Raw genomic sequence first — 57,671 nt, 5'->3', positions numbered from 1 at the left:
TGTTGTCCAGCATTTCCATTCTTCACATCGTTAAATGCGGCGGCTGCTCCACGGTAAGAGTCATCTAGATCATTTTGATCAATATGACTTTGAAGCATTGGATTTTGTTGTGCTAATTCGTAACCCTTCTTAGCATCGTTAAATCCAGTTGTAAATGAACTCTTTTCAGCTTGAGTGGCGAATGAATCCATCTTGCGGTCGTAGTCTTGGCTATCAGTCAAGTATGTCAAAGCACCATCTTGGGTGTTTGATTGACCAGAAGTTAATGCCTTGTCGTATGCGGCAACATATGCAGGATTATTTGAGTCATTTCTGTGTTGACCAACTGTGTGGTTGGAAACGTCGTTAAAGGCGTTTGCAGCACCGGAGTAAACTTCATCGTAATCACTGCCACTTCTGTGTTGGTCGACTTGACTAGCATCACTTTGAGCTGCGGCAAATGCAGCTTGAGCATCATTGTACCCCTTGGTGTAGTCCTTAACCTTAGCGCCAGAACTTGCAAATTGCTTAGTGTCATCACTTAGTGTGTGACCAAGACCAAATGCAGTAGCACCGCTATTTGCGTTAGCCTTACCTTCAGTCAATGCCTTGTTATAAGCATTTTGGTAAACAAGATCAGCGATTGTTTGACCATGTTCACCTGGTTTGCCATCCGCAACATCGTTAAATGCGGCTGCGGCACCAGCATATGCTAGACCAGCATTGGTTGTTTCATCAGCTTTAGACTTATCATCAGGGTTACCTTGAGCTTCGCTGTATCCGTTTGTAGCATCATTGAAACCAACTTGGTAAGCTTGCTTGTCGGCGTTGATGTTCAATTGACGAGCTTGCTTTGGACCGTTGGCATCGATAGCACCATCATGAGCTTTTTCAAATGCTTGTTGTGATGCTCTGTTGTATGCATCAACAAATGCCTTGTTGGAATCAACCTTGGCGTTTTGACCAGGTTGATGGTTGATAATATCACCAAATCCAAGTGCGGCACCACGGTAGACACGATCGTAGTTACTATCACTAGTATGGTCGTTTGCCTTACTGTGGTCGTTTTCAGCATCTGCGTAAGCCTTAGTTGCATCATCGTATCCGGCGTTGTAGGCATCAGCTAATGCCTTCTTACCAGCATATTGAGCAACATTAGTAGCTTGTGCTACACCCTTAACTGAATCATCAGCACCATTGTTTGCGATGGTGAATGCTTCGTTGAAGGCCTTGTTGTAAGCAGATCCTGCAACGTCGTTTGCGGCATTGTCCTTAACTTGACCATTTCTGTTGTTAACATCCTTAAATGCCTTAGCAGCATTGGTGTAGACTTGATCAGCATAGGAGTTAGTGTCGTGATGAGCTGCATCCAAGTAGTTGATTTCAGCAGCAGTGAAACCACTTTGTGCTTGGTTGTAACCAACGTTGAATGCATCCCTATCGCTTGGCTTAGTTTCCTTAGCCAATGCAGCATCTTGGTCATCGTTATTGAATGCCAATACACCGTTTAGGGCTGATTGCTTAGCTTGTGCTAATGCCTTGTTGTAAGTCAATGTAGCTAGGTCGTTTCCTTCTTTAGCAGATGCTAATGGGTTATCGATTGCATCATTGAAACCAGCAATAGCATTGGTGTAAACAACATCAAAGTTACTATTAGTTGAATGAATCGAACCTTGAGTTCTATCGTCTTGAGCTAATTCATAAGCACCTTGTGCATCACTTGCACCCTTGTCATAAGCCTTCAACTTACCATTAGCTGTTGGCGCATTACCAGCAGCATTTGGTGAGATAAAGTTAGTTGCACCATTCAAGGCATCTCGAGTGGCTTCACTGAGTGCTTTAGCGTAAGCACTAGTGTAGACGTCACTTGTGTTTTCCTTTTCAGAAACAGCCACACTATCAGTTGAAGCGTTTGCTCCAGGAGTGCCGTTGATGACGTCTGTGAATGCGTTCATTGCACCACGGTATTGTTCATCGTTGATACTGTCTGATGTATGCTTACCATCGTTCTCACCTGAGTCTTGGACGCTCTTGTATACGTCACTAGCATTGTTGTAACCAGTTACGTAAGCATCCTTGTCAGAACCAGCACTGATTTGTTGGGCTTGAGTATCTTGAGGCAAGTTGTTATTGAAATCAAGTGTTGCTTGATGAATTTGGGATTGAGCTTCCTTAACCGCACGATTGTATGCATTCTGATAAGTTGGGGCTTGATTATCGTTTTGATGTTTACCAACTTCACCGTTGATTGTGTCAGTGAATCCGGCAGCAGCACCGTTGTAAGATACATCGGAATTACTGTCTGAAGTGTGGTTAGCTTGGTCGTTTCTATTTTGTTGAGCAAGCTTGTAACCATCGCCAGAATCCTTGTAACCACGGTCATATACGTCAATCAAACCTTGGTAACCGTTCAATGCGTTGATACCAGTTTGTTCATCGACATTGTTAGCAGCGTCCGCAGCACCTTGGTTTTGGTAATGTAAACCAACTGCGTATGCCTTGTCGTATGCAGTGGTATATACAGAGTCCGAGCTAATTGAACGACTAGCCTTACCATTATTCCCGGCAATATCGTTAAATGCAGCGGCAGCTCCGTTGTATGATTTATCGATATTACTGTTTGAAGTATGGTTGAAGTTCTTACTTGGATCTTGAATAGCCGCAACGTAACCAGTGTAAGAATCATTGTAACCAGATGTTACAGCGTTGATTACAGCTTGGTCCGTTGAACCATCCAAACCATCAGATATTTGCTTGCCAGTGTTACCTAGGATTGCACCTCGATTTGCATAAGCAATTGCTTCGTTTGCAGCCTTAGTGTAAGCGTTTTGGTAAACAGGATTGGTATCGTTAGCAAATTGACTGTTGAATTGATCACTTGCGACATCATTGAATCCAGCAGCAGCACCCTTGTAAGCTTCATCGTAATCACTTGTTGATGTATGATCAATTGAATTATTAGGGTTAATTCTTGCAGCTGCGTAAGCAGCATTAGCATTACTTACCCCAGTGTTAAACATCTTTTGAGCCGCAGGATTGTTCTTGTAAATAGCCAATGCTTGGTTGACAGCATCCGTTCCTAGTGGTGCTGTTTGAGCACCCTTACTTGCGATGGTTTGTCCTTCATTTAATGCTCGACTATATGTTGATGCATAAACTGGATTACCATCAGTCGCATTCTTACCTGCTTGATTATTAGTAACATCGTTAAATGCAGCGGCAGCACCCTTATATGCTTCATCAGCATTACTTTGACTAGTGTGGTTACCTTGATCACTTGGGTTAGCTTGTGCTTTGGCATAACTTACCTTTGCGTCGTTGTATCCTGTCGTGTAGGCTGTCTTAGCAGCTTGATTATTACCAAACTGTGTACGTCCAAGAGTTGCATCAACATTTTTACCAAAGTCAATTGCACCAGTTTGAGCAAACTGAGTAGCTTCAGCGAATGCTTTATCATATGCAGCTGTATAGGCATTATTATTATCAGATGCCTTACCAGCGTCTGACGAATTATGACTTACTACAGCTTTATATGCATCAACAGTTCCACGGAATGTTTCGTCAAAGTTACTTTGACTAGTATGGGTGGTATCTGCGGGATTAGTAGTTGCTGCGGCATAAGCATTCTTAGCATCCTTAAAGCCAGTAGTATATGCTCGTTTAGCAGAATCATTTGGTAGGTTCTTCAAATCATCAGTTAAAACATGGCCTTTAGGGTATGCTTGAGCACCATCGTTGGCGTGAGCAACTGCTTCAGATAAAGCCATGTTGTAAGCATTTTGATATACCGAACTACTGTCGGCATTCTTACCAGCATTAATGGTGTTATTAACAACATCATTAAATGCCGCTGCAGCTCCACGGTATGAACTATCAACATTACTTGTAGTTCCATGAGCACTAGCCTGTGTCATATCATTTTGAGCAGCTACATAACCTTTATCAGCATCCTGGAAGCCAGTGATATAAGCGCTTTGAGCAGAAGCAGTACTCATGTTCTTAATTCCATCATTAAGGTTTACACCAGTTAGTCTAGCATTAGCTCCAGCAAGGGCATTTTGTTGAGCTTCAACTATTGCCTTATCATATACAGCTTTGTAAACAGCACTATCATTATCTCGGTGAGCATTTGGCGTATCTTTTGCTACATCATTAAATGCTGCAGCGGCACCATTGTATGCATTGTCCACATTCGTGTTATTAGTGTGTTGTGCAGCTTGGTTAGGATTAGTTTGCGCAGATGCATAAGCTGATTGTGCATCGGTGTATCCCTTGTTATACATTGCTGCGTTAGCAGTATCGTTAGCCGATTGTTTCTTGTCTTTAGCAAATGCAATGGCACCCTTCTTAGATTGGGCAATTCCATGACTAAGTGCTCGATCATAAATGGCACTAAATACCGCCGACTTGTTATCTTTAGCATGTAAGTCACTTTCATTGCCATCAATGACGGCTTTGAATGCTGCTGTAGCACCCTGATAAGTTTGATCATAAGTACTATCAGTGCTGTGATTTTCATTCAAGTTAGCCTGAGCTTCAGCATATGCACTTTGAGCAGTAATATATCCACTTACTAAAGCATTACTAAATGCAATTTGATTATGAACTGTATTAACTACATCATTTATTCCAGTCAAATTACCAAACTCAATCGCTCCTTTATCTGAATAAGTTTTAGCCTCACTCAATGCCTTATTATAAGCAGCGATGAATATTGGATTTGTGTTGCCATTTTTACCTAAGTCAGTACTTCCGACAGCTATTTCATTAAATGCTAGAGCCGCACCATTGAATGTATTATCAGCGTTACCACCTGCAACATATGATGCAGGTTCAGTTTGGTTAGGATCAGTTACCGCAGCCGTGTAAGCATTGGATGCATCTTGATATCCCTTTTGATATACCGCATTTTCAGCAGCAGAAGCTTGATTACTTTGTGTTCCAGTAGTCAAGAAGTCTTTTGCCCCTTGAGTAGCTAACTTAGTAGCATATATATAACCATTTACGTACGCTGGGTAATACATATCTAGTGAAGTGATTTGCTTTTGTGCTCTACCATTTACAACATCATCAATTGCATCATGGTATCCAGCATATACTTGTTGGTAATTGGTATTTCCAGAGGAACTAGTGCCTGGGTAGTTGGCAAATGCATCGCGTTTAGCATGAGATGCATCAACGAATCCTTGGTGGTATGCATTAGATTGAACATTATTATTTAGATCATCAGGAGATCCATTAATAAAGCCGCTTACCCCTTGTTGAGACCAAGACTTACCGCTAGTAATAGCAAGTCCATAAGTTGAATTATAAATTAAACTTTGGCCTGAATTTTCAGGATTGATGTGTGCTGTATTACCTTGACTTCCATCAACAAAACCATTCTTAGTTCCATCAAAGGCTGCTTTATAAGCATCCTTACTGTATTGAGCTTTAGAATCATCATATGTTGGGTTTAAAGATTTTGCATCATTCATACCATTTTGTTGATCATTAGCTAAGTTATATCCTGACATATATGAAACATTTGTACTATTAGCTGTTCCATCATTAAAGAAATCTTGGTATCCAGATTGAGCTTGATTAAATCCATAGTTTTCAGCGTTAGATACTTGATCACTTTGACCTGAACTATCAGGTTGAGAATTACCGGCTGCAAATTGTTGAACACCCTTAATTGCCGCATTAATTGCAGCTTGTTGAGCCTTCTTATAAGCTGCCCAGTATACTGGTTTAGCAGATGTATCACTTGGATAATTGTTGTTTCCTAATGTACCATCCGCAAATCCGGCATTCGCACCACTAAATGCATCGCTGGCATCATTGACAGTTGTGTAGTTAGTGTTGTTAGGATTACCGTTTGCATCATTGTACGCTTTAGATGCAATTTGTTGTCCATAAGCATATGCGTTTTGATCAGCTTGAACCCAACTAGTTTGTACATTATCTGCACTGCTCAATTGATCAATGGCACCAGACTGAGCTTTACTTCTTGCTGCATCATATGATGCATTATATGCATCTTGATAAGCACGGGACTGGCTAGAACTAGTATCAAATACTTGCTTAGGCAAACGTGCGATTCCAGCAAAATAACCATCACGGGTACCGTTGAAACCATCTTGTTCATTAGCAGTTGCACTAGTATTTGGATCGGTAGTTGCCGAATTTGGACTAGTTAAACCATTAAATGTTGTAATACCTTGTCTCGATTCTTTAGCGGCAGCATAACCTAATTTATATGCTTGCGTTTGACTATTATCAAGACTACCACTTGGATTATCCAAGTATGCTTGATATCCAGATTGCGCATCATTATAACCTTTTTGTTGTGCTATGCCATCTGCACTAACAGCTGGAACTTGAGCATCAGCTTGGATATAAACGTTGGCACCCTTAATTGCAGATTGTAATCCATTACCTTTAGCTTGTGAGTATGCATAATCGTAAGCATACTTTTGTGGAGCTAATGATGAACTCATGGTTGTAGTGGTATTGAAACTACCATCGTGATACCCATCTCGAGTGGCTGCATAAGCAGCCTTTTGAGAATCTGTACCCACATAATCTGTACGACTTGGGTTGTTAGATGCATCTGAAATACCTAATTGGACATCCTTAGCCATACGAATACCAGCTTTATATGATGAATCCTTACCATTAGAATCAACCATAGTAGATTGACCAATTTGTGCATTAAATCCAGCATCAATTTGGTCATATGCATTTGTATATGCCACTGATTCAGCATCATTCTTTTCTTTATCTGCTTGATAAGTTGTGTCATATACAGATTGGAAATCTTTAATTGCTTGAACTGTTTGAGCTCCAGCTTGACTTCTTGCCTTGTTATAAGCTGCTTGGTAAGCTGCAGTTTGAGCTGTAACATTAGCAACATTACCCAGTTTTCCATCAGAGAATCCGGCTTGAGCACCGTTAAAGATGTCAGAAGCATCGGAGTTATTGATAAACTTGTTCTTGTTATTAACGTCGTCATGGGCCCATGCATAAGCATTTTGAGCATTGGTTTGACCTGTATTGTAAGCAGCTTTTTGTAAAGTGTTGTAACCACTTGGGTTATTCTTTCCAGCAAGTTGATCCAATGCACCTTGATTAGCAATAGTCTTAGCATCATTGTAAGCATTATTATATGCGTCCTTGTATGCTTGGCTTTGCTTACTCAAATCTGCTTGTGCTTTATCATCCTGGCCATCAGTATACCCTGCCTGAGTTCCATTAAAACCGTCTGTGTAAGCATTAATATAGTTTTGATCTTTGTCTTCATTCTGCAAAGTATCAGAACTCTTAACCGCATTACCTGACTTAGCATCTTCAGCACCATCAGTAGCACCGGACTTGGAATTATATCCGATTAGATAAGCGGTATCAGTTGATCCATTAGTTGGTATATTATCATTAGCATCTTTAACACCTTGTTGTGCAGCTGTAGCACCATTCTTTCGAGCAACATCATCCAATGTCTGACTTCCAAAATCAGTAGTTTCTTTAGATACAAATTGAGTAGCCCCATCATTTCTAGCATCATTGGCCTTCTTAAGTGCAAAATTGTACGCAGTCTTATAATCTAATGATTTACCATCTAACGATCTAGTAGTATTTTCATTAGCATCACTATAGGCATCTTTAGTTGCTTGGTATGCGTCATTAGAATCGTTTTGAGAATCTAAGTCTGCATTATTAAATGCATGTTTATATCCATTAACAACTTTTTGACCAGCCTCAAATGCTTGTTGACTCTTACTATCTTGATAAGTCAATCCACTAAATGGTTGTTGTTGTAATGCTGCGGAATAAGCAGCCTTAGCATTATTGTAACCATCAATATCTGCTTGAGTACCACCAGTTGGTAGAGACTTACCACTCATAAAGTCATTAAATCCAGTTACATAATGTTGTTTAATTAGTGTAACTGCAGCGCTGTATGCATCTTTGTACACTTGGTTATTATTATTTGGATCATTAGGTGAAAGTGTATTTTCAGCATCTGGATTATTATGCAATGCTTGTTTGGCAGCGATAGCTGCTTCAAAAGCTGTATTGTACATTGGACCAGTTTGTGATTGTTGAATTTCACCATTAGCCACATTTTGTGCCGCGGTCAACGCTGTTATTGCTTGATTAAATCCAATCTTATTTGCACTACTATCATTAGCACTTGCTTGAACGTTAAGGTTCAAAGTACCATCTGGATTTGTAGCTGCTTTAATGGCTTCTTGATAACCAGCTTGAGCTTCCGCAAATCCTTGTTGCAATAGTTGTTTGGCTTGATCTGAATTTACTGAAGTTTCATCAGCTGTACTCTTACCATTGGAGTATTGAGAACCAAATTGGTTAGCACCATTTTGGTATTGAGTTTGTAGAGCTGAGACAGCCTTGTTGTAAACGTCTTGATATGAAACAGGCTTTCCTGCTGGTAGTCCTGCTGGATTATCTGGCTTGGATGAAACAGCGTTAGCAGCATCCTTATAAGCCTGCTGTGCATCATTATATGCACCTGATTGGCTAGAAGCATTTGCATTGTTTTGACCATTGATAGCATCTGTTAATCCATCTTGAGCAGCCTTGGCCATGTCACGACCCAATGTGTATGCGGCAGTAACATTACCAGTTGGTTGACGGTTATTTAAGAAGTCATCATGACCACGTTTGGCATCATCATAACCAATGTTTTGAGCAATTGATTGAATTCCTTCATTACTTGATCGTGCATTACCATTCTCATAGTTATTAGCCCCCGTCATAGCTTGTTGACCACCATTATTCCATGCTAATTGATATACATAGTTATAGGCAGCAGCTTGTGCTGGATTAATTGGATTACTGTGTTCTTTGTCACCATTAGCACCATCTTTGTATCCATTAACTGATGCATAGTATCCATTAACAGCAGCATTGTATGCAGCAACTTGCGCTGGTGTTTTTGAACCGTCTTTACCATAGTCAGTAATTGAACCATTGGTATTAGCATCGGCAATCCCTTGTTTTACTTGGTCAGACATGTTCTTTCCAGCTAGATATGAGGCATCATGATTATTAGCATCAATAGTTTGAGGGTTAGCATTAGCATCATTAAAACCTTTTTGCATTTGATTGAAAGCATTAGCTCTAGCGACACTTAGTGCATCCTTACCAGATGGTGCGTTGTTAATGTTTCCAGCTTGGAAATCAGCTTGACCTTGATTTACAGCATTAAGAGCTTCAGCTTTAGCCTTTTTATATGCATCTTTAAAGACTTCTGATTTTCCGTTTAAGATACTGTCATCATTAGAACCAATAGTTCCTGCACTAAATCCAGCTTTAGCACCCTCAAAAGCTTCAGAGGCATCTGTTGATGCATCATATTTATTATTTGCCTTAACATTACCCTTAATTGCATTGTAAGCATTTGTAGCATTTTGCTTTCCAGCATCATATGCCGCCTTTTGTGGGGCACTCCAATTGCTTTGACTGTTATTTTGACCAGTCATTGCATCTTGTGCACCTTGGTTAGCAATTTCTTTAGCTTTTTCAAACGCCTTCTTATAAGCATCAATATAAGCTGGTGATTTCCCTGTCATGTCAGGAATCGATCCACCGTTAGGGCCAGCCAAATACCCATCTTGTGCACCGTCAAAGGAGTCCTTTTGACCTTGCGTTGCACTGGAATCTAAATTACCACCTTGTTCATAGGTGTTATATCCACTCATACTATCTGAGTATGAATTGAATCCAAGCATAAATTCTTTATTAGCCATTTGTGATGGAGTTAATTGGTCCTTTGTAGTTCCTTTGGCAGCTTCATCATGACCATTGTTTGCATCAGTAAAACCACTTGCTTTAGATTGTTCAATTTGTGTGGTTCCAGTTGGCTTACTTTGACCAGCTAGATATTCACTAGCACCGATAGATCTGGAATTTTGAGCTTCATTTACTGCTTTATCATAAGCTTGAATATAGTCAAACGACTTACCGGCAGTCCTTAATTGATCATCTGTTTGAACACTTCCAATGGCTGTCATTACAGCTTCAACACCAGCATTTGCTCCATCGTATCCATCGATTTGATGTTGATTTTGACTTCCTGCGCTTCCTTGACTATTCATCGCATTTTGATATCCCGCATAAACAAGTTTTCCTTGATTGAAACCGTTTTGAACTCCACTTGTGGAATTAGCAGCGATAAGAGAACCACTCATTGCAGAGGTATATCCTGACTTAGCATCACTATAGCCTTGGATTAATTCACTGGTTGCAGTAGATGAAGCTGTTTGCCCACTTAGATATTGTGAACCACCTAATTGATAATTAGACTTCATTTGATCCACAGCCGATTTGTAAGCATTAACATATGGAACAACAGAAGCGTTACTGTCACTAGCAACAACGACATCTGATACATCAGGATTAGCATCAAAAGCTATCTTGGCCGCATTTGCTGCAGCTAAAGCCTTTTGATAAATTGCATCTGTATTCCCAGCATCACCGGTAGTATTTCCGTTAGCTACTTGGTTAGCAGCCTTCAATACAAGTTGTCCTTCGTTGAAACCAGCTTTTTGGACTGGGTTATCTGATGAACTAGCAGTACCGTTTAGATTATTGCCATTAATGGATTCGTTATATCCACTTAACATGTCATTAAATCCTTGGTTAACCAGTGCTTGGGCTTGAGTTGACGCCACACCACTTAGACTAGCAGAACCATTACCATTTGCGTATTGATTTACAAATTGGTCTTGTCCTGCAACATATTGACCTTGTAGGTATGTCTTAGCAGCATTATAGGAATCGTTGTATGCAGTTGATTTATTAGTAAATGATTGACTCGAAGTATCTTGTGGATGAGCAGTGACATAGTTAAATGCATCAGTGTATGCAATTTGAGCATCACCATAAGCGTTAGCATCTTGTGCTGTTCCTTGACCACTATTAGTTGCGTTTTGTGCATCGGCTAAACCACTAGCTGCTGACTTGGCAGCATTGTAACCATTCATGTAAGCAGCGGTTGATGATTGAGCAGACTTGTTTGCGACAAAGTCATCATGACCACTCTTAGCTTGCTTGTAACCGGCTAGTGTAGCAATTGAATTGTAGTCACTACCACTTGCTGGTTGACCAGTGTTTTGAACGAATGCTTGTGCTCCATTATTAGCACTAGCAGTGGCAGTTGAAATCGCTTGATCGTATGAATCACCATATACCTTGCTTTGAGGTGCATCACTTGAACTAGGAGTTTGACCACTATTAGTTCCATTGATTACATCCCTGTATCCGGCAACAGTTGCATTAAAAGCAGCTACTTGTGCTGGAGAACCTGAAGCAGTCGCACTAGGGTTAGCTATAACAGCACTAATACCATTTGCTCTGTCAACTGCCATTTGAACACCAGCAGTGTAAGCAACGTTATTATTATTACTATCAGCATTACCACCTAGTTGAGCGGCATATCCTTCACTAGCATTGTTATAACCATTATATAAAGCTTGATTAGTGGCATCGGTTTGATTTTGTTTGTTTGTATCATCAGCATTCTTAGCAAAGTCAGCAACCCCATTCATTACGTTCGCACTAGCCTCTGATTGAGCTTTGCTATAAGCAGCCGAATATACTGCATTGCTACCAGCTGGAATTGTTCCGTTGCCACTAATTCCAGCTATGAAACCATCATGGGCACCATTAAATGTGTCATATGAGTCAGTTGATGCAGTATATGGATTAATATTTGAAGCGGATAGGTCTGACTTAGCTTGGTTATATCCAGTAACCGCATTGTTCTTACCTGTTTGATATGCATCTAATTGTTTTGCTTTGAATTGAGAAGTATCAGTTGTTGGATTGGTTGACATTGCATCAATTGCACCTTGAGTGGCCTTAGCTTTGGCATCTTGGTATGCAAGGTCGTATGCAACACGTGATGATGGGAAGACTTCATTGTTAGTATATTGAGTAGTTCCGTTCTTACCATCTCTATATCCATCAATTGCCCCTTCGTAACCACGTTGTTGTTCCTTGTAGGCAGCGTTATATGGAGCAGTATCTGATGTTGCATTTTGTGCATCGTTGTAACCAATTACAGCGTCAACATAAGCATAGAACCCTCTCATGTATGAAGAATTGTTCTTTTGATCATCTGTTAAACCGGTTGTGTCCTTGCTTTGATGACTCTTAGCGTATTCAAAACCTTGGGAAGCATAGTTGTATCCTTCCATGATCTTGGAGTATTGACTGTTTGACTTATCAGGAGTTTGTCCTCTTACGAAGTTAGTTGAACCTGTTAGAACAGCATTCTTAACGTCATCGTAAGCCTTAGCGTATGACTTTCTGTATGCCAAACTAGCTTGTGCTAATTGTGCATCAGTTTGCTTAGAACCTGAAATTGCATCCTTATATCCGGCAGTAGCACCACTGTTAGCATCATTTTGAACTGAATCGGCTGTTGGTGTGGTGTTGTTTTGCATTGCGGCGTTGTAACCAGACAATGCTCTTTGACCTACTGCTAGACCTTTTTGAGCACCGGAAGTAACGTATCCATATGCATTAGTATCTGGATAGTTAGGACCATTTAATGCGTTATCGAAACCATTGTTGGCATCATTGAAACCTGCAGTGTATTCAGTTGAGGAATTAGCTGGAAGTGGTTGCCCACTTAGAAGTTGTTGTACCCCATTTGAGTAAGCTGTTGAAAGTGTGTACACAGTTGCAATGTATGCTTGTGAGTATACTGGGTTGTTTGCGTTAGCATCAGTTGATGGAACCGTACTTAGGATGTCTGGGTTCATATCAAATGCAGTCTTTGCAGCAACAGCTGCAGCAAATGCTTTTTGATATGCTGAATCATTATTACCAGAATCTGGAGTAGTTTGGCCACCAGTTACTTCATTAACAGCATTTAGAGCTTGTTGTCCTTCAGCAAATCCTGCAGCGGCAGCACTTGTTGATAATGTCGGAGTATTTGCCCCATTCATACCATCTTTGAAACCTGTAACAGCTTCATTGAAACCTTGATTAATTGCATTAATTCCTTGGTTTGACTTAGCAGAACTTGTATCAGCCATAGATGTACCTAATGCGTACTTGTTCAAGAATTGTTGCTTACCAGCGTTGTATTGAGCGTTTAGATCTTGCTTAGCTTGGTTGTATGCGTATTGGTAAGCTGGAGTGTTGTTAGTTTGACTAACAGAGACATCATCTGGGTTACTTGCAAGAGCTGTGCTTGCGTCATTGTAAGCAGTTTGAGCATCTGCATATGATGCGGTATCAGCAACTGAATTTTGTGAATTCTTGTTACCGGCTTCTGCTTCTGATAAACCGGTTTGAGCTGATTTGGCAGCATCATTACCAGTTACGTAAGATGGATTATCACTATTAGTTTGACCCTTTAGTCCTTCGCTAAATCCAACTTGCGCTTTGCTGTAACCAATTTGTTGTGCTTCAGCACTCAATGCATCATCTGCATTCACTGGTCTGTTACGAGTGTAAGCTCTAGCACCCAGACTTGATTGCAATCTACCTTGTTTGTATGCATCTCTATATGCATCTGCGTAGACTTTGGCTTGAGTTGAATCTGTTGGTTGATTATTATCAGTTACCGCATTTGCACCATCTTTGTAACCACTAACAGTGGCAGCATATGCAGCTTTTTGAGCAGCATCTCTACCATTATAAGAACTACCTTGGTTTGGTGAATTAGTAGCGTCGCTTACACCTTGAGTTTTATCGGTAGATAACTTAATTCCTGCAATGTATGAAGGATCGTTGTTAGAGTTTGTTGATCCACTATCTTCATCACTGTAACCTTGAGATGCTGTTTGGTATCCATGACTTTCAGCATTACCTAAAGCATCAGTTGAACCTTGTTGCTTGTTTCCACTATCAGAAGCAAAATCAGCAACACCTTGTTGTGCGGCTAAAATTGCTGCTGCTCTAGCCTTATTGTATGAAGCTTGATATTCAGCTGGTTGATTAGAGATATTACGAGTGGCACCAATAGTCCCATCTGCAAATCCAGCTTTTGCACCATTAAAGGTATTAACCATATTAGTTCCATTATTGCTTGGACTCGTTGCGTTGATGTTAGCTTGTGCTTCGTTGTATCCGTTTTGAGCATTTTGCACACCAGTGTCATATGCCATTTGTTGTTCAGGATTCCAAGTTGCATATGCTGACGGCTTGTTATTATTAAATGCATTTTGTGCACCTAAGTTTGCTTTAGCAACCGCATCATTGTAAGCATCTTGTCGAGCCGTTGTGTAAGAATTTGATTGGGTATCTGCCCCCTTATTATCAGAAGGCTTATTAGTTATTGTATTACCAGCATTAGCACCCTGTAGGTATCCATCTTTGGTACCGTAATAAGCGTTTTTAGCATCGCCAGTTAGTCCTGAGTCATCCTTGTTACCTGGGGCAACCGCAGCGTTTGAACCACTAGCAGTAGCGACCCCTTGGTTGAAACCAGTTACGAAAGGTTTATCAGTATTTGTTGGTTGAACTGAACTTGAAGTTTGACCCGCTTGTTTACCCTCTGCGAAACCACTAGCAGCGGTATTTACACCGGTTGCGTAGTTGTTATCTGATTGCTTAACTTGTTGGTCAACAGTTCCCTTGGTGTAATCATTTGCACCGGCTTGTTGACGACCAGAAGCGTTACCTTGGTTGTAAGCATTTTGGTAAATTGCGTTGTCGCCTTCAGTTGTTTGGTTGGCATTCTTGTTAGTTGAATCACCCTTAGTGCTTGCAGCACCATCTTTATAACCATCAACAGCACCCTTATAACCTGATTGGTAAGCGTTTGAATTAACACTATTTTGACGTGAAGCAGGAACAGATGTATCACTAGAAGTATTTGGATCTTGCTTAACAGCGTTAATCCCGTCGTTAGCACCTACTTCTTGTGAATAAGTAACAGCATAAAGTGGTGACGTGTTAGTTACGTTTCTGGTATTAGTTTGAGCATCGACTAATGCGCCCATTGTATCCTGATATCCGGCTTCTGTATTGGCATTTATATCTCTCTTGCCGGATAAGAAGTCATTCATCGCATCTTGGTAACCTTTTTGCACCGCTTTAGCCATGTCATATCCGGCCTTAGCGTTTTGGTTAGTAGGTTCTGATGAAGGATTAGCACTTAGTCCTTGCTTAAATCCAGCAGTGGCATCGTTATATGCTTGGTCATATACTGCTTGATTAGCGACTGTTGATTGACTATTTGGATTAGCAACTAATCCAGCCTTAAAGTCCGCCAAACCAGCTTCACTAGCAGCATTAGCATCTTCTACCGCCTTGTTATAAGCCATAACATATGCGGCTGTATGAGTTGAGTCAACCGAAATTAGTGTTGAGACGCTACCGTTTTGTTTTACTGAAGCGATTGCATCAGCAACACCTTTATAAGTGTCAGAATTAGAATCACTGGCGCTTGGGGAAGCTTTGGATTCTGCTGATTGATAATCAGCTTTAGCTTGTTGACCCACTTCATAACCACGATTATATTCTTTCGAAATATTTGCATTGGATGAACCACTAATTCCATCAGCGTATCCAGTTTGAGCGTCACCATATCCATCTTCGTAATTATTATCGCTAGCGCCTATTGGCATTCCATTTAAGAAATCAGTAGCACCAATTTCTCTTCTACCAATTACTTTACCTTGATCGTATCCAGATATATATGCTGGATTACTGTTTTCTGAAGATGCGTTAAAGTTTGCGTTAGAACCTTGTGTACTTGACTTACCATCAAGGTATCCATCTAATACAGCGTTATATCCCGTCTTGTATGAACTATCACTGATAGATTGTCCATTATTAACGGCATCAGTTGGTCCTAATTTTTTAGCATTAGATGTTGATTGACTTAATTGTGCCAAGGCATCATTAATCCCCAATTGTTGAGAAGCAACAATTGCATAAATTGGTGATGTGCTTTGCTTGTTTACTTGATTCTTATTAGCATCAATAATCGCCTGAATTGTGTCCTTATATCCTACTAATTCAGGGTGAGCAGATGGATTAAATGTGTTATTTTTTGCATCTGCTACTGCTTGTTGATAACCCGCTGCATAAGATTGGGCAGCTTGAATTCCTACTGTTTGACTGGCATTAGCACCAACCGCATTTGGATTAGTCAAACCTGCTTGGAAACCAATTTGAGCGTCCTTGTATGCTTGATCATATATCTTTTGTGTTTCTTTAAATGCAAGGGTTGAATGGCCTTGTGAACTAACAAAATCATTAGCCCCTTGTGTGGCACTGCTTCGTGCTTGACCTAGCGCAGTGTTATAAGCATTAGCGTATTCAGCGTTAATTCCACTACCAATTTGTTTATCAACGATGGCATTTTTAGCAGCATCACTTGTTGCCGCATTGTAATCATCTAATGCTTGTTTAGCTCCAGCATAAGTTTGACTGCCATCGGAGTTTTCATCATTTAATGCTTTGACATAACTATCATGGTTATTAGCTCCTGCGGTGTATCCAGTCTTATACGCATTAGACTTTCCACTTTCCATTTGATTTTGTTGGCTAGTTCCATTGATTAAACCATCCTTGTAACCGGCCTTAGCAATGTTATAACCGTCCACATACTCACTATTATCACTTTGTTGAGCCTTACCTTTAACAAAGTCACTAGCACCAATATTACCTTGATTACTTTCTCTTGAAAGTTTATAAGCATTTTCACTTAAATCATTATCTAGATTAGTTGGAATAGGTTGTTGTTTGTATTGATAGTAAGCACCTTGATATACAGCTTTATATGCTTCTGTTTGACCATTATCATAACCAGCAGGAATTGTTAGGTTATTAATATCTACCTGCGTTGAGTCATCAAAATCCTTTTTAGCTTGAACCAACGCCGCTTGTGCAGCAACATATCCTTTATAAATATTAGTTGATTTATCAGAAGGTTCACTTGGAGACATTACCCCAGCGTAGATGCTTTGACCATATATATATCCAGTACTTTGTGCATTTTCGCTTGGCTTAGCGTTACTAGATTTAAATGCAGTTAATAGGCCTAATCTTGCTTTGTCCCAACCATTAGCAAAGGCAAATCCATCAAGGTTATTAGGATTGTTAGTGTCTGTCCTAGCCGTTCCATTAACGTATCCAACTGCCCCGTTGGTATAAGAAGTTACTGCGTCTTGCGCCGCAATGTAGTATGTCTTCTTGTACAAGCTAGATTTGTCACCATCTGGTTCCTTAGTTACACCATTATTCTTAACATCGTTAAAGGCATCGAAAACGGCCTGTGTAACATCGTCACTTGCTGTGGTTGCAGGAGATGATTGATTATTAGCATTTTGGAAAGTTTTCGCCTGAGCGCTACCAACTGCTAGACCAGCTTGGAATGCAGGACCATTAGTAATAAAACCTTGGTTCTTGTAGTTGGCCATATCTGTATCTGAAGTAGCTCCTGTAATCCCAGCTTGGAATCCCATTGCGCGGTTCAAATAGCCTTCACTATATGCTGGAGTATGATCATATTTAAAACTACCAGTATAAGTGGTCTGATTATTGAAATCATTTTGACCATTGTTATATTCAGTTTGTAGTTGGCTAAATAATATATTGTAGAAGGTATTATAGACAAGACTATCTTTATCCAAATCACTTTGGTTTTGGCCTGTTCCACGTAACATATCGTTATATGCATCAATAACAGCATTATTAGCATCGTTAGAGGCATAAGTGTTAGTTGGTAAATTTTTATCATTGTTAACACGGGAAGCTGTTGAAAGACTAGCAGCTGTGTTAATCGCTGATTGGTAGGTGATTTGACCTAATTGATAACCATTTTCATATTGAGGAGAATAGTTCTTATCTGTTCCTCCAAGACCATCTTGAAAACCTGTAATAATAGCATTTACAACCGCATAGTATGCTAATGTTTGTCCACCTTTATCTTGTGGCGTGGTTGACGCAGTAACTTTGCCATAAACTAAGTCATTATAGGCTTGGTTACCAAGTTGTTGACCAATGGCTAATGCTTGGTTGTATGCCAGTTTATAAATCTTGCTCTTATTGGTAAGAGTAGTAGTTTGTTGTTGTGACTTAGGGTTGTATGCACCGTCACTGTATCCTTGAATAGTTGCATTAAATGCATCATCAGCATCTTGGTTATTTTTAACATTTGATGGTTCTGTACTTGCATCAGCATTAGCCGCGCTGACCCCTGCTTGGAAGTTTTGGTATTGAGTCAAACCAGCTTTGTAACCAGCTGAGTTAACATTAGCACCATTTTGTGCAGACTTTTGATTAAAACCATCACTGGCATCATTATATCCAGCAATACCGAATCCATTAGTTGGTGTAGCATTACCTTTAAGATAAGCATTGTACCCGTCTGAATATTCTTTGCTACCACGATTATCAATAAATTGACGTAGTGCTATATAAAGTGGCGCAGTTGTATCATTTGTAGCATTATATGTGGATTGTTGAAGGTTTGCCAAAGAACCGTAGAAGGCATCTACGGCAGCTCCATATGCAACTGTTGGATTATTTTGTGAAGAAATATTTTGTCCTTGTGCATCTAGGACTAAAAAGGCTTGTTTTGCACCTGTATTAGGAGCATTAAATGCATAGTAACCAATGGCTGTCGCACCAGATACGTCAGCCGTATAGTTACCATAATCTTCAATATCTAAATCTTGATTACTACTACCTAGATTGTTTAATGCCATCGCCAATCCTGCCTGAGCAGATTGAAATCCTGTTGAGTAATTATTTTGATATGCAGCTGTTTGTCCAGAAGGAACCGTTAATTGTTTATTATTAATGAATGCATTAGCACCATCAATGTATCCTTGAGCATCCTTTTGAGCTTGAACGTCTGCTGCATACTTTTGAAGACCAGCATTAAAACCAATTACGTACGAGTGATCAGTACTTGTCGTAGTTGGATTTTGTATAACTTGTGCTTGGTTGTATGCATCATTGAAACCTTGTGTAGCTGCTGCAATACCATCAGCGTACTTAGCATCACTAGTTTGCACACTAGAATTAATTGACTTAGCTACATAGTCATTCGCACCAGCTGTACGACGTCCTTCATTCATACCATATTGATAACCAGAATTGTAACTGGCTGGTTGGCTGTTGTCCTTATTAGTTGTTGATGGATTGGTTCCTGCAGAACCATCTTTATATCCATCCACTGCGGCTTGATAACCAATCTTATATGAACTAGCTTCTCCACTTTGATTAGCGGCACTATCACTGGCAGTATGACTAACATTAGCGTTCGCTAAAACAGCAGCAAGACCATCTTGTTGCCCTTTAGTAAATGCAGATTGCGCTTGGTTATATGCATTGCGGTATGCAGTTGCACGAATAGAATTATCATTCTGTGCATATGCTTGTGGTAAGCCATTCTTAAAATCACTAATTCCGTTTGCACTTGCAATAGGGCCAATCGTATTAACATAACCGGCTAATTGAAGTTGGTTTAGACCCGTTTCTGGTTTACCTAAAAGTGCTTGATATGCACCATACTTAGCTTGTTTATAAACCATTTGGTCAATACTTGTCTTCCCATCAGGAGCCTTTTGAGTAGTTCCACTCAATTGACTTGGATCACTGTATTGAGCTTCCTTAATCTTGGTAACATCTTTACCAGATACTGCAGCAACAGCAGCTTGAACGGCAGCAAAACCTGCTTGTGCTGAGTAGTAACCTGCAACTCCTGCATCAGGAATTGGAATGTCAGCTGATGCTTGTGATGATGGTAAAGTCTTAGATTTAGCACCATTAACCAAGGACTTTCCAGCTAAGAAGGCATATGTTTCAGGATAATTAGAGTTAGCATCTGGATTACCAGCAGTAGAATCAGGCATATTAATTGCATTATTGAAACCAATTACAGCTGATAGATATGCTGCAGCTGCATTTGGATCATTTTTAATACTGTTCCATCCATCACCGTTAAAACTACCAATGGTAAAGGAAACACCAGCTTTTTCATCTTGTTTAAATGCATCAATGGCTTTTCTATCAGCAATTCCAATTTGGATACCAACTGCAGGAAATCCAGCAGCATTCAAATCTGTTTTAGGATCAAAGGTTACTTTTCCTTCTTTATCATTCGATGCCTTAAAGTAATCAAAAACTGCTTTTCTATAACTATCATTTTTAATTTGAGCAAATTTTTGAAGTTTATTATTTCTAGCATCCTGAACACCTGCTAAGTATGAAGCTTCTTGATATCCTCTAATGAACGCTGCTGGATTAGAAGAATTATTATAACTATCTAATTGAGTATAGTTTGCATCAGGATTACTTGCATCAAAGGCCTTGTAACCGGCTACAGCACTATCATATCCGCCTAAGTAGTCAGGACTGGTCTGGACATTAAAGCTTTGTGCTGCCTTAGCGTTTCCATTTCCATTAATAGAATCATTTATTCCATCAACAATACCTTGATTCATTTGAGCTACATTACCTTGGTCGGTTTGCATAGTTCCATTACTATCGTTTTGAACCTTACCGTTACTGCCCTTGTTATAACCCTCAGTAACATTTATATAGTTATTACCATCAGTGGTTTGCGTAACAGAACTAATTCCATAGGTAAGTCTAATTCCAGTAAATTGGTTATCTAATAATGATTTAGGAACAGTAAATTCAATACGTACCACTTGTCCATCTTGATAGTTTGATGGCAAAGCTTGTGTCATTGAGTATTGATTTGGATCGGCAGGAGCATTACTGTTTGTAATTGTTGAGTTTTTATTAGAGTTATTAATTAATTTGCTTGGTACGCTGACGATTGATGAATCTCCACCAGCATATACACCTACGTAGATTGGACCATTTGATGGGTCATATTTTGCAACTTTAGCGTAAGCAGTTACGGTAGCTGTCCCATTGGGATTCATGGTCTTATTAAGTGGTCCAACAAACGAAACTGATGGAACGTCACCAATTTCAAGTCTATTAGGGTCTGTAATTTTTCCAGAGACACTTTTACCAGTGCTATCAATACCTGTATAGTTAATAGAACCAGAAGGTAAGTTAAAATAATAGAATAATTTATTATCTACAGAAACTGTATATGCACTAATTGCATTATTACTAAATGAACCGGTATTTGGGTTCTTTGCTAAAACAACATGACTAGCACCAACGTTATTGATGTTTAGAGTACCAAAGAATGGTGTCATTTTTTGACCAGTACCATCGGTTTCAACGATTAAATTACCACGGTTTCCAACATTCATTCCTCCACCAGCAGCAAAATTAATAATTCCATTGTACGAAGGTGCTTGACCGGGGTTATTAGTTAACTTAATTTGGATTAATCCACCATTTAAGACATTAACTACTGTACGAGACTTAAAATCAAGTACTTGGTTATAGATGTTTGGTTGCATGGAATCAACAATATAATTAATGGCACCACCATTAACATTAATTGTTGTAGGTGCAGCTGTTGAGATACCCCCACCGGCGAAATTACTACCACCATATTGTGAATAACTTGGAATAATATTCAAAGTGGCATCTTTATTAACATTTAATTGACCTCCACCGGAGAAATAGATACCCCAGTCTCCACCATCAAAAGTACTATTACCATTATTTTGGCCTCGTGGAATTAAAGTCATCTTAGAACCTTGTCCTAAGGTAACGTTCCCGTCTGCGTTAATGATAGTGGCACCAATTGATCTTGCAACAGTACCGAAATAGTTAGCATTTGGTTCGAGGATAAAGTTCTTAATTTCAAGATTTTCTTGATTTCCGCCACCTTCTACGGCTACACCATTAGATCCTGTAAAAGGCGAATAATAAGTTGGAGTCACTAAATCTTGTGGTACTAGCACGTTAACATTACCAGCAAAATATGTGTCATTGCTAGTAGCACTTAATAATTGAGACCCAATATAATTTAAGTTCTTATAGTGAAGCGTTTGAGAACTATTTACAGGGGCAAAAGGCCCGAAGTAATTATATCCATACAATGCTTGGAAGTTTTGTAAATTAATTTGGCTTGCGTTAGTGATTTTATAACTAACACCATGCATATCCAACATATGGAATTGACCGTCAACAGTGAATGGACCGTTATTACCTGTGTAAGTGTTATTAGATTCACCTACGAATACAGCACCCGTAAAGTCCACATCGGCAGCTAATTTAACGGTAGTAACGTTTCCAGGAGTACTACCACCAGTTGAATAACTAGCTTTTCCATTTGTCATTACCGCAATAAATTGGTTTGAATTAGTAACATAAGCTACTCCTTGGTTAATGTTTGAAACAACATCATTGTAACCAGTTACATACGCTGAACCATATTGAGATGAAGTGATTGCCTTTGGCAATTTATTCTTTAAGTAGTTATTACTGCCATCATATTGTGCATTAATAGCATCCTTAGCACCGATATATGCCAAGTCATATGGATTTTTAGATGTATGTAAATCTGTACTACCATTATCGTAGAAGTCATATGACGTAGTAGTCCCATCTCCTCTGACACCAGTCCACTTACCGGCCTCAGCATCAGCATAACCTTGTTGGGTTAAAGCGTAGTTCACCCCTTGATCAAAAGCAGTAGCTAATCCTGCTTTTTGGGCGTACTTGTTCCTGTCATTGGTAATTAAAACATCATTAGCGGCTGGAACATTAATAGTAAATCCATTAGTAAATTGCACACTATGGTTGTTAACACTATTTAATCTACCCAAAAGAGTGTCTTGATACTTTTGAGAAGAAGCATATCCTGACTTGGTATCATCTGCACCACCCTGATTAGGATTACTTGGGGTTCCATAGTTAATGGGAGTTCCATCAGTTGGTAAATTGGTAGATGATGTATTATTACCAGATCCAGTATCCTGATTGGTGGTGTTATTAACTCCACCACTGTCACCTTTGGCACCCTCAGAATTGTTACCAGTATAGCCTTGTGGTCTATTAGGGGTATTGCCATAGTACGTTGTATCTTGAGTACCAGTACCTTGGCCTTTAGTATCAGTGTTGTATGCATTCATTGCACTAATAGCTCCAGCATATCCAGCTTGGTAATAATCCTTTGCTTGACCACTATAATTAATTGAATTATCACCCTTTTTATTGTATGCATCATTAGCACCTTGGCTAATTTGTTGGCTAAATTGAGCTGAGTTATCTGTATTATCAACAGTACTTGATGACGAACTATCTCCATCGCGGTAACTCAATTGATTATCATCTGATTGTTGATCATTATTAGAATTAGCCTGATTTTGGGCAGACTGATCTCCTGAATTATTAGAAATATTATTAGATGATTGCGCCACTTGTTGAGGATTGTCAGCAGCTTTGGCAGAAACACTATTCATACCATACGCTGATGCACCTAAAACGGATAAAGTTGCAATAGATACTACTACCCATTGTTTCTTTACCTTTTTCATGATTTTTTTATCGTTAGATTTTATAAATTGATTTTTGTTATATTGCATACATATCGCCCCTTTTGTCACGATTTTATATAACTATACAAAGTGTCTAATTACTCTAATCTTAATTTAACACTATTCTACTCCAATGTTCATTAAAAGTACTCAATAATGTTATTCTTAAAATTTTCTTAATTTTTTCACTATTTTTTTTACAGTTATAAATAAAAAAAAGCCACTGGAAATATCCAGTAGCTTTTTTATTAGCAATTATTTAATAACTGCTTTGACATAAGTCTTGTTAGAAGTAATGTATTCATTCTTGCCAACGTATAGACGAGTAATTCCATGGAATTTAACCACTTTACGTACGTGGAATACTTCTCCACGGTACAATCTTCTTACTGAATTACGTTCACTGAATGTCTTGCCTGTATGGATCAATGTTCCAGTAGGCTTGATTACACGGTACTCCTTGTATTGTTTCTTGTAGTAAGCGCTTTGTACTTGTTGACTTGCGGTTACCACATCACCATTACTCAAACGGTATCTTGGGATACGGTTCTTGTAGTACTTCACACCAACAACTCTAAATACAGTTGAATTGTATCTTGCTGAGTAAGCATATTCTCTGATTCGAGTGTGGTTAGTGAATTTAACACGGTTATGAGTGAAGATAGTCCCTACATTGTAGATGTATCTTGGCATATGTCTCTTCATTTCCTTCTTGTATGTCGCAACGAAAGTACGAGCATAAGTTGCAGAATGATGAGTGTAAATGTCCTTAGGAATTGCATGACGTTCTAGCGCCTTGTTAATTCCGGCCTTCTTACCGTGTGATCTTTGAATCTTGATTTCATGCTTCAAACCTTCCTTGAAGGTGTAGCTGTATAGCTTGTCCTTGTTTAGAAGATCCTTAGCAGAAAGCTTCTTGTTCTTCTTAAGAGTTCTCTTAGCAGCTTCGATACCCTTTAGGTAACCATTGTAACCACTTATGAATGCAGCATCCTTAGTCTTAAGAATGTCGCGGTTGGCTTTAGTGTCACCCTTAGCGGCAAGTCTCATTCCAGCTAATCCATCCATAGCTGTCTTGTAACTTTCCTTGTAGTATTCGTTGTTTGACTTAGAGCCTCTCTTCTTAAGAGCATCGTAGAAACCGGCCTTAGCTTGAGCATATTGTTCTTTGTATGCCTTAGCAACTGCAGGATCGGTAATCTTAGGTGCCTTATCGTTCTTCCAGAAGTCTAGCGGAGCAGAAGTATCTGTTGGGATACTTGCCTTACCCTTAGCAAATCCGATACCAAATGCAATGTTGTAGTAAGCATCATTTGTACCAGCTTGAGTTGACTTACTGTTGTAACCATTGTAGAAACCACTTAGGATTCCAGCATAAGCATCACGGTAAGCAACTGGGTCTACACCGTTTGGAACTGGGATTTGACTTAGGTCAGCTGGTAATTGCTTGTTAGCCTTTGCATCAGCAACAGCTTGAGCAACAGCAGCTTCAGCAGTAGCTAGTCCCTTTTGGTAATCAGGATCTGTGCTACCGGTGTTTGGATGACCATCAGCAATATCTTGTAGGGCTAGTACGTATTGGCTAGCTCTTTGACGTCCAGCAACAGCAGCTGGAGTGTTTGAAGTTGCGTCCTTGTCGTCTACACCATGTAGCTTGTCTAGGAATGCATTAGTTGCATCGTTGTAAGCTTGTGATTGTGCCTTTTGAGCAGCACCGTTTTGACCCTTAGTTGCGTCTGGTTCGTTTGCGTTTGCAGCATCTGCACCAGTCTTAGCAACCTTTAGACCATCTAGGTAAGCGTTCTTGAAGGCGTCACGGTAAGCGATTGACTTGTTGCCTAGGTTATTAGCAATGTATGCATCGATATCTTCAGGCTTGATGCTTCCATCAGTAGCAGCCTTGTTGTATCCATCAACAGTACCGTTGAATCCATCCTTTTCAGCTTGAGGAGCAGCGGCAGATGGTTGGTTAGTTGCGTCAGCCTTAGCTTCTTCAACACCCTTAGCAGCATCTTGAGCACCCTTCAAACCAGTTAGGTAAGATGGATCCTTAGCGATTGATTGGTTATCATCGCTGACACGGCCACCGTTGTTAACTGCGTCTTCGTGACCCTTTTCAGCGCGTTGTGCAGCTTCCTTAGCAACTTCACCTAGTCCCGCGTTGTCACCTTCAACAGATGGAACGTCGTTGACTGCCTTACCACCTAGGTAAGCATTAACACCATCAATTGCGGCTTGACTAACAGCAGCTTTGGCCTTTTCATAGTATGCCTTGTAAGCTTGAGCATTAGCTGGATCCATACCTGCAGCGGTTGGGTCTTCCTTAGCATTACCATTGTTCTTCAAGTAGTCATTGATAGCGTTTTCAGTTGCTTGGTAAGCAACTGAACTCTTATCAATACCATTGTGATCCTTTAGTTCTGGATCTTTGTTTTGAAGAGCATCTTTGTAAGCGTTGTTTGCGCCATTTCTTGCCTTTTCGTAAACAGCTTGAGCAAGACTATTTGGAGCATATGATGAACCGTTATCGTTAGTGTCAGTAGCACCATTAGTTGATGCAGTTTGAGCACGTGATAATGCGTTCTTGTATGCAGCGGCGTATACAGGATCCTTAGCAGCTAGTTCACTAGCAGTCAATGGTTGTTGACCATTCAATACAGCATTGTATGCATCTTGAGTTGCGTGGTATACGTTACCAGCATCTGTGTCGGCATTGTCGCCACTGTATTGTGCATCCTTAGAAGGATTATCTGCTTGGGCGTCTGATAGAGCGTCCTTAGCATTTTCTAGACCCTTGTTGAATGCCTTGTCTGCAGCAGTAGTTGCGTTTGGCTTAGCCAATGTTGACGCGCTAGCAGTTGAGTTTGTTGGGTTATCGTCACCAAACAATGCTTCAGCACCATCAGAAGCGTTGTTCTTACCTTCAGCTAATGCCTTTTGGTAAGCAGCTTCGTATACTGGGTTGTTGTCAGAAGTTGCATGATCTCCTGGCTTAGCATTGTCCTTACCAGCAACATCGTTAAATGCTGCAGCAGCACCCTTAGCAGCTTCATCACCATTTACAGAACCTGTATTTGGATTTTGACCTACTGCGTCTGGGTTTTCTTGAGCATCTTGGTAACCTAAACGCGCATCAATGTATCCTTCTTGGTTAGCAACGGCATCTACTGACTTGTTGTTAGGGTCAGTAACGTGGTTACCTTCTTTACCGTCGGAAACGAATGCCTTGGCACCATCTTGAGCTGCCTTGGCAGCGGCGTTTTCAACAGTTGCGTATGCATCAGCATAGATTTGAGCGTATGGCTTAAATGCATCAGGTACTTGACCTGCATTTGTAACCTTGTCTAAACCATTCTTACCGTCAGCTAATGCAGCCTTAGCGGCAGCGGCAGCAGCTTGAGCAGCACCGGATACATCAGCGTCAGTTGAGCTTTCACCTGGAGTAGGTTGAGCATCGTTACCGTTGTTTAAGATGTTGTCACGAGCAGCCACAGCCGCCTTAGCCATTTCAACACCCTTTTGGTAACTTGCATCAGAATCACTTGAGAAGTCACCTGATGGATTACTCATCGCATCGTCGTAACCAGAAGCAGCTTTACTGTATCCATTATCGTGTGCATCAATAGCAGCTTGAGCATCTTCTGTTGGTTGACTAGCTGATAATCCCTTAGCAAAGTCTTCAACACCAGCTTGTGCAGCGGCCTTAGCATCTGCATTAGCCTTGTCGTAAGCAGCCTTAAATGCTGGACTTACATTTGTTGGTTCATTAGTTGATCCAGTCTTACCGTCAGCGTAACCAGCCTTAGCACCGGCGTATGCTTGAGCAGCAGTGTCATCGTTAGGAACAAACTTGCCATCCTTGGTAGTACCGTATTGGGCATCCTTGGTTGGGTCATTTAACTTAGCATCTGCAATACCTTGAGCAGCCTTAGTAGCAGCATCGTCGTATGCAGCCTTTTCCTTAGGTGTTGCAGCATTGTAATCATTTGAGTTTGCAGCAGTTGCAGCAGTACCACCGTTTGCGGCAGTATCTTGAGCAGCCTTATCAGCAGCAGCCTTGTACTTGTTGTAAGCAGCATCAAATGTATTATCGTATTGATCAGAAGGAGTAACACCTTCTGGAGTTGGGTAATGACCGTTGACCTTGTCAGGCTTAGGTTCACCGTTAGTTGCTTTGTCGTAAGCTTGTTGAGCAGCTTGGTAACCAGCAGCAGCAATACCAGCTGGTTGTTGTTCGTTGTTACCAAATGCACCAGCACCCTTACCGAAAGCATCACCAGCAGCTTCAATTGCTTGAGCAAATGCAGCTTGCTTCAATGAATCGTTTGGATACTTAGCTTGAGCAGCTTGGTTAGCGGCGTTCTTCAAGTCGTCACCAGTCTTACCAGCGTACTTATCTGGGTTAGCTGAGTATTCAGCTTGACCAGCTTCAGCAGCAGGCTTGATGGCGTCGTAAGCAGCCTTTTGAGCATCTGAAGTTAAGCTTGCCTTACCAGCATCTGGAGTACCATTTACAGCATCTTGAGCAGCCTTTTGGATTGCGGAAGCATCGTCAATACCTTGCTTGTATGCAGGGTTGTTAGCTTGCTTAGTAGCATCAGCCTTGTTTGCTAGTCCGGCATTCAAACCAGCAAGAGCATCGCTTTGAGCCTTGTCGTAAGCAGCCTTATCAGCTGGGTTAGCTGGTTGTTGAGCCTTGTTACCATTACCAAAGTCAGTTAGTCCCTTAGCAGCGTCATCCTTAGCAGCCTTGTAAGCTTGAGCATAAGCCACTTGATCAGCAGGACTGAATCCGCTTTGATCAGTTGGTTCGTCACCATTAGTATGGTTGATTGCATCGCTGTAAGCGTTAGCTGCAGCAATGTATGCGTCGTCCATATCTGACTTGTTGTCAGGGTTATTGTATCCATTTGCGCTTGCTAGGTCAGCATCCTTGTCAGATTGACCGGAAGCAACATTTTGACTACCTTGAACAGCAGCAACAGCGTTTTGAACGTTTTGTGCTTGTTGCTTAGCGAGTGCATAAATTGGCGAAGAACTCTTAGGATCATTTTGGTCTGAAGCAGGTGTTTGTGAACCATCCATCATACCAGCTAATGCGTCCTTGTAAGCTTGTGCTTTAGCAGCATCACCAAATGTTTGAGCTATTTGGTCGATATGGGTTGGGTCAGTATTTCCAGCAGCGAAGTCCCTAGAAGCCTCTTGGTATGCAGCTTGTAGTGGAGTACCAGCTTGAATACCAGCTTGTTCGTTTGCGTTATTATGGTTAGAACTACCTTGCTTACCACTTAATACTTCAGCCATACCCTTGTTAGTGTCATGCTTAGCAGCATTGTATACAGCAGCTAAAGCAGGATCAGTTGGTTTTGTATCGTTTTTACCTGGAGTTGCAACAGCATTTTGACCAGCCTTGTTAGCAGCAATCGCATCTTCTAATGCCTTTTGGTAAGCAGCCTTGTAATCTGGAGATTGTTGACTGTAATTTGCTGGAGTTTGAATGGCACTTGGATTACCATGGGCGTTCTTAACTGCGGCAATAGCGTTAGCATAACCCAAGTAAGCATCCTTAGCAGCGTTGCTAGGTAAAGTATCGGGTGCAGTGTTAGTATCTGGATTTTGAGTTTCCTTAGCTGCACTAACACCAGCTTGGTCAGCTTGTCCTTGAGCGTATGCCTTTTGATAAGCTGGAGTTGCTTGAACATCTTCAGGAGCATTTTTAGTTCCATTTAATCCATCTGCGTAACCGGATGAAGCTTCATCCACACCAGCGATGTATGATGGATTAGCATTTGTTCCATCCACATCTTTAGCGGTTGTAGAACCATCTAATAGGGCATCAGCACCACGAGCAGCTTCACCAGCAGCCTTAGCATCTTTAAATGCTTGTTGGTCGGCTGGGTCTGAGTTAGTTGGTGTAACACTTGAATCGTCAGCCTTACCAGCGTTGTAACCCTTGATAGCATCGTTAAATGCATTCTTGTATGATTCCTTATCAGATGCAGGAGTATCTGCAAGTCTTGAATCATTGTCACTAGTAATTGGTTGTGGGTCATTGCCATTAGCAGCCTTGTTGGCATCATTGATAGCATCCATTGCAGCCTTCTTAGCTAATGCTTGTGAGTTAGCAACTGCGTATACAGGTGACTTGTCGTTAACATCAGTTCTACCTTTAGAAGCATCATCCAAAGCCTTCAATGCTTCTTGGTATACTGGGTCACTTGCGTTTGCAGGATCAGCAGCCTTCGCAGCATCTAGATTACCATTGGCAGTTGCATAATCATTAACAGCAGCTTCGTACTTAGCTTTGTCGTTAGCACCAGCTTGTAGACCAGCTTGTTCGTTACCGTTATTAGGATCTGAAACTGATTTGCCAGTTAATCCTTCTGCATAACCCTTGCTTGCATCAGCTCTAGCAGCATCGTATACGGCAGCTTGAGCTGGGTTGTCACTTGGACGAGCAGCAGCTGAACTTGGGTTATCAACAGAATCTTGACCAGCCTTGTTAGCGTCTACAGCATCTTGGATTGCCTTTTGGTAAGCAGCCTTAAAGTCTGAACTTTGTGAGTCAAAGTCATTTGGACGGTCAGCCTTAGTAGCATCACCCTTAGCAGCCTTAACTGCAGCCACAGCAGCAGCGTAACCCTTGTAAGCGTCAGCGGCTGGTTTGTTATTTGAGATGTTACTTGGTACGTTGTTAGCATCTGGAGTTGATTGTGACTTAGCAGCATCAACACCGGCCTTGTCAGCTTGTCCTTGAGCGTAGGCCTTTTGGTAAGCAGGAGTTTGCTTAGCTAAATCGTCACTACTCATTGGAGTTGCGTCATTTAGACCTTGTGCGTAACCGTTGTTAGCTTGAGTAACACCTTGAGCGTAGGCCTTCGTAGCTGGATCGTCGCTGTTTAGATCGGAAGCAACTTCATCGTTTGACTTCTTACCACTCAATGCATCGTTTGCACCACGTGCAGCTTCACCGGCAGCCTTAGCATCTTTAAATGCTTGTTGGTCAGCTGGATCTGAGTTATCTGCTGTAACACTAGGATTATCATCCTTACCAGCGTTATAACCCTTGATAGCATCATTGTAAGCATTCATGTATGATTGCTTGTCTGATACACCAGCAGGAACGTCATTAATGCTATTAATTCTTGAAGGTTCAGTACCATTAGCAGAGGTATTTGCAGCCTTGATTGCATCCATTGCAGCTTTCTTAGCTAGTGCTTGTGAGTAAGCAACAACATATACAGGTGATTGTTTATCATAATCTGATGGGTTATTACCATTAGCAGCATCATTTAGAGCCTTCAAAGCTTCTTGGTATACTGGGTCACTTGCGTTTGTAGGATCAGCAGCCTTCGCAGCATCTACATTACCATTAGCATTTGCATAATCTTGAACAGCAGCTTCGTACTTGACTTTGTCAGCAGCACCCTTGTTGTTACCTTGAGTTTCGCTTGCGTTATTGCTGTCTGATACTGATTTACCAGTTAATCCTTCAGCATAACCCTTTTGAGCGTCATTTGCAGCAGCTTTGTAAACGTCGGCTAATGCAGCAGGAACTGGGGCTTGAGTGTTTGTACTATCTGGAGTTAATTGTGAAGCAATACCTTGTCTAGCAGCTTGCTTAGCATCTTCTAACGCAGCGTTGTATGCGTTGTTGTATGCAGCGGGCTTGCTTGAATCGTTAATTTCAGATAATGAATCAACATTACCTTTGGCATTCTTAACTTTAGCGATAGCATCAGCAGCACCCTGGGCAGCCTCTGAGTTGTCAGAGATACCGTTTTCAGCATTTTGGAAACCAGATTTATCGTTACTTGCGGCGTTATAACCTAAGGCATATGCATCTGAAGCATTTGGTTGAGAAGCCTTACCATGTAATGCATCTGCATAACCTTGTTTAGCCTCCTTGTAACCATCAGTAATTGTTGGATCACTTTGATTATTTGCACTACCATTTGTAAATAAATTAGCACCTTGAAGTTTTAATCCATCTGCTTTGGCAGCGTTGAATGCGGCAGCACCGATAACATCATTATTGATACCTTTAGAGGAAGCTGTAGCACTTGGATCACTATTTTGGTATGCCTTAAGAGCAGCATTGTAGGCCTTGTCGTATACATCCTTGTTATGGGCGTTACCGTCATTAGGAGTTGGATTAGAAGTACGTGCATCACTCTTAGCTTGAGCAACAGCAGCTTGAACGTCAGCATATGCGTTTTTTTCTGTTGTCAAATCATCGTTACCAGTAGCTTGTGTTGGTTCAGTAGATGCACTAGCACCATCAGTTAATGCTTTTGCGTAGTTGTAGCCTTCAACAGCAGCGGCTGGAGATTTTGGAGCTGGTTGACCACTCAATGCTAACTCGTAACCAGATTTAGCTTGATCATAACCCTCTTGTTGTTTGGCAGTTAAACCTTGAGGATCGTTTGCAGTTGCTGGATTCTGGGCATTCTTAAGAGCGGCGATTCCTTGACCGTATTCAAAACCAGCTTTGGTTGCTGGATCAGCGTTAGCAGGAGCAGGAGCAGTTAACATAGCACTTTCACCTTGCGCTTTTCCGTCGTTAAAGTTGTTGTAAGCATCAGTGTATTCTTGATCCTTGTTAGCCGAATTATCTTTTGATTTACCATTTTCAGCGTCACTTACACCCTTGGCAATGTCGTAACCAGTCTTGTAAGCAGGTGTCTTGTCAGAAGCTGGTGTGTCTGCGCTGTTTGCGTTATTAGCATCGCTAGCCCCAGCAGCAGCATCGTTTTGCACCTTATCATAAGCTTGTCTATTTAAACCGTTACCTTGTGGTCGATTTGCTTGTGAACCAGACTTGTAATCAGCAAGCGCATTAGTTGCGGCTGGACCTGCAAGTGCAAGTTCCTTATTGTATGCGTATTGATAAGCTAATGATTTTTGCTTTAGTTGATCGGCTGTTAATTTGGTTTGCTTACCAGTTGCAGCATCTAAAGCATCTTTGGTTGCATTGAAACCATCAGTTTTAGCTTGTGACGGAGCTGGGTTAGTTGGTAGGCTTTGACCAGTGGTTGCTAGATTAGCACCAGTTGTTTCATCAGACTTAGCTTGTTGACCAGCTTGGTAAGCAGCTGTTTGATTTTCAGGAGCATTGTTGTTGTCACCGTTAAATCCATCAGTTGCATTGTCGAATGCATCCTTGTATGCATCATCATTGTTGTTGGAGTTCTTTTGAGCACCGCTTAGAGCGTCAGATGAACCCTTAGCAATGTCGTAACCAGCCTTGTATGCGGTTGATTGGGTTGCGTCAGGTGCTGCTGGACTATTTGGATTATTAGCAGCTTGTTCACCAGCAGCAGCATCGTCTTTGACAGCTTGGTAAAGCTTTCCATCAGCACTGTTTAGATCAGTTGGTTGGTTAGTAGTTGAACCATTCTTGTAATCAGCAAGTGCGTTGTTTACTACTGGAGTAGCAGCAGCAAGAGTCTTATTGTATGCATCTTTGTAAGCTAATGACTTGTTAGTTAGGTCAGGAGTAGCCTTCTTACCAGTTGCAACATCATAAGCATCCTTAGCGGCTTGATAACCATCTTTTTCAGCTTGTGAAGGAGAAGCTGGTAGGCTTTGACCAGTGGTTGCTAAAGCAGCACCATCTTGTGAATCAGTCTTAGCTTTTTGACCAGCTTTGTATGCAGCTGTTTGTTTTTCAGGAGAAGTGTTGTTTGCACCGATAAATCCATCATTTGCATTGTTGAATGCATCCTTGTATGCATCATCATTGTTGTTGGAGTTCTTTTGAGCACCGCTCAGAGCGTCAGCTGATCCCTTAGCAATGTCATAACCTTCCTTATATGCATCTGATTGACTTGAATCAGGTGCTGCTGGGCTATTTGGTTGGTTAGCATCAGAAGCACCGGCAGCAGCAGCATTTTGAACTTGAGTATATGCTTGATTATCTACTCCAGTACCTTGAGGAGCATTTTTATTGCCATTCTTGTAATCAGATAGCGCATTGCTTACAACTTGGTTAGCATTTCCGATAGCATCATTGTAAGCTGCTTGATATGCCAATGATTGTTGTTTTAGTTGATCTGTACTTAATTGCTTCTTTCCAGTAGCAACTGCATAAGCGTCTTTTGTCCCGTTGTAACCATCAATTTCAGCTTGTGATGGAGAAGCTGGTAGGCTTTGACCTGTTTTGGCTGAATTAGCACCAGTTTTTTCATCAGTCTTGGCAGCTTTACCAGCTTGGTATGCTGGTGAATTTTGTTCTGTTGTTTGATCAGATGAAGTTGGATTTCCATTGAAACCATCTTTTGTATCATTGTATCCAGCAAGTTGTTGAGGATCTGATGGGGCTCCCTTTCCATTCAATGCAGCTTGTTGACCGGTTTGATATTTAGCATATGCATTGGCGAATCCTTGCTTGTATAGCGCTTGTTGTAATGGTGTCATACTATTGTATGGAGCTTGTGAGAAATCTGTTGCCGGAGCAGTCTTACCACTTCTAATGTCTTTCACAATTTGTCCATATGCTGTTTGTGCTGCACTGAAAGCAGTTGGATCAGTGTTATCCGGAGCTTTTGTATCACCATTCGCAACAGCATCCATTGCGGTTATACCAGAATTATATTGTTGTTGAACTTTATCATAAACTTGTTGACCAATTGGATCTGTACCCTTTGGTCTATTACTTGTGTTACCAGCAACTGCATCATTGATGGCGTTTTGTGCATTTTGATAAGCATTGTTAAAGTTACTCTTATATAATGCATCATTACTACTACTATTTACCTGAGTTGGAGTATTTACATTATTAGGAGTATTAATATCACTTACTGCGTCTTTGTTAGCAAGGTAATCTTGATAAGCTTGTCCCATTGCTTGTAGATATGCAGTTGGATTTTTAGCGCTTTGATAAGATGATAGTCCCTTTATCTTATTTAGTAAGTCCGGATTATTCTTAATAGAATCAAAGCTTGGTGCTGTTGTTGGATCAGTTACCCCTAATTGTCTCAACAAGTCAGGAGTCAATGCACCAGCACCTGCCATTACACTATCATATGCGTTAGTATAATCAGTATTTCTACCGTATTGTGTAGGATCAGGATTATTTTGACCGTTTCTAAAGTCATTTAGAGCTTTTTGATAACCATTTTCAGCATCTTGTCCATTACCTGACGCAATAGAAACATTTGCACCAGGAGCAGTTACTAACTTACCATTGTTCAATTGATATCCTTCAATGTTAGATGCATAGGTACTTCCACCTGACGGATTATTGCTTGGTAAAGCAGTCATGTAGACACCATTTACACCATATCTAAGGTATACACCAACAGTTTTAACGTTACTTAGTGGCACTGTGAACTTGATTGGAATAATTGAAGATGAAGGATCTGCGTCATCGTTATAAGCATTAGTATCAGCTTTATCAAGATTTGAAATAGTTCCTGTGGTTGGAATACTTGAATCATTCTTGTTAGCTGATGACACGCTAGTACTAATAGGTGTTAGATTATGGTAATCATCTGGACCAGTTGAAGCATTACCAAGCGAATCGTATATAGTTCCAGTTGTATTTCCAGTTGCATATTGGATATATACTTTATTTTTAGCGTAAGCTGCATCAGTTCCACCACTATTAATTGCACTTTGATATCCTGAAACCTTTGCGTATCCGGTAACAGTTACAGTACTATCACTATTAATAGTTGTTGTTAAAGGACTTGAGAAGTATACAGATGGAATACTTTGTATTTCCAAAACTTGTGGTGTTGAAGTTAGTGATGCATAGTTCTTATTATTGATACTTTGCATGTCTTTATTCAAAGCATTGACAGTTTCACTTCCAGAAGATCCATTTGAAGTCATTGAGTAGTTGTAATAAATCGTTCCATTAACCTTACCAGTGTAGGAATTGATACTACCAGATGAGTTAACAAATACAGCTTTTGAAGATGTTGATCCTTTGTCTAAAATAACGTGACTATCACCGGAATCATTAACTGTCAAATTACCATAAATTAATGGGAATGCGCTATTTCCACTACCATCGGGAGTAGATACAATAAGGTTACCTCTATTAGCAACGTTAATTTGACCAAGTGATCCAATGTAAATTAAACCGTTTCCTGGAACATTGTTACCAATGTTTGTGGCTTTAGCTTGTAATACACCACCGTTAGTAACTAAAACTTTACCTTGGTATACGTAAACTAATTGGTTACTTCCGGTATTTGAGTAATTGGCTGTTTCAACGTTGATTCGACCGCCATCTATTGTAACGGCATTAGAATTATAACTCTTACCATTAACATAAATACCACCATCAGAAGATCCTGCAGTTGTGTTATCTTGCATAATATTTAGGTTGGCATTTTTATTAACATTTAAAGAACCACCATCAATTTGAACACCGTAACCATTAGCTGAGTCTCCACCAGTACCTCTATTAATAACCGTCATACTTGAGTTTTCTGATAGAGTTACATTACCACCTGAAACGTATACAACTGATGTCCCAGAATGTGCTCCTGCAGTACCAAAATAGTGAGCACCTTTATTAAGAACCAAGTTCTTAATATATAGATTTAATTGGTTACCCGGTCCCGCTTCAACGACATTGCTTTCCCATGGTGAGGTATAGAAATCATCACGTTGAGAAACGTTAACATTTCCGTCCATAAATACTTGGTTATTTATGGCACTAAGTAATTGGGCCCCAATATAATTAAAGTTTTTAAAGTAAACATTACCGGTACCGCTAAATGCAACAGGACCCCAGTAGTTAGCTCCGTATATTGTCTTAAAGTTTTGTAAATGAACTGATTGGTTTCCATCGCCACCTGTATTAAAGGTATAATTTTGATTATACCAATCGGCAATATGATTATTTCCATCAATCGTTAAATTCTCAAAACTGTTACTTAAACTAGGGTTTGAACCATTAGAGGCGGAGTTGCCTACTAAACTAATATCATTAATAATATTAATGATATTTTTATGATTCGTATCAATTCTAGAGTTTACTGTTCCACCTACACTGGTTGAGCCACCAGTCAATAGTTTATTCATTTGAGTACCAGTACTTACATAGTAAACACCTTGTTGATCCTTGCTGTATACATCATTGTATCCAACTTTATAAGCAGAAGTGAAATTGGAAGGATTACTCAATTGAGCAACTCCTGTGTAATTATCACCATTGAATTGAGTGCTAATAGCAGCTTGTGCACCTAAGTACGCTTGATCATAAAGGTTATCTGAATTGGAACTTGGAGTATAGATGCTTCCAGTTTTTCCGTTAGCACCCGTAATACCTTGCCACTTACCAGTTTCAGCATCCTTAATACCTTGTTGAATCAAGGCATTGTTGATTCCATAACGATAAACAACAGATAGAGCACCTAATAATGAACTATTGTCTTGAATATCCTTTTGGGAAGCAACAGTTACACCTGATGTAGAACCGTTTAGACCTGTATTGGTTGTATTGTCATATAGGTTACTAATATCGTTTTCATAACTAATAGCTGTATCATGGGCAGTCTTAGGATCATCAGCTCCACCAACTGTACCTTGTGGAGCATCACTGTATTGACCAGTATATGTTGCAGCATAAGATGCATTGTATGAAACATTTGCAGCATTTACATATCCATTAGTTACGTTAGCACCACTGGCTGAACCAGGTGCATAGCTAGTTGAATAAACACTATTAGCAGTGTTCTTGTAGTATACATAAGCTTGTGATCCAGTACCTTGGGCACCTACTTTATTGTTATATTGAGCTAAAGCAGATTCGGCACCTGCATAAGCCGCACTATAGAATGCGGATTGAACAGCGTCACTTGCGTATGATTGTTGGTTGTTAGTACCGTAAACAGCATCGCTAATGGCTGCAGACATGGCAGCAGCATAGCTACCACTTGCGTAACCTACACCCTTTTGGTAGTTTGAATCGCTTGCATTTGATTCTGCAGCACTATTACCGTTTAAGGTGTCGTTAAACCCACCGCTTGCCATACTGTAAGCAGTGTTATATGTAGATTGGTTAACAGAGCCTACGTTTGAGTTTACTGTGTGTCCTTCAACGTAATCATCAATACCCGCACTTGTAGCGTTTGCAGATGCAGCAACACTATTGTTGATAGATGTTTGTCTAGCCGAACTAAATGCTGAATTGTAAAGGCTTTGATCTGCAACATTGGATGCTTGGGAGCCTGTTGTATTAAAATCATGAGCACCTTGACTAGCAGCACTTGAGGCTGTTTCAAAAGCTGTATCATAAACGTCTTGGTCAGTACCATAATTTGATGCTCTAGAGTTTCCAGTTACAAAGTCATTAAGGCCTTGGAATGCAGCGTTTGATGCAGCATTAAACGCTGTATCATAGACATCTTGGTCTGAACCTAGACTAGTTGCATGTGAGCTACCTGCTGAAAAGTCATTGTGACCTTTGGCAGATGCACTTGAAGCAGCTGTGTAAGCAGATGAATATAGATCATTGTTTGATGATAATGTGGCTTGTGAATTACCAGCTGCGAAATCATCGTGTCCACGTTGAATGGCAGCTGCTTGTTGTGATTGAGCAGTTGATGATGCTGCATCATAACCAGTATTATATGCATCTTGGTGGTCTGGATATGAGGCTTTTGATTTTTTAGCAGCAAAATCACTTGAACCTGCACTTGAAGCTGCAGTACTTGCTGCAGTAGAAGCAGCACTGTAAGCAGCATTATAATCATCTTGGTAGGATGATAATGCTGATTGAGTTACTCCGGCAGTTCCATCTGAGCTACCTTGAGATGCAGCTGCAGACTTTAGTGCTGCTGTATCAACAGATGCACCAGAGTTTTGTGAACTACCTTGTTGTGATTGAGACTCACCGGAGTTTCCACTGTTAGTAGTGGCTGTTCCGTTTGAACCACCTTGTTGTGTGGTTGTTTCACTTGAACCTGTGGTTGTTCCGTCAGCGTGGGCAACTACTGATGAAGTAGATGTCATGCCATAGGCGGATGCACCAAATAGAGCTAAGGTAGCAACGGATACAACGACCCATTGTTTCTTAACTTTTTTCATGACTTTTTTGTCATTTACTTTATTAAATTTGTTCTTATTATATTGCAATATATCATCCCCTAAAGTGCAATCTATATAAAATATTGGACCTATCGTCTCAATCATGATACCACTCTTAATATTTTTTTAAAACTTTTTAACCTTTAATTAAGAATATTAATTTTATTTAAAAATTATATTAGTGTGTTTATTATCTTTTACAAAAAAAGACACCGATCAAATGATCGGTGTCTTTTTTGATTCAATTTAGTTAAATCAACTTATTTAGTTTCTTTAACAAAAGTTTTATTACTTGTAATGTATTGGTGAGAATTAATGTATAGACGTGTGATGCCATAGTACTTAATTACCTTTCGGATCTTAATGACACTATTACGTTTATAATGCTTTATTCTGTTACCAACATTGAACTTCTTACTGTCGTATAACCACACCCCAGTAGGACGAATTACCTTGTAATAACGTCTATTGTTCTTTCTTGAGTAGTAAGCACTTCTCATTGAAGAAGGAGTAGCTGTTAAGATACGGCCACCAGATACTCTGTAACGAGGAATACCATTCTTATAGAATGCAATTCCTTTAACCTTGAATACATGTGCTGCATATCTTGGTCTCTTAGCATAGAAGATAACTCTATTACCCTTGGTAAATCTTACTGATCTATGAGTGTAAACAGACTTAATATTGTAAACATACTTAGGTAAACGACGTTTAATTTCCTTCTTATAAGCCTTTTCATAAGACTTGACGAAATCAACGTTTTGGTTTTTCAACTTAGGAATATGGTAATGCTTGCTACCACGTGCTCTACCAGCTCGAGTCCCATCAGACATTTGTTGCTTTCTTTCAACTTGGAATCCTTGTTTGAAAGCATATTCTGCAATTGTACCCATCTTCGCATAGTTGATACGTTTAGCTTTTCTGTTCTTAACATTGTTCTTTTCTGCCAACACCCCTGCTTTATAAGCATCGAATGCTTTAACGTAAGCAGCAGGTTGTTGTCTTCTTTGTTCACTAGTAAGCTTCTTAATCTTCTTAGCGTCTTTAATTGCAATCTTAACAATCTTCGCTAATTCAATTCCTTGGTTAAAGTAGAACTTCTTTTTATCCTTTTGGCTAACCTTTTCATTATCAATACCAGCCTTAAATCCAACGATAATGTCTTTATAGTTATCGTCGTACTTAACTTTTTCTGGCTTGGTAGTAGGAGTTTCCTTTACACCATTAGTAAATGATTCAACTACCTTATCAGATTTAGCCACAGTATTAGTGTTAATTATTGTTGGCTTAGGTTCTGAATTTGAACCAGTTTGAGCAGAAGTGTTATTGTTTTCTGATTTATTAGGTTTGCCAGAATGATTATCATTCGATGTTCCACTATTTGAAGTATTACTGTTTGAAGTGCTGCCAGTCGAAGTACTTCCGTTTGAAGTATTACTATTAGAAGTACCAGTGTGTGCAGTACTACCGTTGGAAGTGTTGCCAGTATTACCGTTGGAGCTATTATTACCTGATGGTTTATCTTTTCCATTATCAGGAACGACAATCACAGGGGCATTTTTCACTCCTAAAGCATATCCTTGATCATATGCAGATGAGTAAATAGCATCAGCAGAATTAATATCTTTGGCTAGCTTGTTGTACCCACGAAGGTAACCACTGTTATAAGCATTGTACACATCGTTGTAGACATTCTTATCTAGCTTATCAGATCCTTGAACAGTACCCTTATTAACGGAGTTAATCTTGGCATCACTTAATGCTGTAGCAGCACTGTTGTATCCCATATCGTAGGCGGATTTATCAACAGGGTTCAAAGTAGCATCTTGTTGTGCCTTGTTGTTAACACCATCAAGCGCACCAGTTTGAACATGGCTTTGCCATTCAGCGTATGCACGTTGATATGCCTTGTCGTAAACAACGGATACATTATCTGTACTCATTGGACGTCCTAATTGGGCATCAATGAATCCAGCTTGCGCACCTCTAAATGAAGTATCTTCATCAGAATTAGTCATGTGAGTATTGTCATCATTACCGAAAGCTTGTTGTGCTAATTGGTAACCCTTCAATGCTTCGCCTGACTTATTAAAACCAAGCATAAATGACTTGTCATTTTGTTGTTGAGGTGTTAGTTGATCAACAGTAACACCTGACATACCAGCATCATAACCATTAGAAGCATCAGAATAACCAGCTTGATAATCAACATTGCTGTCCTTTGGATAACTGTTGGTATCAAATGCAACAGCACCATTGGCGTTGTTGTAACCAGCCATGAATGAAGTATTACTCTTTTGTGCTTCAGTTAAATCGGTTGAACTTGGTAGTTTACCAGATTTAGCAGCATCGTATACTGCATCGGATCCATCCTTAGAATTGTTATATCCAAATGTGTAAGCTTGATCCAAGATATTTTGACTTTGCGCCTTATCATTTTGACTACCATTTAGGTATTGTTGACTACCATTGTTAGCCTTAGCAATGATTTGTGCATAAATATCATTGTATGCATCAGCATAAGCGGCTGGTTGTTGTGATACATCACTTCGTCTTCCTCGCTTGAAGTCATTCAATGCATCTAATACCGCTTTGTATGCACGGTCATGTGGACTATTTGAATTATAGTTATCAGTTGGCTTATTGATTGCATCTTGAATCCCTTGTTGGATTTCATCAGCCATATCGAAACCACTCATAAATGCAGGGTTGTTCAATTGTGCTTGGGTCAATTGGTCACGAGTAACACCTTTCTTGCGTTGTTCGTAACCAGTTTGTGCTTGTGCATAACCAGAATCGTAATTTTCTTGATTATTGATTTGGATATTTGTACTAGTGATTGTTGCTGAGCCTTCAGCAAGTCCATTAACAAAGTCTTGGGCACCCTTACCGATATTGTATCCTGTCATGTAAGTAGCGCTAGCTTTATTATCATCGCTTAGATCGGCAACTGACTTAGCAGCAAATCCATCTTGATAACCAGATTGAGTATTTACGTAACCTTGGTTATATGCACGGTCATCAGCATCAGCACCATTTGAATGTTCATTTGACAATCCGTTAATGAAGCGTTGACTTCCGGCATTCATTTCTGCAATTGATTGATCATATGCAGTCTTGTATGCGCGTTGGTAAGCTGCAGATTGTTGACTAACATCTGCAGGTGTCTTTTCAGAGCTGACCTGTTTGAATGCTTGGACAGCGGCATCGTAGGTATTAACTGTATCATCAGAACCATTGTATTGGTCAGTATGGCTTTGTGTTGGATCGTTGTAGGCCGTCTTGTATGCATCCTTAAATGCTTGACCCATTTCGTATCCTTTAATGTATCCATAGTTAGAACTAGCTTCGGTATTACCCTTCAAACCATCGGAATAACCATTTTGGGTATCTTCATAACCTAATTTTTGGAAACTATCATCTGATACCTTGTTACCATTTGCAACATAGTTGCTATAACCAGTGATGTAATCATTATTATCCTTAGCATATTCATCATTATAAACATCTTGATATACCAATGGTTCATTTGACACATCACTTGGTTGATTATTAGTCATAACCGCATCATGTCTAGCTTTAACAGTAGCGTTGTAACCAGCCATGTATTGTGCGTTGCTAGTATCTTGTGGTGCTTTACCAGAATTAGCATCATCACGGCCGCTCTTAGCATTGGTTGCAGCACTATATCCTGCTGAGTAGGATGCTGATGGATGTGAAACTTGCGCCTTACCATCGATTGCATCCTTGTAACCATCACGAGTTTGGTTATAACCAAAGTTGTAACTTGATTTTTCCATTTCATTTGAATCGCTTGGTTGATTAGTACCAGCTGAGGTCAAGAAGTCGTTTTGACCATTCAATATGTTTTGATTAGCGATACCATATGCAACGTTGTAAGAAGCACTGTATGGTAATGAATGATTTGCGTCAGTATCAGTTGAATTACCACCCTGTAATGCCGCATTATATCCAGCTACCGCACCATTGTAAGAATCATTAATATCACTCTTGGTGTTTTCGTCAACATTAGAAACATTTGCTGTATTCTTTGTAACATCATCCTTAGCAGCCTTGAATCCAGCACTCAACTTCAAACCAACATTGTATGCTAAAGAGTTTCCAGCGTAAGGAAGTGGTTCACGTGAGCTAGAAATACCATTCATGAATCCTTTGGTTGCATCAGCAATCCCTTGATCAGTTGCGATGTTATTTGGTAATGATGAAGAGTTCTTCTTTAGATATTGCTTAATTGCATTGAAGTAGTCACCAGAAACATTGCCTTCTTGACTAATATCAAGGTTACTGTTTTCTAAGTTAGCACTGTTCACGCTTCCCTTGATGTCATCAAAATTACCATACATTATTGCAAAGTACTTATTATATATGTCTTGGTAAGCTTTTGGATTATTTGAAACATCAGTTGTAGCGCCATTTCTAACGTCAATTAGAGCTTTATTGACAGCTTGTATACCATACTTTGAATACTGGTCACTAGCGACATTCGATTGCTTATTGTATGTGCCATTAGCAGCATTTAGGGCATTGACGTGCGCGTTGTATCCAGCCATAAAGACTTCATCAGCTTGTTGTTGAGCAGTTAGGGAGTTTTCTGAAACAATATTGCCATTACTATCAACAGCAGCATTGTATCCAGATTCAGCATCTCTATATCCTTGAATTTCAACACTATCATCAAGTGTGCTATCACTCTTAGGAGTACCATTCAAGAACTCATTAGCACCCTTACCCAAGTTATAACCTTGAACATAAGCTTTATTATTACTCTTAGTTTGATCAAAGTTACCAACTAGTCCTGCTTCATATCCTTGTTTAGTAGTATCATAAGCATCCTTTTGTAGCTTATCTAGACTGTCTTCACTACCGTTAGTTATTGAAGGAGCATTTTGAAGTGATTGGGTAAATGAATTCATTCCTTTTTCAACTGCTTGTTGAGCCTGTTGAATCATAGCATTATAACCATTTTGCATTGCAACTGACATTCCACTTGCAAGACCTGGATTATTGATGTTAAATCCATCGGTTAATGCTTGAACAGCACCATTAAATCCATCGGTTGCATAAGATGATGAATCACCGCTGGTGTTGTTGGTCTTGTCAGCTAAAGCAGCAAGGTATCCCTTGTATGCTGATTGACCAGCTTTATATGATTCGGTGTAGCCGACATTGTTAGTTTCTTGAGTTTGCGATTGACCGTTACTACTAAATCCAGCTTGGAAACCATCAATTGCGTCTTGATATCCTTGGGCGTGGAAATCTGTTCCGGAATTATTGCTTCCTGATAGGTAAGCATTCTTACCTGATTCGTATTGATCGAAGAATTCCTTACCTTTAACATCGAAGATTGATTGATAGATTGGAGTATGTGCAGTGTTATCAACATTTGAATAATGCATGAATTGTTGACGAGCAGCTTGGGTCGCTTGGTAAGCATCCCCATAATCAGCATCGGTTGATTGCTTTTCTCCATCCTTGATGGAACCATCTTCAATCCCGTTCTTGTATTGGGTGTAGACATTGAATCCCTTCATAAATGCAGCTTGTCCAGCTTTAGCGGCAGGAATTTGACTAGCATCATTACCAGCAGCGGCGAAATTAAATCCGTCTTTAGCTTCTTGATAACCAGTAGTTTGATCTGCATTACTACTATCGTATGACTTTGCATATACAAACGCACTTGCACCTGTTCCGGCATTGTATCCACGAGTGTAAATATCAGCTGTGTAATCACTAGGTGTATGTGGTGAATTACTTGATGCGCTGGTGTAGCCATTATTGAATCCATCGTTAGTAATTGCAAAACCGCGCGCAGTTGCTTGATCTACGAGGTTATTAGAATCAGTGGTTCCCTTACCATTTCCATCGAAATATTGTTGTGAACCCTTAGCGATTGCATCCTTGTATTCGTTATATGCAAGGTTGTATGCGTTTTGGTATGAAATAGTCTTGTCAGCATTTGATTTTGGATTATTCAATGCCTTGGCATCATCAAAACCAGCTTTAGCGGCATCAAATGTTTCCCTTGGACTAAATGCACCTTCGCTTTGATCGTTACCTGTGTATTCTTGGTTACCATCTTGAGCACTTTGGAAACTATCAGAGATTGCAGTTCCCTTATTGTAACCAGCTAAGTAACCAGTTGAGTTACCATTTTGAATGTGTGGAATCTTCATTCCATCTGTGTAACCATCAGAAGTTTCTTTGTAACCACGGTTAAAGGCAACATCATCAGCATTATTAGTATCGTTAGAATGATTATTCAAGACACCAGTTAAGAATAGTTGTTTACCTTGGTCGTATTGTTGACCAGCTTCAACATTGGCAATTGTGTATGCCTTTTTGTATGCACCAGACTTGTTTGCATCAAGAACATGTTGTGTTGCAGTATCTTGCCCATCAGCAAATCCTCTAACAGCACCGTCGAATGCTGACTTAGCTTGATCAGTGGTTGCATTATTGTCTGTTGTTGCAGTCGCATGACTTCTAGTGTATTCAAGTGAACGAGCTACATCCAATCCTAATTGATAACCATTATCATAAGCTTGACTAGGTTGACTAATCTTACCAGCGTTATCGTTAGATGAATCATTTGGATGATCCTTTACATAGTTCAAAGCATCTTTGTAACCTGATTTAGCATCCAAGTAACCCTTATCAATAGCTGCTTGTTCTAGAAGAACTGATGATGTTGGTTTGTTGGTGTTATTAGCATCACCATTGCCGTCTAAATCATCACTACCATCATAGTTAGCAAATGCATCAATTCCTGATTGCATCTCATTTCTAGCTGTTTGGTAAGCCTTGTCATAGGCATCGTTATATGCCTTTTGACTAGCTTCATTAGCAGCTCTTGATGTTGTGTTACGTGGTTTATCACTAATTGCATCCTTGTAACCGTCTTGTGCACCGTCAAACGCGGATACACCATTAGTATCTGCTGTGTATTTGTTGTTTGAGTTAGCGTCAGTGGATGTATTTTGAGATGCATTGTAGGCAATTGCGGAGGCTTTACCAAGATTGAAACCATCGATGTAACCAACGCTCTTATTGCTTAGATTTACGTCACCAGTAGCAGCAAGTCCAGCAGCGTATCCATCACTTTCATCACTGTATCCAGTCGCTGCGTCTGAATCATTGGCAGAATTATCAGCGGCCTTGAACTTGTTCATACCCTTTTGATAATCCGATACTACACTTTCATAGATGAATTTGTAGACTTCACTCTTGTTTGAGAAATCAGTAATAACGGAATTGTTAGCCAATGCCGCTCTAGCATCTTTTGCAGCATCATATGCCACTTGGGCAGTTGAATCAGTTGGTCTATCGTTACCGCTAGAAGCTGCCAATCCGTTTAATGCTTGAGTCTTAGCGTTATATCCAGCTTGGAATGCCTTTGACTTAGCAGATAAATCTGTTTGACTAAGGGTTTGATCAGCATTAAATCCATCTGAAGCATCTGTTGCTCCCTTAGCTTGCGCTTGGTCAAAGATACCTTGTGGGTTTGCGTTAATAGTGTAATTAGCGTTTGATAAGAATGAATCTGCTCCACTTTGGACCTTATTAGCAACGTCGGTTGCTGCTTGGTTGTATGCGGCAACGTATGTTGGGTCATCCTTGTGTTTTGGTTCACTGGCTACATCATGTGCCTTGTAGTCATTAAATGCATCAACGGCCCCGTTATAGGCAGCACCTTCTCTTAGAGTCTCTGCATAGCTGACTTCATCACCATTATCTGTGGCTGCATATTTATTCTTTTCGTCACTATTATTGGCATTATCTATTGCTGCTTGATATCCCTTAAGTGCACCAATGTATGATTGGTAACCGGCAGTGTAGGCTTTGTTAGTCTTCACAATATCAGGTAAACCATTAAATTGATTATTTAATTCATCTATCTTTTGATTAATTGATAAGGAACTATCCAATGAAGCGAAATATTGTTGAGCTTGATGGTAACCATCATTAGCCTTGTTATACCCACTAGTTTGCATATCAAGTTGGTTAGGAGAACTTACACCTTGAGCAAATAACTTAGCTCCACTCATGTATGATGCTTGGTTACTGTCAAAGGCCAATTTGTAAGCTTCTTTGTAAACATTATCATGTGGATTATTAGGGTCCGAATCTGTCACAGTATCAGTATTGCTACCATTTTTGATGGCATTTTGAGCATCCAAAGTAGCTTGGTAAGCTTCTTGGTATGCTGTTTCAATCACCTTAGGACTATTAATTCCTTTAGGACCATCAGCAGTCGCATCTGTTACCGCTTGTAGGACATGACGAGCTTCATTGAAACCATTTTGGTAATATTGGCTCTTAGTTGTATCTAGTGTTGCTTTTGAATCCAATCCTAGAGCAAATCCAGTTTGAGCATCTTGATATCCACCATCGAAACCTTGTTGTTCAACAGTGGTGAATGTCTTATCTAGTTTATGTTGGTTGAATAGATAATTATTCATACCATTTAACGCAGCATCTTGAATGGATGACATCGCTGCATTATATGCAGCTGCTGCGTATTTAGCTGAAATAGCAGGATCTTGATTAGATCTAGTGGAATTACTCTTAAAGTCTGCTAAAGCAAGCTTAACTGCTGCTTCAACGTTATTAGAATTATCGTCATTTGATCCATCGCTATTCTTGTAATTTTGAGTTTGTGTTGGATTATTCATTGTATCAGCATAGGCCTGCTTAATTGTTTGAGCAGCATCATAACCAGCTGAATATTGAGGGTTATCACCATTAATTTTATTCAAGCCATTTAATGCATCAACAAAACCAGATCTGGTATTACTTGCCCCTTGAATGGCAAATCCATCGTTATCTAACGGAGTTGATTGCAATACACTATTTTGACCGTTAGTGTATTCATCTTGTGAGTATTGGTATACCAATTTGTAAGCATTGTTGTATAGCAATCCTTTGTTTGTTAAGTCTGTATGAGACTTAGTCAACAGATCAGATTGAGCTTGTAACATTGCTGTAGCAGCTGTTTGATAGTTAACGTCACTACTACTTTGAGGAACCAGTGTTCCACTAGTCTTCAAGTCTTTAAATGCATTAATCAAACCATTGGCTTGGTTAAATCCTAAATTATTACCATCATTATTACTTGCTGGTAATTGAATTTGAGTTGATGATGACGCACTCGTTTTGATTACTCTTTGAATTAGGGAAGCCAATGTAGTGTTAACTGCTGATGTGTTAGAAGTATTGTTGTTATTTCCAGAGTTATTGCTTCCTGAATTGTTGTTTACAGATGTTAGCGTTTGAGTATATGCGTTCTTAGCATCCATAAAACCTTGGTAATAGAAATCATATCCGTTAACCAGATTCTGTGTAGCCGTTGCATTGACATCTGTTCCATTCAAGTATGCATTAACCCCGTTTACATATGCTGTTTCAGCATTAGTGTAAGCATTTGTATATGCAGTAATTAATTGTAATCCAGAAGTATTGTTTTTGGCCGGATTAGCATTAGCTAAATTCATTGCTGGGGAACCTGAGAAATCGGATCTAGCTTTATTAGCAGCATTATCTATTTGCGTTTTAAGAGAACTGTTTTGGTATGAGCTAAATCCATATCTTTCAGATAATGTAGGTGAATTTAAGCTACCCCCGTTAACGGCTTCGTTGAAACCATTAACAGCCTGGTTGTATCCAGTATTGTAGGCAATTTGCACTGATGCTCCATCATTTAGGTTATTAAAGAAATTACTTTGAGTGGTATTTTGTTTATTATTTGTAAAATCTGAAGTTCCTCGAGCAGCATAGTACCCAGTTAGATATGATGGTGAATAAGATTTACTTGTATCTGTTAGTATCTTGCTGGTTCCATCGGTAAATCCTTGTTGTGTGTCACTGTAATAATTATGAAGATTACTATTTGCATCACTATATGCACCATCGGTGTTAACGACTTTAGATTTTGCTGTATTTTCATCAAGTCCATTCAAAGAACCCATAGAAACAATCGCAGCATTATACCCCATCATAAAGGATGGATTGTTCTTTTGATCGTTACTTGGGGTTGCACCAGTTAGGCCAAATTGGTATCCATTCTTTGCAGATGTAAAACCATCGTTTTCAGCTTGAATTGGATATCCATTTGAACTACTTGAAGCAACAGATTTACCACTAAGATACTCATTAGCACCTTGTTCATGCAATCTTTGTCCTTCAGCATAAGCTTTTTGGAATGCAATGTTGTATGACAATGATTGGGTACTATCAATTTTATATGGTGCATTTGACCAACTTGCAGTATAACCCGCACCTGCACCTTTAAAGGTATCAACACCGATTTGGTCGGTCAATGTTGAATTAGATGTTGTAGTTTTTGCTAAGTTATACCCGTTCACGTAACCTTTGGATGAGCTTGTTGACTTGAATTGTCCATACGCGAAGGTGTAAGCAACATTGTTAGAAGTCTTACTATTACCATTCACCGCATCTGAAACACCTAGTTTAGCGTCGTTAAATCCTTGAACGAATAAAGGATCACTGCTATTAGTAGTAGCGTTCACATCATATCCATTTAAATAAGCATCTCTACCACTTTGATAGGAAGTAGCTAGCTGTTGATTTAATACAGGATATAAAGTTTGGTACATAGCATCAGCAGAACTATCATTTACATTTTTACCATTTGGCACATCCACTTTAGCTTGAATATATGCATTATATCCATCTACAAATGCTTTATCAGGGGTTGGATTACCAACATTTATCTTATCTGTGGAGTTAGATTTCTTAGCGGCATTAATTCCTGCTAATGCATCCTGATAAGCGTTATATCCGGTATCATAAGCAGAACCTAGTGTTGTGTTAGTTGGTTCATTTTTAACGGCACCGTTAACAGCATCTTGAAAACCTTTCAATGCGATACTATAACCAGCGTTCAAGGCAGTCTTATCTGCTTGCTTACCTGCGTTTGTTCCTTGTCCATTATATGAACCATTACCGTTAGCTTCTCCATTTACAAATGAATTAGCCCCCGTAGTCAAATTGTTCTTCCATAATTGATATGCCTTAGCATAAGATTTTTGGTAAGAAAGTGGGTATGAAGAATCAGCTGTACTTGGTTGAGTGGCATCTTGAGCTGCTCTAATTCCAGCTACTGCACCCAAGTAAGATTGGGCTTGGTCATAATTAGCATCGTTTGGTCTGACAGAATTGTTATCTGATTCCTTAGTTTGATCACTAATAGCATTATTGTAACCTTGAATAACTTGAGTAATAACATTGTTGTAACCTAATTTATATGCGGCACTATGGCTAGAATCATCAGAAGCAATTTGAGCATTAGCGTTTGGATCATTAATTGCGTCATTGTAACCTTGAGATGCTTGGTTATAACCAATTGAAGCTGCATCATTAGGATTCAAATCACTTAGTGTATTTCCATATAGGTATGAATATGCACTTCTAGCTGCTTCGTAACCATCTTGATATCCAGGAGCAGTTTTTGGATTTGTTGGTAAATTTAATGATTGTGGATAATTATGATACCGGAAACTATAGTCACTAATGAATTTAGCAAATCCGGCCTTTGCATTATCATATCCATTGCTGTATTGACTATCAGTAGATTGTTTTGCAAGGCCCTGCAAGTAATCCTTTGCGCCTTGTTCAGATTGTGCCTGTGCTTGCGCTAGTGCCTTTTGGTAGGCTTGCTTGTAAGCTAAGTTATCCCATTCCTGTGACTTATTATTGAATCCGTCCTTAGCACCCTTATACGCTTCATATACTTGATAATCAGAAGAGTTGGAATCTAGATTTTTTGAAGCATCTTCATAACTCTTGTCAGAGTAATTGTTTGCCGCACCCGCGTCTGCTGCTTTCTTATATCCAGCTGCAATTGCTTGGGCAGCATTAAATCCAGCCATAAATCCTTTATTGTTTCTTTGAGCCGGAGTTAATTGGCTTTCGTCACTGATTGATAAACCAGTTTGATAACCATATTTAGTATCTTGGAGTGCCTGGATAGAAATTGGATCTTTAGCGGTTGGATTATCTTTTCCAGCCAAAAATTCTTGACTGGCTGTGCTGTAAGTAGCACTATCATCTTTTATTTCATCATTATATGCATCTACGTATTCGCGACTCTTACCAGTTAAATCAGTAGAGGGCGTATTTAATGATGCGTCAGCATACGCTGCACGAACACCGTTATAACCTTCCATGTAATCAGGGTTGGTTGAGTCCGCCGGACGATTATAGTTATTACTTAGTTGGTTCTTAGCGTCACTGGCACCACGTTTAGCATCCAATAGAGCGTTAAACGCTTGTTGATATGCGCTAGATGGACTATTTGAAGTAATTTTGCTAATTCCGTCTATTTTACTGCCATTTTTACTAAATCTGTCATTAAAATCGTTATAGGCTTTTTGCGCATCTGAATAAGCCTGTGTATATCCATAGGCCTTGTTATTTGTATCTTGACTATTTTTCAAGAAGTCAGATACACCAGTATTGTATTGTGATTGAATTTTGTTAAATGCACTGTTGTAAACAACTTGATAAATTGCAGATTGGTTAGCAGAACTGTTTGGACGACCATTCTTAATGTCGTCATATGCTTGTTTGTATGCATTGTAAGCAGTCTTGTAAGCTGATGAATCGTTAACGTCATCATTGCCTAGTTGGCCAAAATTACTATTTTCCAAATCCGCTTCAGCTTTAGCAATCGCTTGATTTGCATTCGCAGCTGCTGTTAGTCCATCTTTGTATGCATTAGTCTGATTATTTGACGGTGTGGCATTACCACTGGTAACTCCACTAGTAAATGCTGACAAAGCATCTTGGTAACCCTTTTCATAACCGGCTTGGTTACTACTGTGGTTGGCATTATCTGAATTACCATTTAATAAATCAGTAACTCCTGACTTAATGGATTGTCCCAAAATATATCCAGGTAGATTTTGGTTATTATGGTTAGTTATTCCGTTATATCCATCCAATGCATCTTGGTAACCTTGACTAGCCACCTGAGTTGCTACCGGTGAGCTTTCATTAGTGTTATTAGTACCGTTGTTCAAGAATGCATTAGAACCATCATTATAATTGTTAGTTAAGTTTTGTAGTGCTTGGTTATATGCATCAGTGTAGATTTGACCTTGACCTGACGCTGTATGTGAACCTGTCAATACTTGGTTCTTTGCGTCATTAAAGGCATTTACACCTACCGCATAAGCTGGATCATTTTGTTCACGATTTGTATCTACACTATTACTGTATGCTGCGTTTTGGCCGTCGGTAAAGTTTTGACGTGCGTTAAATCCTTGTAAATATGACACACTTTGTGATAGTGGAGCCACAGTTCCATTACCCTTATCATTGTATCCTTGAAGGGCATTGTAGTATGCATTGTTGTAGTTGTTGTTGTATTGAGTGGTTTCATTAGGGTTAGTTGTTTGAGCGTTCCCGTTAATGAAGTCATTAATCCCTTTTTTAGTTCCGGCAGCATCAGACCTAGCTTGGTTGTAACCTTGAATATATGCGGCTGGATCATTAACAACGTTATCGCTACTTTGGTTGGTAGTGTTTGATGCTGTTTCTTTTGGCATTGAAGCTGGGTTAGTTGTTGGATCCGGCGCACCATTGTTAAAGGCATTGTAACCAGCTACAACACTGCTATATCCACTAGTATAGTTAGGATTAATCTTGTATTGATTAATGTTTTGTTGATTATTATTACCGTTAGAAACGTCGGTTAAGGCGTCACCAACCCCATTGTTAATATCATTGTAGTTACCAGAAGTAATTACTTGTTGACCAACATCAATCAAGTTACCATTCTTGTCCAAATCGTAACGATGTTGAGATGATACGTATTGACCTGTTTGAACTTGAGCAGTGGTATCAATACCATCAACACCATAACGAAGTAAGATTCCAACATATGGATTCTTAGTTGGATCATAGTCTTTTGGCATTTGAACGGTGTACTTCATGATTTCATAGTTGTAATTACTTGGAACCGCCAATGTTTGACTGTATTTATTAGTATCCTTGCTGGTGGTTGCATTTTGGATATTTCCTGGAAGGTATGTTAATCCAGTGTATGAATTATTAGTTCCGTATCCAGCTTGGATGTAGATTGGTTCGCTATCGTTTTCTTTATGGCCACCGACTTGCGCATAACCAGTAAGTGAATAAGTTCCATCTTGGTTCTTCACAGGAGTCATAGGTCCGACGAAATAAACCGCTGGAACAGTAGCAATTTGAAGGTAATTTGGAGTACCTTGTTGGAAACTACCAGGGTTTGCGGATGCATCAACGTAACTATTCTTATTGTTGTTTAAATGGAAACTGTATAAGATTTGACTTGGGTATAAAGTTGTACTTAAGTTACCTGCACCGGAACGGTTACCGTAAGTAACTAATGAAGTGTACGCATCAATTTTGTTGTTTGATAATGTACTTTGGGCGTTAGAGTTACCTGTTAAGTCCAAAGTAATATTGTTTTGACCAGGGTTAGTGATGCTAAGAGGACCGGCAATCAAGTTAACTTGTCCTGAACCATCAGCACTAACGCTCAAGTTACCAAGGTTATTGACGTTAATTTGACCGTTGTTGTTGTACAAAATACCGTAACTTCCAGTAGAAGTGTTACCAAGATTTTGTGATTGAACCTTTACCAAACCACCATTAGAAATGTTAACTTGACCTGTTTGGTCAACATACATAGCAGCATTGTAAAAGTAACTAGGCGCATTAGTTTCGATATCTAAAGTCCCACCATTAACGTTAACATTTCCGTAAGTATAGATACCATTAGCAAAAGTGCCACTACCATTCCACTTATCAGGAATGACTTGTAGGGTTGCCCCTTTATTAATGTTTAAGTTGGCACCATTGGTAACCACGATTCCGTAATTAGATCCATTACGAGCGTAGTAACCACCGTTCCCACGAGGAACCAATGTCATTTGCGATCCATCATTCATAGTCAAACTACCAGATAGCTTGATTACGTTATTACCATAATCAGGTGCAACTGTTCCGAAATAGTGAGTACCTGGGTACAATAGAAGGTTTTGGATTTCCATGTTTTCTTGGTTACCGTTTCCTTCTGTTGGATGGACCCCAGTGTTCAATGATGTTTGGTAACTTGAAACGTTAATTTCATTGATATTTCCCATGAAACGAATATCGTTACCCCCGGCCGGGAAGTCAGAAAGCATTTGAGCTCCGACGTAGTTAACGTTGTTGTAAACAACGGTACCAGGTTGGTTAATCTTCAAGAATCCATAGTAGTTGTATGAATATGCTGCTTGAAAGTTTTGAATAATCAATATAGGATTAACTCCAGAATCAGCATAGAATTGGTCCAAACATCCGTGGAAGTCAGCTTGGTGATTTTGACCATCAACGACTAACTTTTTTAGATGATACATTGTTGGCCAGTATTCAGTATATGGTGCACCTTGGAAGTCAATATCGTTAACTAACTTAACGTTTGTTGCATTAACAGTCTTTCCCCAAGCATCGTTATATGCAGAATAACCGGACCATTTACCGTTAACAATGTCACTTAGTTTCCAGGTAGGATAGTAATTTCCTGCCAATGCACGTTGGAATTGCCATGAATTATGAACAAACGCAGTTTTATTATTGTTGATTTCTTGAGCAACACTGTCGTATCCAGCACGATAGTAGCTAGTTCCGCCAATATAATTTAGGTTGTTGGAATTTGTTTCAAGACTTAATACGTATCCCCAATTAGTTCCATCTCCACCACCATTAATGGTGTCATAGACTGGATCCCATTGGTCATTCATCGCTTGTTGGGCACCCAAATAAGCCTGATCATACGCATTGGTTGAATCAGCACTTGGTGTGTAATTATCGGCAGGGAAGCTTAATTGATGGTTAGCATCGTAAACTAGCCCTTGATTCTTACTAATTCCAGTCCACTTACCAGCCTTAGCATCTTTAATTCCTTGTTGGGTTAAGAAATAGTTAACACCGTATTGGTAAGTAAGGTACAAAGCGGAATTTGGTGTATAAGTATTAAATGAAGTAATTGAACTATCATTTTGGCTAGGAATTGTAATCTGACCGTTTTGGTTTAGCTTAACTGTTGTATTGTTTTTACCGTTAAACTTAGCTAACAATTGTTGTTCATAGGCAATAGCCGAGTTGTAAGCATCGTTAGGTTTTTGGCTAGAACTTACATTTTGTTGGTAAGAAGTATAATCCTGGGTACCAGTTCCTTCATTAGCTGTCGCCAAATTATAAGCTGCTAGTGCTGTCATTGCACCGTTATAAGCAGCATTGTAGTAGTTTTGTTCATTTACATCAGAGATAGTAGAAACTTGGTTTCCGTTTCCAGCAAACGCATCTGAACCAGCGCGATCAATTACTGCCTTGTAAGCTGCAGCTTGGCTTGATGCGTTAGTGTAATCAGAGCTATAACTTGAAGTTGGTTGACTTGATGATGCCGAACTACTTCCTGAAGATTGTGTTGAACTGGACGATTGTGCTGAGCTTGATGATTGAGCTGAATTTGCTGATGATTGGGCAGCTGCTTGGCTAGCTGCAATACTTGATGCAGCTTGTGAATTATACGCACTGTTCACACCTAATCCATTGTTAAATCCAGATTGTGCGTCAGAATCGATTGCTTTGTTAGCAGCGACGTTAGAATCGACACTCAAACTTACGGCACTTTGGTTAGCGTATGATGCGTTAACATCAGAACTGACACTGGTAGCACTAGATGCTACTTGTTGGTAGCTAGATCCACCACTTGAAGCTGAATTAGTTTGAGTAACCGCCTTCAAAGCATCCGAATTCGTATCAGCATGTGCCACATGACTAAATGTCATTGTGTAGGCAAGACCACCCACTGTAGCAAAAGTCGACAATGACATTACAACCCATTGTTTCTTGACTTTCTTCATTACTTTCTTATCTTTTATTTTATTGAATTTTTTCTTGTTGTATTGCATATTAACGTCCCTTTCAAATTCAATCTAATTTTTTAAAACAGTTATTTATGACATTATTAAAAATCTATATTTTTGCGCTTGCGTTTATTAAAAAGTGCGCAGTTACGGTAATTTTATATAATTATTATATTATCATCTTCTTAAAGAATTTTAAAACGATTTGAAGGATTATTTAATATTTATTTAAAAAATGATACACAATGTTCATTAATCACCTAAAAAAACAACATTTTGATTCACAGAAGGTAAAAAATTGAAATTATTATTTTTAATTTTCTTATAATTCAAATTTATATTTTTATGACAAAAATATATCAATAATATTATTTCTTCTAGCTTTCATTATTGGCTAATTTCTTTTACAATATAATAAATAATATTTGCGTTATATGGGAGGTATGAATTTTGTCACAACAACGATTATTAGACATTAAAAACGGCTATAACTTCCGCGAACTTGGTGGATACCAAACAGAAGATGGCCGTTTTGTAAAATGGAACAAAGTCCTGCGCTCAGGTGACCTTTCTGAACTATCTGATTCAGATTTAGCCTTTTTAGAAGACTATGGCATTAATTTCGATGTCGACTTAAGATCTGATACTGAAAGAACAAAAGCACCTGATAAGAAATCAAGCAAGATTAAGCTTATCGCTAATCCCGTCTTTAATAGCGGTCATGACAAGACTGAACAGCAATACGCTGAACAGTACATGGACGATGCTACACGTGGTAAACAAAATATGATTAATTCATACCAATCAATGGTCACCAGTCCATCCGCCCAAAATGCTTTTAAGAATCTTTTCAAGACCTTACTAGCTAACACTGACGACGGTGCCGTACTATTCCATTGCGCGCAAGGAAAGGACCGTACTGGTCTATCAGCTGCTTTCTTCTTATTCGCTTTAGGCGTTGATGAAGATACAATCAAAAAAGATTACCTATTATCAAAAGAAGCAATGAAACCATTCATCCAAGTTAAAATTGATCAATACAGCAAGTACGGTATGACTAACGAGCTTCGCCAAAACCTACACGACTTATACACTGTTGATGAATCATACTTCGATGCTGCGATGGCTACCATTAAAGAGAAATATGGTAATATCAATAACTTCCTTCACGAATTTATTGGTTTATCTGACGCAGATATTGCTAAATTAAAGGATATTTACCTTACAGACTAAATAACATTGGAGTGATTTTTATGGGATTTAAAAAAGCTGCTGCTGCTTTAGGTGTAATGTCTACTGCAGTTGGGGCAGGAGCTTTTATGTTCAGTAACTACCTATTCAAACTAGGTATGAACAGAAAGGACGACGAACCTGTCCCACAAACTAGCCAATTACGTTTTGCATACGCATATTACCGTTATGTCGATTGGTTCCACGCTATTCCAAAGGAAGAATGGGTGTTAAACGAAGTCGACACAGGCGAAAAAATGATTGCTTCATATGTTCCTGCCAAGGAAGAAACAAAGAAAACAATCATCATGGCCCATGGTGTTGGATGTAATCGTGAAACAATGGCCAACTTCATTAAGATGTACCACGAACTAGGTTTTAACGTCCTAGCTCCAGATGATCGTGCCCACGGCGATAGTGATGGTAAGTACGTCAGCTATGGCTGGAAGGATCGTATCGACTACCTTCGTTGGATTAAGCTAGTTCTTGAAAAAGTAGGTGAAGATGCCAAAATTCTTTTGTTTGGTATCAGTATGGGAGCTGGAATTGTCACAATGTTGAGTGGTGAAGACTTACCAAAACAAGTTAAAGCAATCATCGCTGATTGCGGATACACCAATGTTGGTGACGAGTTCAACTACTTACTAAAAGACATGTTCCATTTACCTCCTTACCCAATCGAACCATTGGTTAGCGCGATTAACTGGTACAAGGTTGGATACCGTTTGCACAACGCCTCATGTACCGAAGCATTGAAGAAAAACAGCTTACCTACCCTATTCATTCACGGGGATAGCGATATCTACGTACCAACTTACATGTCTTATGAAAACTACGCCGCATCAAACGGTCCAAAACAACTATGGATTGTACCCGGTGCAGGTCATGAAGAAAGCTTCTGGGTCAACCCAGTCGCATACAAGAAGCGCGTCAAAGACTTCTTGCACACATACTTTGACTAAATAAAAAAAAACTCAGCATTTCGCTGAGTGACCTGAACCCCTAAAATTGGAGGATGGTTATGCAATTTTCTGGGAGGAATTGTTCCGGTATTCAACCGGTGACATTCCTCCCAGTTTTT

General features: G+C 39.7%; 5 protein-coding genes (1 of these 5 running past the window's edge). 2 read left to right on the top strand and 3 right to left on the bottom strand.

Going from position 1 to position 57,671, the window contains the following annotated elements; translation table 11 throughout:
* The 3 genes from RZ78_RS01210 to RZ78_RS01200 all read right to left on the bottom strand — a co-directional run.
* A protein-coding gene (locus RZ78_RS01210) for a DUF5776 domain-containing protein (protein WP_054607872.1) crosses the window boundary here: on the bottom strand, positions 1–23,426 show its 5' portion. It extends 1,618 nt beyond the left edge of the window; the window shows 23,426 of its 25,044 coding nt (coding positions 1–23,426); the start codon lies at positions 23,424–23,426; the stop codon falls past the left edge of the window.
* Between the two features lie 207 nt (positions 23,427–23,633).
* Positions 23,634–38,474, bottom strand: a complete 14,841-nt coding sequence (locus RZ78_RS01205) for a DUF5776 domain-containing protein (RefSeq protein WP_054607871.1) — start codon at positions 38,472–38,474, stop codon at positions 23,634–23,636.
* Positions 38,475–38,686: 212 nt separating this feature from the next.
* The gene (locus RZ78_RS01200) at positions 38,687–55,405 is read right to left on the bottom strand and encodes a DUF5776 domain-containing protein (RefSeq protein ID WP_054607870.1); all 16,719 of its coding nucleotides are present in this window, start codon (positions 55,403–55,405) and stop codon (positions 38,687–38,689) included.
* Positions 55,406–55,810: 405 nt separating this feature from the next.
* Between RZ78_RS01200 and RZ78_RS01195 the strand changes: the two genes are divergently transcribed.
* Together RZ78_RS01195 and RZ78_RS01190 are read left to right on the top strand one after the other, a co-directional pair.
* Positions 55,811–56,593, top strand: a complete 783-nt coding sequence (locus RZ78_RS01195; RefSeq protein ID WP_054607869.1) for a tyrosine-protein phosphatase — start codon at positions 55,811–55,813, stop codon at positions 56,591–56,593.
* Between the two features lie 20 nt (positions 56,594–56,613).
* Positions 56,614–57,552, top strand: a complete 939-nt coding sequence (locus tag RZ78_RS01190; protein WP_054607868.1) for an alpha/beta hydrolase — start codon at positions 56,614–56,616, stop codon at positions 57,550–57,552.
* Positions 57,553–57,671: the final 119 nt, after the last annotated feature.

The sequence above is a fragment of the Apilactobacillus kunkeei genome (assembly GCF_001308195.1).
In the GTDB taxonomy this organism is placed as follows: Bacteria; Bacillota; Bacilli; order Lactobacillales; family Lactobacillaceae; genus Apilactobacillus; species Apilactobacillus kunkeei_C.
The sequence above is the reverse complement of the archived record's forward strand: the minus strand, read 5'-3'. Positions and strand labels throughout refer to the sequence as shown.

What these genes read in the sequence shown, in the direction of transcription:
- RZ78_RS01200 (WP_054607870.1), bottom strand. Translation starts at nt 55,405, where the DNA reads ATGCAATACAACAAGAAAAAATTCAATAAAATAAAAGATAAGAAAGTA.
- RZ78_RS01190 (WP_054607868.1), top strand. Translation starts at nt 56,614, where the DNA reads ATGGGATTTAAAAAAGCTGCTGCTGCTTTAGGTGTAATGTCTACTGCA.